Below are 56691 nucleotides of genomic sequence, written 5' to 3' on the forward strand. Positions count from 1 at the left end.
CCTTGGCCTTCTGCACCTGGATACGCTCGAGCACCATCTGGTTCAGCACCTGCGCGCGCAACTGGTCGGTCGGCGGCACGGGTGCGTTCTGCTGCTGCAGCCGGCGCGCGATCAGGCCGGCACGCTGGTCGAGTTCGCGGCCCGTGATCACGTCGTTGTTGACGACCGCGACGACTTCGTCGGCGAGCTGCGCACCTTGCGAACCGAGCGCCTGCGCCGCGGCCGGCGCGGCGGCGAGCAGCGCGGAGGCCGCAGCGAGGCTGGACACGACTGCCGCGAAACGAAGGGTTTTCTTCATTGCCACTGAAACTCCATTGAAATCGTGCTGACCGGTGCAGACAAGCCGGCGTTACTCGTAGTTGCTGAAGCGGGACATCGGCGGCGGCGGCGGCGGCAGCGGCGTGTAGCCCGGCACCCCGGCGCGGAATGCGGACACGAGGCCGTTGTCGACGGTCGACAGGCCCTTGAGCGTCAGCTGCATCATGAATCGCGTCGACGAGTTCTGCTGTCCCGACGAATTGATGCCGTTCGCGGCCCGCTGCACCCCGACCCCGAGCGCCCAGCAATCCGCGTCGTATTGTAAGCCGACCAGACCGTCGACCACGCGATCGCCGGCCAGGTCATAGTTGAAGCGGCCGATCGCATACAGGCGGCGCGTGAGCGGCCATTGCGCGGACACCAGGAACTGGTTGATCGGCTGGTTGTCGAGCGTGGTGTTCGATCGCGTGTAGCGGTAGCCGACGTTGATCACGCGGCGCTCGCCCGGGCTGTAGCCGAAACCGACGCTCGACTTCACGAGCTGGTTGTTGTTCTGGTTGTACTGAAACGCCGTCTCCGACATGAAGCCCGAGCCGAGCTTCAGCGCGGCGCCGACGATCAGGTCCGAGTGGCGCGCCAGCACGGCGCTCTGCCCGGGCGTCAGCGTGACGCGCTGATCGGCGAAGTAGTACTGCTGCGCGATCACGAAACGCGCACGTTCGTCGCCGGTGCGCGGGTCGATGAAGCGCGACGTGAGCCCCGCCGTGATCCGGTTCGCATCGGCGATCCGGTCGTTGCCGACGAACGTGTTCGGCTGGTAGATCTCCGCGAGGCCGAAGTCCGACTCCGCGGTGTCGAACAGCGGCGCATTCGACTGGTCGCGATACGGCGTGTACACGTAGTACAGGCGCGGCTCGAGGGTCTGGATGAAGTCCTGGCCGAACAAACGCACCGAGCGGTCGAAGATCAGGCCCGAATCGAAGCTCACGGTCGGGATCGACTCGGTGAAGCGCTTCGGATTGTTCGGCGTGCTCGACGACAGGTAGTTCAGGTCGTACGACGCGAAGTGGTACTGGACCTTCGGCACGACGAAGTAGCCCGGGCCGTACACGCCGTACGCGATGTACGGGTTGAAGACGATCCGGTCGCCCTGGGTCGCATCGGCGGTCGTGATACGGAACCGCGAATAGTCGGCTTCCGCGCCGAAGTCGAAGCCGCCGACGTTGTACTTCGTGTACTTCACGTTCAACTGCGGCTCGCGGCTGTAAGGCGCGATCGACGGCGGCAGCGTCTGCCAGTGCTGGTAGCGCGCGAGCACCGACCATGGGCCGTTGTTGTACGTGAGGCCCGCTTCCTGCTGGTACAGCGTCTGCGTCCCGTTGATGAACTGGTTCGACGAACCCAGTTGTTCGGGATAGGTATTGTCCGAGACCTTGTTGTAGTAGACGTAGCCGCCGAAGCCGCCGCCGAAATTCTGCTGGTGCTGCCAGTAGATCGCGTAGCGGTTGCGGTGCTCGAGCCGGTCATTCGGCAGGTAGTTGGCCGTAAACGTGCCCGAATACGACGGCGACAGGTAGCGGAACGTCGCCTCGGTCATCACGCCGCGCCGCGAGATGATGCGCGGCGTGAGCGTCAGGTCGCGGTTCGGCGCGATGTTGAAGTAGTACGGCAGCGACAGTTCGAACCCGTTGCTCGAGTTTATCGCGAACGTCGGCGGCAGCAGGCCGCTGCGCCGCTCGCCCGACAGCGGGAACGTCATCCACGGGCTTGCGAAGATCGGCACGCCCTGGAAGAACAGCACGCCGTTGCGCGCGGTGCCTTCGTCGGCGCCCGTATCGAAGTCGAAGCGGCTGCCCTTGATGTACCACGCGGGGTTCGTCGAGCACTGGCACGCGGTGTAGGTGCCGTTGATGAACACCGAACGCTCGTTGTCGACCATGTCGACGCGTTCCGCGCTGCCCGAGCCCCCCGTCATGTTGAAGTGATACTTCGGCGCCGTCATGAAGCCCTGGTTCGCCTCGATCTTCAGGTGCGCCTCGGGGCCCGCGAACGACGTACCGGAATTGTTGATCCTGACCTGGCCGTACGCATCGGCCATGTCGGTATCCTGATCGTAGTGGATCGCGTCGGCCTTCACGATGGCGTCGCCGCGCCGGAGCTCTGCCGAACCCTTTGCAGCGAGGTCCTGCTCGGCCGTGCCGCTCGTGTGGTCGGCGATCACGAAGGCGGCCGGCTTCGCGCCGTCCTTCAGCGGATGATCCTCGAGCTGGGGCGCGAGACGCAGATCCCACGGCGAGTCGAGCGGCTGCGGCTGCGCGGCCGCGCCCGACAGCTGCGCGTACGACACGGCCGGCACGAGGCCGGGCACGGCCAGGAGTGCGAGCGCGAGCCGCCGTTTGCGCGGCGCCCCGTCACCGGGGAAAACATTCGGGAATAGCGGTTTGGGCGGCATCTATCGTTTGGCGAATCGCCCCTTGTCAACCGCGCCGTCGCGGCACATTCGCACGCGGCGGGCCGCACCGTCGCACCGCGACTGCGGCTGAGCGCAAACCGGGGAGGCGTTCGGGCGACCGCGCGACAGGCGGCGGGCCTGCACGGCGGAAAGCTGACGCGGGGCGCGTCAAAAAAGTCGTGGGGTATTATATGGCAAGACGTTCCCCCCTCCTCCGAGTTTCATGACGCCCCCATCCGCCGCATCCCAGCCCGACGCCCGCCTCGAAGCGCTCACCGCGTGGCTGCGCCCGCTCGCCGAACGCCATGCGCTCGACCTGTCGACCCTCGCACCCGCCTCGTCGGACGCCAGTTTCCGCCGCTATTTCCGTGTCGCGTCGGCCACGAGCGCCGGCGGCACGCTGATCGCCGTCGACGCGCCGCCGCCCGAAAAGTGCCGTGAATTCGTCCAGGTCGCGCAACTGCTCGCCGCGGCCGGCGACCACGTGCCGGACGTGCTGGCCCACGATTTCGACGCGGGCTTCATGCTCGTGACCGACCTCGGCCGCACGTCGTACATCTCGGTGCTGGATCCGGCCGACCCGGCCGCCGCGAAACCGTTGATGCGCGCGGCGCTCGACGCGCTGATCCGCTTCCAGCTCACGTCGAAGCCCGACGTGCTGCCGCCGTTCGACGAGGCATTCCTGCGCCGCGAGATGGAGCTGATGCCCGAATGGTTCGTCGGCCGCCACCTCGGCAAGCCCGTCACCGACGCGATGCGCGGCACGCTCGATCGCACCTTCGCGCTGCTGGTCGCCAGCGCGCGCGCGCAGCCGCAAGGGTTCATGCTGCGCGACTTCATGCCGCGCAACCTGATGGTGTGCGAGCCGAATCCGGGCATCCTCGATTTCCAGGACGCCGTCTACGGGCCGCTGACGTACGACGTCGTGTCGCTGCTGCGCGACGCGTTCATCAGCTGGGACGAGGAGTTCGAACTCGACTGCTTCGCGTACTACTGGGAGAAGGCGAAAAAGGCCGGCCTGCCGGTCGACCCCGATTTCGGCGAGTTCTACCGCCAGCTCGAATGGATGGGGCTGCAGCGCCACATCAAGGTGCTCGGCCTGTTCGCGCGCATCAATTACCGTGACGGCAAGCCGCACTATCTGAACGACCTGCCGCGCTTCATCGCGTATGCGCGCAAGGTCGCGCTGCGCTATCGCCCGCTCGTGCCATTCGCGAAGCTGCTCGACGAGCTCGAGGGCAATGCGCCGGCCGACGTAGGCTATACGTTCTGACCGCTCTCACTCCCAGTCGAACATGAGCACTACCCTGACCACGGCGATGATCTTCGCCGCCGGGCGCGGCGAACGGATGCGCCCGCTCACAGACACCCGCCCGAAGCCGCTGCTCGAAGCCGGCGGCAAGCCGCTGATCGTGTGGCAGATCGAAGCGCTTGCGCGCGCGGGCATCGAGACGATCGTGATCAACCACGCGTGGCTCGGCGAACAGATCGAGGCCGCGCTGGGCGACGGTTCGCGCTGGGGCGTCCGGCTCGCGTATTCGGCCGAAGGCGAAGCGCTGGAAACCGCGGGCGGCATCGCGCAGGCGTTGCCGCTGCTCGAGCGCGACGGGCAGCCGACGGTATTCGCGGCGGTCGCGGGCGACGTGTTCTGCGCATTCGATTATCGGACGCTCGCCGCGCGTGCGACGCACATGGCCGCGCTCGATGCGCCGGCGATGCATCTCGTGATGGTGCCGAACCCGCCGTTCCATCCGGCCGGCGATTTCGTGCTCCGCGACGACGGCCGGCTGTCGCTGGCCGGCACGCCGCGCGTGACGTTCGGCAGCATCGGCCTGTACGACACACGGATGTTTCGCGACATCGTGCCCGGCACGCACCGCGCGCTGGCGCCTTACTTCAAGGCGACGATCGAGGCCGGCCGCGCGAGCGGCGAACTGTACGAAGGTGTCTGGGAGAACGTCGGTACGCCCGCGCAGCTCGGCGAGCTCGACGCGAGGCTGCGCGCCGCCGCGGGCTGATCGTTTCAGCTGACTGCCGGTTCGCCAGCGCGGCGGCCGATGGACTGACAGGCCGATGACGGCGCCCGGGCAACCGGCCGCGAACCGATCCGGGATCGAATGCCGGGAACGCCCCGCCGGCTCACCCGGCCGTAACGGCGCCGCGCCGCACGTTGCCGGACAGGCGGCACACCGCCCGCGCCTGCCGCGCGCCGCGTTGCGCGGCGCCCACGCTCACGCAGCCTCGGCCTCTTCCCCGCCCGCCGCCGCGCGCTGCTGCTGCAGCGCCCACATCTGCGCATACAACCCGTCGGCGCGCACGAGTTCGTCGTGCGTGCCGCGCTCGACGATCCGCCCGTGGTCCATCACCAGGATCTGCTGCGCGTGCACGACCGTCGACAGCCGGTGCGCGATCACGAGGGTCGTGCGATGCCGCGCGATCTGGTCGAGTTCGTGCTGGATCGCGCGCTCCGAGCGCGAATCGAGCGCCGACGTCGCTTCGTCGAACAGCAGCACCGGCGGGTTCTTCAATAGCGTGCGCGCGATCGCGACGCGCTGCTTCTCGCCACCCGACAGCTTCAGCCCGCGCTCGCCGACCGGCGTGTCATAACCCTTCGGCAAACTTTCGATGAAATCGTGGATGTGCGCGGCGCGCGCGGCCGCGATCACCTCGTCGCGGGTCGCGGTCGGCCGGCCGTACGCGATGTTGTAGTAGATCGAGTCGTTGAACAGCACGGTGTCCTGCGGCACGATCCCGATCGACGCGCGCAGCGAGTCCTGCGTGACGTCGCGGATGTCCTGGCCGTCGATCCGGATCGCCCCGCCCGCCTGCCGGTCGAGATCGTAGAAGCGGAACAGCAGCCGCGACAGCGTCGACTTCCCGGAACCGCTGTGGCCGACCACCGCGGTCGTCGTGCCCGCGTCGATCGTGAAAGACACGTCGTGCAGGATCTGCCGCGCCGGCTCGTACGCGAAATTCACGTGCTCGAAGCGCACCTGCGCGCCGGCGACCGCAAGCGGCCGCGCATCGGGCAGGTCGGCCACTTCCTTCGCGGCCGACAGCAGCCCGAACATGCGATCCATATCGGTGAGGCTCTGCTTCAGCTCGCGATAGACGACACCGAGAAAGTTCAGCGGGATGTACAGCTGCAGCATGAACGTGTTGATCAGCACCAGATCGCCGAGCGTCAGCTTGCCCGCGAGCACGCCCTGCGTCGCGCGCCACAGGATGAACACGAGCCCCGTGCCGATGATCGCCTGCTGGCCGAAGTTCAGCACCGACAGCGAGTTCTGCGAACGGATCGCGGCTTTCCGGTAGCGCTTCAGGTTCTCGTCGTAGCGCTGCGCTTCCCACTCCTCGTTGCCGAAGTACTTGACCGTCTCGTAGTTGATCAGCGAATCGATCGCCCGCGAGTTCGCGCGCGAATCGAGTTCGTTCATCGTGCGGCGGAAATGCGTGCGCCAGTTGGTGACCTTCACCGTGAACACGATGTACGTGACCAGCGCGGCGAACGTCACGTATGCGTAATAGGCCTCGTACTTGACCACGAAGAAGCCGAGCACGAGCCCGACCTCGACGAGCGTCGGCAGGATGCTGTACAGCGAATACGAAATCAGCTGCTGGATGCCGCGCGTGCCGCGCTCGATGTCGCGCGACATGCCGCCCGTCTGCCGCTCCAGATGGAAGCGCAGCGACAGCCCGTGCAGGTGCCGGAACACCTGCAGCGCGAGTTGGCGCACCGCACTCTCGGTGACCTTCGAGAACAGGATCTCGCGCAGCTCGGTAAAGAGCGACGTCGACAGCCGCACGAGCGCATACGCGACGACCAGCAACCCCACGCCGCCCGCGAGCACGATGCCGGCCGACTGCTCGGCGCGGCCGATCGCGGTGATCTGCTGGACGTAGGACAGGTGGTCGACGATGCGCTTCATCACGACCGGCACGCCGAGGTTCGCGACCTTCGCACCGATCAGGCAGCCGAGCGCGAGCGCGACGCGCCATTTGTAGGTGGTCAGGTACGGCAGCAGCGACCGGATGGTTTGCCAGTCGTTGCGGGGCCCGGTCGAAGCCGGCGCGGGCTCGCCGGAAGCAGGAAATCGGCGCATGGGGGAAGGATCGGCGGCGGTGCCGGGCGCGTGCATCGGCGGCCGGCTCGCTCACTTTCTCGTACAATTTGTGAACGTTGTATTGTCGCAGAAGCCGCTTCGCGCCGCTGCCGGCGCCCTCGCCGGCCAGCCTGCGCGCGGCGGCGTATTTATTACAGGATGAAAGCCCCCGCCATGACCGATTCGACCCTCGAACTCCCGCAAAAGCAGCCCGCGCTGCGCGTCGTCCCGCAACCGCACGACGCGAACGTCCACGGCGACGTGTTCGGCGGCTGGATCATGTCGCAGGTCGACATCGCCGGCTCGATCCCCGCGAGCCAGCGGGCGAACGGTCGCGTCGCGACAGTCGCGGTCAACTCGTTCGTGTTCAAGCAGCCGGTGTTCGTCGGCGATCTGCTGAGCTTCTACGCAACCATCACGCGCACCGGCAACACGTCGATCACGGTCGACGTCGAGGTGTACGCGCAGCGCATGCGCCTGATGGGCGAGATCGTGAAGGTCACCGAAGCGACGCTCACCTATGTCGCGACCGGCTCCGACCGCAAGCCGCGGCAACTGCCGCCGCTCTGACGGGCGAGCGCCGCGCGGCGGCGCTTCCCCCTGCCTTCGGCCGCTTCAGTGCGTGGCCGTCAGCCCGAACTCGCGCATCGCGGGCAGGAAATCGTGGTTCAGCTTCGGCTTGCGCGACAGCTTCACCAGCACGTAGCGCTGGAACGGCGCGAGACGCTGCCACTGCGCGAGCTCGGGCGCCGTCAGCCCGGCCAGCGCGCTCTGCTGCACGAGCGACTCCGGCACGATGTCGGTGGCGCGCCAGGCCGGCTGCTCGTCCGGCTGGAACCACGATGGCTCGAGATCCGCGTGCGTGCGCAGCATTTCGAACAGCGCGTGATCGAAGTTGGGCTCGATCGCGGTGTCGTCGTCGGCCGGAAAGCGCGCGAGCAGCTTGCGGTCCTCGAGCGGCAGCAACTGCCACTGCTCCAGTGAAATCCGCAGACCGAAACGGTCGAGATTGAAACGCACGATCATCGGGATGTACGTGAAGTTTTCCGACGAATCGTGTTCGAAGGCGAATAGCAGTGGAGCGTCGCTGAGTCCCATGATCGTTACCTGATGTGGCGGATACCGGCGCGGCCGGCTTGCCTGAGGTATTTTAGAACCTCTGCGCGCGGGCGGCGGACACGATTGCCGCCGCCCGCGTGCCGAATCAACGGGAGTGTGCTCGTGAATCCGACCGAATCCGGCGACTTGCGCGACGAACCGCGCGGCGCGATCGAATTGTCCGTGCGCCGCACGCGCGGCGGTGTCGTCGAAACCGCACACGACTACGTGGGCCAGGAATGGCCCGTCGCGCTCGTCTTCAACGGCATCTCGCATGCGGTGATGATGTGTACGCCGTGCGACCTCGAAGCGTTCGCGGTCGGTTTCGCGATCTCGGAAGGGATCGTCGCGCGCGGCAGCGACATCAAGGACATCGAGGTGATCCTGCACGCCGACGCGCCGCTGCCGCATGCGGAAGTCCACCTGGAGGTCGTCCAGCAGGCGTTCGCCGCGCTGAAGGACCGGCGCCGCGCGCTCGCGGGGCGTACCGGCTGCGGCGTCTGCGGGATCGAAAGCATCGACCTGCTCGACCTCGCGCCCGAACGCGTGCCCGATACGGGCTTTCTCGCACGCCTCGCACCCGACGCGCTGACACGCGCGGCGCAGGCGCTGCCGGTTCACCAGGCACTCACGCGGCTCACGGGTGGCCTGCATGCGGCCGCGTGGTGCGACGCAACAGGCGCGATCCGGATGGCGTTCGAGGACGTCGGCCGCCACAACGCACTCGACAAGCTGATCGGCTCGCTCGTGCTGTCGCGCGCCGACGCGACCGACGGCTTCGTGTTCCTGTCGAGCCGCGCGAGCTACGAGCTCGTGCGCAAGGCCGCACGGGTCGGCATCCCGCTGGTGGCGACGATCTCCGCGCCGTCGTCGCTCGCGATCGAGATCGCGAAAGCGGCCGGCTTGCGGCTCGTCAGCTTCTGTCGCGAAACCGGCCACGTCGACTACGGCACGGCCTGATCGCGATCGCGGGCGCGCGCCGGCAGTCCGCCGCGGCGCGCGCCGCTCCGTCAGACCATCAGTCGAACTGACGGAAATCCGGCTTGCGCTTTTCGAAGAACGCCGTCATCGCCTCGCGCGCTTCCGGCGCGCGCAGCATCGTGGCGAAGTGGCCCGCTTCCTCGGCCATCCGCGCCTGCACCGCCACGCCGCCCGTATCCTTCAGCAGCGCCTTCGTCACACGCAGCGATGCCGCCGGCAGCGCCGCGAGCTTTGCCGCCTGCTTCGCCGCGAACGCGTCGAGCTCGGACGCTGGCAGCACGCGGTTGACGATACCGATCCGGTGCGCTTCCAACGCGTCGAACGCTTCGCCGAGCAGCAGCTTCTCGGCCGCGACCTGATGGCCGGCCAGACGCGGCAGCAGCACGCTCGACGCGGCTTCCGGGCACAGCCCGAGCTGCGTGAACGGCAGCGAGAACGTCGCGGTGTCGGCCGCGTAGACCAGATCGCAGTGCAGCAGCATCGTCACGCCGACGCCGATCGCCAGGCCCGGCACAGCGGCCACGATCGGCTTGCTCGCGCTGCTGATCCGCGCGAGAAACTGGAACACCGGAGCGGTGTCGTCCTTCGGCGGCGACTTCAGGAAATCCTCGAGATCGTTCCCTGAGGTGAAGTTGTCGTCGCCACCGCGCAGCAGGATCACGCGAACCGCCTTGTCTTCCTGCGCTTCGGCGAGTGCGTCGGCCATCGTCTGGTACATCGCCGCCGTCAGCGCATTCTTCTTCGCCGGGCGCGCGATCGTGATCGTCATCACGCCATCGGCGCGTTCCACTTGAATTTCGGCCACAACCGTCTCCTTTGACTTTCCTCTATCGGAATGAAAAAACGGTGCGCGAGCTCGTGGCCCGCGCACCGTCGCAGCTTGTCGTCGTGCTCCGCTTACAGGCGTTCGATGATGCCCGCCGCACCCATGCCGGTGCCGACGCACATCGTGACCATCCCGTACTTCAGGTTGCGGCGGCGCAGGCCGTGCACGACGGTCGCCGCGCGGATCGCGCCGGTCGCGCCGAGCGGGTGGCCGAGTGCGATCGCGCCGCCCATCGGGTTGACCTTCGACGGGTCGAGGCCGAGATCGCGCATCACCGCCAGCGATTGCGCGGCGAACGCTTCGTTCAGCTCGATCCAGTCGAGATCGTCCTGCTTCAGGCCGGCGGCCTTCAGCGCGGCCGGAATCGCTTCCTTCGGGCCGATACCCATGATTTCCGGCGGCACGCCACGCACCGCGAAACTCACGAAGCGCGCGAGCGGCGTCAGGTTGAATTCCTTGAGCACCTTCTCCGACACGACCAGCAGCGCGCCCGCGCCGTCCGACGTCTGCGAGCTGTTGCCCGCCGTGACCGAACCCTTGTTCGCGAACACCGTGCGCAGCTTCGCGAGGCCTTCGATCGACGTATCCGCGCGCGGACCTTCGTCGAGCTTGATCTCGCGCGTCTTCACGTCGACTTCGCCCGTCGCGAGGTTCGGGAAACGCTCGGTGATCGTGTACGCGGCGATCTCGTCGTTGAACTCGCCGGCCTGCTGGGCGGCAAGCGCCTTGCGGTGCGACTCGACCGAGAACGCGTCCTGGTCTTCGCGGCTCACCTTCCACTGCTCCGCGACGCGCTCGGCCGTCAGGCCCATCCCGTACGCGATGCCGAAGTCTTCGTTGCGATCGAAGATGTGCGGCGACATCGACGGCTTGTTGCCCATCATCGGCACCATGCTCATCGATTCGCAGCCGCCCGCGAAGATCGCGTCCGATTCGCCGACGCGGATGCGGTCAGCCGCCATCGCCAGCGCCGTGATGCCCGACGCGCAGAAGCGGTTGACCGTCACGCCGCCGACCGTCTGCGGCAGGCCCGCGAGCAGCGCGCCCATGCGCGCGACGTTCAGGCCCTGCTCGGCCTCCGGAATCGCGCAGCCGATGATCGCGTCTTCGATCAGCTTCGTGTCGAAGCCGGGCACCTGCGCCACCGCCGACTTGAGCGCGTGGACCAGCAGCTCGTCCGGGCGCGTGTTCTTGAAGACACCGCGCGGGGCCTTGCCGATCGGCGTGCGGCTGGCGGCGACGATGTATGCGTCTTGCAATTGTTTGCTCATTTGAGACTCCTTGCCTTATCCGCTCGCTCAGTTACGCACCGGCTTGCCGGTCTGCAACATGCCCATGATCCGTTCCTGCGTCTTCTGCGTGCCGAGCAGCTCGACGAACGCACGGCGCTCCAGCGCGAGCAGCCACTGCTCGTCGACCAGGCTGCCGGCTTCGACGTCGCCGCCGCACACGGCTTCGGCGATGCGGCTCGCGATCAGGTAGTCGTGGTCGCTGATGAAGCGGCCGTCACGCATGTTGACGAGCGATGCCTTGATCGTCGCGATCGCCGAGCGGCCTGCCACCGGCACGTCCTTCGCGCGCAGCGGAGCGCGGTAGCCGGTTGCGGCCAGCGCGCGCGCTTCCTTCTTCGCGGTGTCGAGCAGTTCGAACACGTTGAAGATGATCGTGTCGGAAGGTTTCACGTAACCCATCGCACGGGCATCGTGCGCGGACGCCGACACCTTCGCCATCGCCGCGTTCTCGAACGACTTCGTGACGAACTTCAGGATGTCGGTGGTCGCGTTCGCGGCCGTTGCGGCATCCGCTGCGCGCAGCGCCGCTTCCTTCAGGCCGCCGCCCGCCGGCACGAGGCCGACACCCACTTCGACGAGACCGATGTAGCTCTCGACGTGCACGACGCGCTTCGCGCTGTGCAGCATCAGCTCGCACCCGCCGCCGAGCGCGATGCCCGACACGGCTGCGACGACCGGCACGTTCGCGTACTTCACGCGCAGCATGCCTTCCTGGAACTTCTTCACGAACGGCTCGATACCCTTCGCGCCGCCCATCATGAACGCGGGCATCGCCTCTTCGAGGTTCGCGCCGGCCGAGAACGGGCCGCCCGGCGTGCCGAGCTTCAGCGACGTCGGCTGCCAGATCACCACGCCCTTGTAGTCCTTCTCCGCGAGTTCGATGGCCTGCACGAGGCCGTCGATCACGCTCGGTCCGATCGTGTTCATCTTCGACTTGAACGACACGATCACGACGTCGTCTTCACCCGCACGGTCGTCGACCCACGCACGCACCGCGTCGGTCTCGAACAGCGTCTTGCCGTACGTCTTCGGATCGGCACCCGCTTCGCCGAGCAGCGGCGCGCGGAACACCTGCTTGTCGTAGACCGCGAGGTCCGAACGCGGCACGAAGCGCTTCGCTGCCGGCGCCCACGAGCCTTCGGCCGTGTGCACGCCGCCCTTTTCCGCAACCGCGCCTTCGAGCACCCACGACGGCAGCGGCACGTTCGCGAGCGCCTTGCCGGCCGCGATGTCTTCCTGCACCCACTCGGCGACCTGCTTCCAGCCGGCAGCCTGCCAGCCTTCGAACGGGCCTTCGTTCCAGCCGAAGCCCCAGCGGATCGCGAGGTCGACGTCGCGCGCGTTGTCGGCGATCGATTCGAGATGCACGCCGATGTAGTGGAACACGTCGCGGAAAATCGACCACAGGAACTGCGCGTGCGGATGGTCCGTTTCACGCAGCAGCTTCAGGCGTTCCGCCGGCGGACGCTTCAGGATGCGACCGACGGTTTCGTCCGCCTTCGCGCCTGAATCCACGTAGGTGCCCGTCTTCGCGTCGAGCACCTTGATCGCCTTGCCTTCCTTCTTGTAGAAACCACCGCCCGTCTTCTGGCCGAGCGCGCCCTGCTTCACCAGTTCGGCGAGCACGGCAGGCGTCTGGTAGACCGGGAAGAACGGATCGTCGGCGAGGTTGTCCTGCATCGTCTTGATCACGTGCGCCATCGTGTCGAGGCCGACCACGTCCGCGGTGCGGAACGTCGCCGACTTCGCGCGGCCGAGGCGGCTGCCCGTCAGGTCGTCGACTTCGTCGAAGCGCAGGCCGAACTTCGCGGCCTCGGTGATCACCGCGAGGATCGAGAAGATGCCGACGCGGTTCGCGATGAAGTTCGGCGTATCCTTCGCGCGCACGACGCCCTTGCCGACGATGCTCGTCAGGAACGTCTCGAGCTGGTCGAGGATCTCCGGACGCGTATGCGCGGTCGGGATCAGCTCGACGAGGTGCATGTAGCGCGGCGGGTTGAAGAAGTGCACGCCGCAGAAGCGCGACTTCAGCTCGTCCGAGAAACCTTCGGACAGCTTCGTGATCGACAGGCCCGACGTGTTGGTCGCGAAGATCGCGTTCGGTGCGATGTGCGGGGCGACCTTCTTGTACAGGTCGTGCTTCCAGTCCATCCGCTCGGCGATCGCCTCGATCACGACGTCGCACTCGGCGAGCTTCGCGATGTCGTCTTCGTAGTTCGCTGCTTCGAGGTACTTTGCGTCGTCCTTCACGCCGAACGGTGCGGGCGACAGCTTCTTCAGGTTCTCGATCGCCTTCAGCGCGATCGCGTTTTTCGGGCCTTCCTTGGCCGGCAGGTCGAACAGCAGCACCGGCACGCGTGCGTTGATGAGGTGCGCGGCGATCTGCGCGCCCATCACGCCGGCGCCCAGCACGGCGACCTTGCGAATCAGGAAATTGCTCACGGGATGTCTCCGGATAGTGTCGTGCAGCGCGGAATGTGAGGGCTGCACGGCGAAGTGAGTACCAGGAACCGTTGCGTTCGGGCGGCGCGGCACGCGGCGCGCCCCGCCCGGACTCGCGTCAGAACAGCGATTCGTCGACTTCCATCAGCGTCTTCGAGCCGGCGCGTGCGGCGCGGATCGTCGACGCCGTCTCGGGCAGCAGGCGCGCGAAGTAGAAACGCGCCGTCGCGAGCTTCGACTTGTAGAACGGATCGCCCGACGCTTCCTTGTCGAGTGCGAGGCGCGCCATGCGCGCCCAGAAGTACGAGAACACCAGGTGGCCGACGGTGCGCAGGTACGGCACGGCGGCAGCGCCGACTTCGTCCGGGTTCTGCATCGCCTTCATGCCGATTTCCATCGTCAGCTTCTGCACCTTGTCGCCGATGTCCGCGAGCGGGTTGATGAACTCGGCCATTTCCGGCTTCACGCCTTCGGCTTCCGCGAATTCGGTGACGAGCTTGCCGAACTTCTTCAGCTTCGCGCCCATGTCGCCGAGCACCTTGCGGCCCAGCAGGTCGAGCGACTGGATCGAGTTCGTGCCTTCGTAGATCATGTTGATCCGCGCGTCGCGCACGTACTGCTCCATGCCCCACTCGGAGATGAAGCCGTGGCCGCCGTAGATCTGCATCGCGTGGTTGGTCGACTCGAACGCGTTGTCGGTCAGGAACGCCTTGATGATCGGCGTGAGCAGCGCGACGAGGTCGGCCGCTTCCTTGCGCACCGCTTCGTCAGCGTGCGACAGTTCCTTGTCGATCTGCAGCGCGGACCAGTACGTGAATGCGCGCGCGCCTTCGGCGTAGGCCTTCTGCGTGAGCAGCATGCGGCGCACGTCCGGGTGCACGATGATCGGGTCGGCCGGCTTGTCCGGTGCCTTCGGGCCCGTCAGCGAGCGCATCTGCAGCCGTTCCTTCGCATACATGAGCGAATTCTGGTACGCGACTTCCGTGAGGCCGAGGCCTTGCATGCCGACGCCGAGGCGCGCGGCATTCATCATCACGAACATCGCGTTCAAGCCCTTGTTCGGCTCGCCGACCATCCAGCCCTTCGCGCCGTCGAGGTTCATCACGCACGTCGAGTTGCCGTGGATGCCCATCTTGTGCTCGATCGAGCCGCACTTGATGCCGTTGCGCTCGCCCGGCTCGCCTGCTGCGTCCGGAATGAACTTCGGCACGATGAACAGCGAGATCCCCTTGGTGCCCTGCGGCGCTTCCGGCAGGCGCGCGAGCACGAGGTGGACGATGTTTTTCGACATGTCGTGCTCGCCGCTCGAGATGAAGATCTTCGTGCCGCTGATCGAGTACGAGCCGTCGCCGTTCGGTTCGGCCTTGGTGCGCAGGATGCCGAGGTCGGTGCCGCAGTGCGGCTCGGTCAGGCACATCGTGCCCGTCCATTCGCCCGACACGAGCTTCGGCAGGTATTGCTGCTGCAATTCCGGCGCGCCGTGCGCGTGCAGGCATTCATAGGCGCCGTGCGACAAGCCCGGATACATCGTCCAGGCCTGGTTCGCCGAGTTCAGCATTTCGTAGAGCGCGTTGTTCACGAACGCGGGCAGGCCCTGGCCGCCGTAGTCCGGATCGCAGCCGAGTGCCGGCCAGCCGGCCTCGACGTACTGCTGGTAGGCCTCCTTGAAACCGGTCGGGGTCTTCACGACGCCGTCGCCTTCATACGTGCAGCCTTCGCGATCGCCGACCTGGTTCAGCGGGAACAGTACCTCGGAGCAGAACTTGCCCGCTTCCTCGAGGACCTGGTTGATCGTGTCGGCGTCGAGGTCCGCATGCTTGGGCATTTGCTTGACTTCGGCTTCGACGTTCAGAAGCTCGTGCAACACGAATTGCATGTCGCGCAGCGGCGCGGCGTACTGTCCCATGACTCTCTCCAAAGGTGGGCAAAACGGCTCGAGCTCCTGGCGGGCGGATCACGCGCCGCTAACGGCTCTCGCTCTGATACGAAACAATCGTCTTTTCCAGCGCGGCCCACGTGAGGCGCACGGCGTCCGGCGAATGCAGGAAGCGTGCGTCGTGATGCAGGCCGAGCGTGAAGCTGTACAACTCGAAGAGCATCAGGTCCGGATCTGTATCCGCACGCAGATGGCCTTCTTCCTTCGCCTGCGAAATGGCACGCAGCATCGCGGCACGCCAGGCCGTCACGCTTGCGATCAACTGCTCGCGCACGGGGCTGTCAGGCCGGTCGTCGTACTCGACCGCACCGCTGATGTAGATGCATCCGGTCGTCACCTCCTGGATGCGCTTCTCCGTCCAGCGGGCCAGCATCGCCCGAAGGCGCGGCAAGCCTCGCGGCTCGCGCAGGCTCGGAAAGAACACCTCGTTTTCGAAACGATGGTGATACTCGCGAACGACCTCGACCTGCAGGTCCTCACGCGATCCGAAGTGCGCGAACACACCGCTCTTGCTCATCTGCATGCGCTCGGCCAGCAGGCCGATCGTCAGCCCCTCCAGCCCGTCACGGCTGGCGAGGTCCAAAGCAGCTTCAAGTATCGCGGCACGCGTCTGTTCGCCTTTTCGCATAGCTATTTCTGTAACCGTTCGGGGGTTCGAATAAAATCGAACGGCCGTACTATTATTGAGTGCGGCCGCTCGCGAAACAAGGAAATTATTAGAAACCGGTGTCTAACCGAGCCGCTATTTTGCGCGATTCCGGCGGGACCGGAGCGGCTTTTCCGCACGAACGTGCGGACAGATTTTTTGAAGCGAACGCTTAGTCTTCGTCAGTCGTAACCACCGACCGTCAGCGCCTTCATCACGAGGCGATACGCCGTGTAGGCGAGCCAGTTCAGCATGCGCTCGATGCGCGGGCGCGCAGCAAACCGGGCGGGGTCGATTTCCCGGCCGTCGGCAAACGCGGCCGCGATCGCGTCGCGCAGTTCGTTCGTAACAGCATCGTAGCGTACCAGCACGACATTCGCCTCATTGTTCAACATCAGGCTCAGTGCGTCCAGGTTCGACGAACCGACCGTCGCCCAGTTGTCGTCGATCACGGCCACCTTGCCGTGCAGCATCGTCTTGTCGTATTCGGCCACGCGCACGCCCGCGCGTAGCAGCGCGTGATAGAGGAACGGCACGGCCGTATCGAGGGCCGCGAATTCCTTGCGGCCGACCAGGATCCGCACGTCGACGCCGCGTCGCGCGGCGCCCGTCAGCGCACGGCGCAGCTTGCGCCCCGGCATGAAGTACGGATTGGCGAGGAGGATCCGCTGGCGCGCCTGGCCGATCGCCGCGAGATACGCCTTTTCGATCGCGCGGCGGTTCACGACGTTGTCGCGCGCGACGAACGCGACGCTCGGCTCCGTCACGACCCGCAGCGCGCCGGCCTTGACCCACCGGTGGCTGCGCATCCAGCGCCGGAACATGTCGGGAAATGCTTCGCCGGCATGCAGCCCGGCCGCGTATTGCGCATACGGCTTGTGGCCGAACATGATCCGGTGCCACTGCAGTTCGAACGCGGCACGCACGTCGGATACTGCCGGCCCCGCCATCTCGACGGCGAAATCCCAGCGCGGAAACGGCAGCGTGGCGCCGCCCTGCGCATAGTCGTCGATGATGTTGATGCCGCCGCAGAACGCGACTGCATGATCGATCACCGCGAGCTTGCGATGCGTGCGCGAAAAGCCGAAGCGACCGAACAGGAAACGGTTGTAGATGCAGTGCTCGACGCCGGCTGCCACCCACGTATCGAACAACGGCAGGCGCGCCGTGCCGATGCCGTCGGTGATTACGCGCACACGCACGCCGCGCTGCGCCGCGCGGATCAGCGCGTCCGACACCGGCCGGCCGGCCGCGTCGTCGCAGAAGATGTAGGTTTCGAGCATCACCTGCTCGCGGGCGGCATCGATCCGCTCGATCAGTGCCCGGAAGAACTCGCCGCCGCCTTCGCACAACCGCACGGTATTGCCCGACGTGAAGGCGAGCCGCGACGCGGAACCGCGTTCCTGCAGGAACATCTGCCGCAATTGCGCGAAGCGCTTGCGGGCTTCCGCCGTCATGCGGACGAGCCGTGCGGCGCGCGCGACAGTGCCACGCGCGCGGGCAGTTGCAGGATCGCCTCGGCGTTCGACGGCGAGAAGCAGCGCGCGGCCGCCTCGCGGAACGGCAGCCATGCATGGTCGACATGCTCGCGCGGCGACAGCGTCACGTCGACGCGATGCGGCACGCACAGGCCGAACCAGTGCTCGACATTGCGCGTGACGCCCGGTGCATAGCGGTGCAGGTATTGCGGATAGATCGTGTATTCGATCTTGTGGCGCCAGTCGACGAGCGCACTGGCCGGCACTTCCGGCGTGCCGACTGCGATGCCGGTCTCTTCGGCCACTTCGCGCGCGGCGGTGAGCGCGAGCGGCTCGTCGAGCGCGTCCTTCGAGCCGGTCACAGATTGCCAGAAATCAGGCTGGTCGGCACGCTTGATCACGAGCACATCGAGGTCGGGCGTGTAGATCACGACGAGAACGGATTCGGGGATTTTCGGCGGCTTCGTCATCTTTGTTTCATGCAGCACGGGGCCGCGCGCCGGGCAAATGCTCCGAACGTGCGGCAAGTGCTGCGACTGTACCGCAAAAAACGAAAAAGGCGCATCGCTGCGCCTTCTTCATGTGCGTCGTGTGCACGTGGACGCACACACGGCCGGGTACGAAGCGCGTTACGCCTTCGGCTGTTCCGGCTGACGCAGACGGATGTGCAGTTCGCGCAGCTGACGCTCGTCGACCGGGCTCGGCGCCTGCGTGAGCAGATCCTGCGCACGCTGCGTCTTCGGGAACGCGATCACGTCGCGGATCGAATCGGCGCCGGCCATCATCGTGACGATGCGGTCGAGACCGAATGCGATACCGCCGTGCGGCGGCGCGCCGTACTGCAGCGCGTCCAGCAGGAAGCCGAACTTCAGTTGCGCTTCTTCCGCACCGATCTTCAGTGCACGGAACACCTTGCTCTGCACTTCCTCGCGGTGGATACGCACCGAGCCGCCGCCGATTTCCCAGCCGTTCAGCACCATGTCGTAGGCCTTCGCGAGGCAACGGCCCGGATCCGTCTCGAGGTACTCGAGGTGCTCGTCCTTCGGGCTCGTGAACGGGTGGTGAGCCGCGACGTAGCGTGCATCTTCGTCGTCGTATTCGAACATCGGGAAGTCGACGACCCACAGCGGCTTCCAGCCGGCCTGGACGAGGCCGTTCGCCTTGCCGAATTCCGAATGACCGATCTTCAGGCGCAGCGCGCCGAGGCTGTCGTTGACGACCTTCGCGCGGTCGGCCGCGAAGAAGATGATGTCGCCGTCTTCCGCGCCGGTGCGCTCGAGGATCGCCGCGATCGATGCGTCGTGCAGGTTCTTGACGATCGGGCTCTGCAGGCCGTCACGGCCCTTCGCCTTCTCGTTGACCTTGATCCATGCGAGGCCCTTCGCGCCGTAGATGCGCACGAATTCGGTGTAGCCGTCGATGTCGCCACGCGACAGCTCGCCGCCCTTCGGCACGCGCAGCGCCGCGACACGGCCGTCCTTCGCGTTGGCCGGCGTGCTGAACACCTTGAAATCGACGTCCTTCATCGCGTCGGTCAGCTCGGTGAATTCGAGCTGCACGCGCAGGTCCGGCTTGTCCGAACCGAAACGCGCCATCGCTTCCGAGTACGGCATCACCGGGAATTTTGCGTCGAGCTCGACGTCGATCGTCGTCTTGAAGATGTGACGGATCATGTCTTCGAACAGGTCACGGATTTCCTGCTCGCCGAGGAACGACGTTTCGCAGTCGATCTGCGTGAATTCCGGCTGACGGTCGGCACGGAGGTCTTCGTCGCGGAAGCACTTGGTGATCTGGTAGTAACGGTCGAAGTTCGCGACCATCAGCAGTTGCTTGAACAGCTGCGGCGACTGCGGCAGCGCGAAGAACTGGCCCGCGTTCACGCGCGACGGCACGAGGTAGTCGCGCGCGCCTTCCGGCGTGCTCTTCGTCAGCATCGGCGTTTCGATGTCGATGAAGCCCTGCTCGTCGAGGTACTTGCGCGCTTCGATCGCGACGCGGTAGCGCAGGCGCAGGTTGTGCTGCATTTGCGGACGGCGCAGGTCGAGCACACGGTGCGTGAGGCGCGTCGTTTCCGACAGGTTGTCGTCGTCGAGCTGGAACGGCGGCGTGACCGATGCGTTCAGCACGTTCAGTTCGTGGCACAGCACTTCGATCTTGCCGCTCTTCAGGCCGGCGTTGACCGTGCCTTCCGGACGGTTGCGCACGAGGCCCTTGATCTGCACGCAGAACTCGTTGCGCACGCCTTCGGCGGTCGCGAACATTTCCGCGCGATCCGGGTCGCACACCACCTGCACGAGGCCTTCACGATCGCGCAGGTCGATGAAGATCACACCGCCGTGATCGCGGCGGCGCTGCACCCAGCCGCACAGCGACACGGTTTGGCCCAGCAGGTGTTCGGTCACGAGACCGCAGTATTCAGTACGCATCGACATGATGTTTGCTTTCGTTCGGTTTGATCAACGGGCGCCGCAACGCGCGGCCCGGGCGATGATTCTTTACTTACAGCGGCGGCTCGACGGGGCGGCGTGCAGGCGCCGGAGCCGGCGCCGGGGGCGCCACCACGCCCATCGAGACGATGTACTTGAGCGCGGCATCGACCGACATGTCGAGTTCGATGACTTCGCTCTTCGGCAGCATCAGGAAGAAGCCCGACGTCGGGTTCGGCGTCGTCGGGATATAGACGCTCACGTATTCTTCCGTCAGATGATTGAGCACGTCGCCGCCCGGCGTGCCGGTCAGAAACGCGATCGTATACGACCCGCGACGCGGGTATTCGATCAGCAGCGCCTTGCGGAACGCGTTGCCGCTGCTCGACAGCAGCGTGTCCGACACCTGCTTGACGCTCGTGTAGATCGGCCCGACGACCGGGATGTGACGCACCACGGCGTTCCACCACGTGACGAGCTTCTGGCCGATGAAGTTCTGCGTGGCCAGCCCGACGACGAAGATGAACGCGAGCGTCAGCACCGCGCCGATCCCCGGCAGATGGAAGCCGAGCAGCCGCTCGGGCTGCCACGATTCGGGCAGCAGGAGCAGCGTCTGGTCCATCGTGCCGATGATGAGGCCGAGCACCCACAGCGTGATCGCGAGCGGGACGAGAACCAGCAAGCCGGTCAGGAACACCGTTTTCAGGGTCGTCTTTTTCATCATCTGCCGTCAATGAACCGCGCCGGCGGCGCGGGTTGGTCGCAGCCCGGCCGGGCCGCGACGGTCAACTGCTGGCGGCGGGCGCTGCAGCCGGGGCGGGCGCGGCGCTCGTCGTCGTGCTTTCGGAACTGCTCGATGCAGCCGGCGCGGCCGCAGCGGGGGCGGCTTCCATTGCGCCAGCCGGGGCTGCGTCGCCCGATGCCGTCGCCGGCGCGCTGGTGCCGCCCGAACCGCCGCGGAAATCGGTGACATACCAACCCGAACCCTTCAGCTGGAAGCCCGCAGCGGTAACCTGCTTGCGAAAGGCATCCTTCCCGCATTCCGGGCACTGCGACAGCGGCGCGTCGCTCATCTTCTGGAGCACGTCCTTCGCGAAACCACACGCTTCGCATCGATAGGCGTAGATCGGCATGATATTTTTCCCGCGGAAACTGGAAACGGCTTGCAAAACCTTGAATTATAGCCGAAACCCTGCCGCACTCCGGCAACGGCCGCGACACCTGCGCATCAGCGGCGGCGCCACGTGAGCCAGCGCTCGTTCCCCTCGAACACGGGCAGCGAATCGGTTACAGGCAAATCCTCGACCAGCTCGAAGTGCGGCGTGAGCAGCGCATCGAGTTCGGCACGCTCGATTCCGAACGGCGGCCCCTTCGGTTTCGCCATCAGGAAGAAATAGCCGGCCAGCAATCCGTCAGCAGGCAGCAGCTCGGCCATGCGCGCCGCATAGTCGGCACGCATGGCCGGCGGCAGCGCGCACAGGAACGCACGCTCGTACACCCACTGCACGTCGAACGGCGGCCGGTACGCAAAGAAATCGGCCTGTTCGACGACTTCCGCGTGCGCGCCGAGCTGCGCCTTCGCGGCAGCCACCGCCTGCGCGGCGAAATCGATCGCACGCACGGGCCAGCCGGCTTCGGCCAGCCACCCGGCCTCCTGCGCACTGCCGCAGCCGGGAATCAGCACCGCGCACGGCTCGAGCCGATGCGCGAACACGCTGAAACCCTCGGGCACGCCACCGAATTCCCACGGCGTCACGCCACGCTCGAAACGCTCGTTCCAGAACGATGCGTTGCCGGGATCGCGCGTCGTGAAATCGGCGGCTGACGGTATGGCGGGTTGCTTCGGATCGGCCATCGCCCTGCTCCTATCGGTCATGTGCCGTACGCGAGCGCCAGCAGCACACGCGCGACGAGCGCCCCGACGCCGACGGCGAGGCCGAAGATCAGCAGCGCCTGCAGCAGCCGGTTCGTCCGCTTCTGCTCGACGAGGACCTGGCGCATCAGGTCTTCGCTCGCGGCCCGCGGCGCGTCATGGCGCGCGGCCATCGCGTGATGGATCAGGCGCGGCAGTTGCGGCAGCGTCTTGCTCCATTGCGGCGCCTCGACCTTGAAGCGCTCGTACCAGCCGCGCAGGCCGATCTGCTCGGTCATCCAGCGCTCGAGGTACGGTTTCGCGGTCTTCCACAGGTCGAGCTCGGGGTCGAGCGAGCGGCCGAGGCCCTCGACGTTCAGCATCGTCTTTTGCAGCAGCACCAGTTGCGGCTGGATCTCGACGTTGAAGCGGCGTGACGTCGAGAACAGCCGCATCAGCACTTGGCCGAGCGAGATGTCCTTCAGCGCGCGGTCGAAATACGGCTCGCACACCGCGCGGATCGCGCTTTCGAGCTCCTCGACGCGCGTTTCGGGCGGCACCCAGCCCGATTCGAGGTGGAGCGTCGCCACGCGATGGTAGTCGCGCTTGAAGAACGCGAGGAAGTTCTGCGCGAGGTAGTTCTTGTCGAAATCGGACAACGCGCCGACGATCCCGAAATCGAGCGCGACGTAGCGGCCGAACGTGTTCGGATCGAGGCTCACCTGGATGTTGCCCGGGTGCATGTCCGCGTGGAAGAAGCCGTCGCGGAACACCTGCGTGAAGAAGATCTCGACGCCTTCGCGCGCGAGCTTCTTGATGTCGACGCCGGCCGAACGCAGCGTCTCGACCTGGCTGATCGGCACGCCGGTCATGCGCTCCATCACGAGCACCTGCGACGTCGAGAAATCCCAGAACATCTCGGGCACGAGCAGCAGGTCGAGGCCCGCGAAGTTGCGGCGCAGCTGGCTGCCGTTGGCGGCCTCGCGCATCAGGTCGAGCTCGTCGTGCAGGTACTTGTCGAATTCGGCGACGACCTCGCGCGGCTTCAAGCGCCGGCCATCGGCCCACATGCGCTCGGTCCAGATCGCGATGTCGCGCATCAGCGCGAGGTCGGAGTCGATCACGGACAGCATGTTCGGGCGCAGCACCTTGACGGCGACGGCCTTGCCCGCGTGCTGGCCCTGCTTGAGCTTCGCAAAATGCACCTGCGCGATCGACGCGCTCGCGACCGGCTCGCGCTCGAATTCGTCGAACAGCTCGTCGACCGGCGCACCGAGCGACTTCTCGATGATCCCGATCGCGACCGCCGAATCGAACGGCGGCACCTGGTCCTGCAGCTTCGCGAGTTCGTTCGCGAAATCGACCGACAGCAGATCGCGGCGCGTCGACAGCACCTGGCCGAACTTCACGAAGATCGGGCCGAGGCTTTCGAGCGCGTGACGCAGCCGCACGGCAGGCGGATCGGAGTAGCGGCGGCCGATCGTCGTGATCCGCAACAGCAGCTTCACGCGCCGGTCGTCGATCCGGGACAGCATCACTTCGTCGAGACCAAAGCGGATGACGGTGTAGACAATCTTGATGAAACGGAAAATGCGCATGCCCTGCGGCCCTCAGTGCGCGCCGCGCGGGTCGGAACCCGTGCGCGCGCCGATTTTTTGTTCGAGTCGCTCGACCCGCTTTTCGACCCGTGCGAGCGCATCGCGTGCGCGCGCCAGCTCGGCGTCGAAGCCGCCGAGCGACGCGCGCCGGACGACTTGCGGGTTCTCGTCGAGCCAGTATTCGGCGACGGAATCGAGCACGTTGCGGCCGGTGCGGCGCGCGCGCGCGCCGGCGTCGCGCACGACCGTCGCGATCCGGTGTGCCGCCGCGTCGCCGACCAGCTTCGCGAGATCTTCTTCAGGTTCCCAGCGCAGGTGCTCGGCCAGCTTCGCGATCTGCGTCGCGAATTCCGCATCGCCCTCGATCTTCACGTGTTTCATCACGGCCGCCTGGCCGCCTTGCAGGAACGCGGCGACCGTGTCGCCGGCAAGCGCGATCGACACGTCGACCTGTTGCGCATCGTGCGCGTCGACGGCCGACAGATAGCCGTCGGGCTGCACCAGCAGCGTGAGCGTCACGGGAGGCACGTCGATGCGGGCAGTCTTGCCCGAATAGGGAATCAGGCGGTCGCGCGCCCACGATTCTCGGGCGAGCAGGTGATTGACAGCAGCAGCAAAAGGCTTGGCGGCAAAGGTCATCGGGCTGGGAAAGAAAAAACCCGCGCAGGCCGGGCGCCCACGCGGGTTTCTATTGTAACGTCGGATCGTCGGCAGACCGTGGCTGACCGCACACCCGGGCGGCAAGCGGTCGCAGTGCGGCGGCCGTTGCCCGGGTGCCGGCGGCGCGGGCCGCCGGTCACGCTCAGTGCGTGTTGATCTGCTGGATGCCCGCGAGCAGCCAGCCCTGACTGCCCGACTTCGACAGGTTCCACACCTCGTCGAACGGCGCGGCCGACGCATTCGCCGATTCGCGGATCAGGCCGTGGAAGCGCACGCTCGCCGACTGCTCGATGCCGCGATCCTCGATCGCGACCAGTTCCGCGTCGAGCTGCACGACGTCGGTCTGGTTCGATTCGTTGCCGCGCGAATCGAGGTCGATCTTGATCTCGGCGAACATTTCCGGCGTCGTGAACTCGCGGATGTCGGCCAGGTTGCCCTGGTCCCACGCGGCCTGCAGGCGCACGAAATAAACCTTCGAGCTGCGCAGGAACGCTTCGGTGTCGAAGCCGGCCGGCACCTGGAGCGGTGCTGCCGCAGCAGCCGCTGCCGCGCCGGTGGCCGCGGCACCGCCACCGAACACGCCTTGCGCTTCGTTCGCGTAGCTGCTGCCGCTACCCGAATAGTTGCTGCCGGTGCCGCCCTGCTGGAACGACGGGCTTTGCGAGTAGCCGCCCGACGACGACGCCGAGCCGCCGACCGAGTAGGCCGGCTCCTGCGGACGACGGCGGTTCATGAACTTGCGGATCAGCCAGATGCCGACCGCCGCGAGCAGCGCGATCACGATGACGTTCGCCATCATGCTCGCGAATGCGCCGCCCAGGCCGAAGTGCGACAGCAGCGCCGCGATGCCGAGACCGGCTGCGAGGCCGGCGATCGGCCCGAGCCAGCGCGAGCGGTTGGGCTGCGCGGCCGGCGCGGGCGCGGCCGGATTCGCACGCTGCGCCTGCGACGGCGCGGCCTGCTGCATCGGCTGCTGCGCGGGCGGCGTGGCCTGGCGCTGCGTGACGGTGGAGTTCTGGCGGCCGATGCTGCGCCCGCCGCCCATGCGCTTGGCTTCGGCGTCGAGCGATGCGAACGTGCCGGCCGTGAGCAGGCCGACCATCAGCAGCGTGCCGACCCGTCGAGCCCACGGCTTCGACGGCTTGCTACGGTTGAACAACGAACGCGATTCGAACATCAGTTTCTCCGGATGTAAGACAAATGTATGGAAAGAGCCCCTTAGTACTTGGCTCCCATGTGTAAAGCTACCACGCCACCTGACAAATTGTAATATTTGACGGCATCGAGGCCCGCTTGTTCCATCATCGTCTTCAGCGTGTCCTGATCGGGGTGCATCCGGATAGATTCAGCAAGATACCGATAACTTTCAGCATCTTTCGCGAACTTGTCGCCAAGCCACGGTAATACTTTGAAAGAATACAGATCGTACGCCTTTTTCAGCGGATCCCAGACTTTCGAGAATTCCAGCACCATCACGCGGCCGCCGGGCTTCGTCACGCGGCGCATCTCGGCCAGCGCGGCATCCTTGTGCGTCATGTTGCGCAGCCCGAACGCAACCGTGACCACATCGAAGTAGTTGTCCGGAAAGGGAATTTTCTCCGCGTCGCACAGCAGCGACGGCGTCACGATGCCCTTGTCGAGCAGCCGGTCGCGGCCGACGCGCAGCATCGATTCGTTGATGTCCGTGTGCCAGACCTCGCCCGTCGGCCCGGCCGCCTTCGCGAACGACCGGGTCAGGTCGCCGGTGCCGGCCGCAAGGTCGAGCACCTTGAAGCCGGGGCGCACGTTCGCCTGCGCGATCGTGAACGCCTTCCACGCGCGGTGCATGCCCGCCGACATCAGGTCGTTCATCAGATCGTAGTTGCTCGCGACCGAATGGAACACACCCGCCACTTTCTTCGCTTTTTCGTTTTCCTCGACGCTTTCGAAGCCGAAGTGGGTTTTGCTCATCGCGTTGATCCTCAGTAAATGGCAAGACGGCGCCGAGCGGGCGCCGTCGAATTTCAGTGGCAGTGGCCGTGCGACGCGGAGGCCGCCTGCATCGGGGCGTCGCGCTCGACGCCCGCCGCCTTCAGTTTGTCGAAATAGTCGCGCCACAGCGCGTCCTGCTGCGTCGCCAGCTCGTACAGGAAATCCCACGAGTAGATGCCGGTCGAATGGCCGTCGGAGAACGTCGGCTGCAGCGCGTAGTTGCCGACGCCCTCGAGCGCCGTGATCGTCACTTCGCGCTTGCCCGTCTGCAGCGTCTCCTGGCCGGGCCCGTGGCCGCGCACCTCGGCCGACGGCGAATACACGCGCATCAGCTCGAACGGAATCCGGAAACTGTCGCCGTTCGGGTACTGCAATTCGAGCACGCGCGAAACCGCGTGCACGACGACGCCGGACGGAATCGGCGTCGTGGAAGTCAAACCGCTCATGGCTGCCTCGAATCGGTCATGCGTTGAATTTCCTCGCGCACCGCATTGTGCAGCAGCGAGGCCTGCGCCGCGCGCGAGCGCAACAGCGCCTCGGACACGCTGCGCTGGCGCGGCGCCCATACGGGCTGCGGGAAGTGTGCGTCGTTGGAAAAGCGCGGGATCACGTGCCAGTGCACGTGCGGCACCAGGTTGCCGAGGCTCGCGAGATTCACCTTGTTCGGCTGCATCACGCGGCGCACGGCCCGCTCGACCGCGTAGACCACGCGCATCAGATGGGCCCGCTCAGGTTCGCCGAGATCGGAGAATTCGGCCACGTGCGCACCCCAGATCACCCGGCAGAAGCCCGGATACTCGTGCTCGCCCGTCGCGAGGACGACACGCAGCGCATCGTCCTGCCAGAGCACTTCGCCGCCGTCTTCACGGCAAAACACGCATTCCATCGTCGCTCCCATGTGGACGGGCGCCGGCATGCTGCGCCGGCGCCCGCTCGTTCCTGGCCCGGTCGGGCGGTCGTCATGCCCGCATTAGACCAGTACGCGCTCGATCCCGCCATTGTTCGCACGTGCGACATAATCGGCCATCCAGTTCTCGCCGAGCACCTGGCGCGCAATTTCGACCACGATGTAGTCGGCTTCGAGGTTCGCGTCCTCGCTGTAGCGCGACAGGCCCTGCAGGCACGACGGGCAGCTCGTCAGGATCTTCACGTCCGGGCCGTTCGCGGCCGCGGCGGCCGGCGCCGGCGCGTTGCCGGCCACGACGGGGATGCTGCGCAGCTTCGCGGCACCCTTGCGGATCTCCTCTTCCTTGCGGAAGCGGACCTGCGTCGACACGTCCGGGCGCGTGACCGCGAGCGTGCCCGATTCACCGCAGCAGCGCTCGTTCTTCTCGATCTTGTAGCCGTCCTTTTCCGAGCCCATCAGCTCGTTGACGAGCTTTACCGGGTCCATCGTCTTGATCGGCGTGTGGCACGGGTCGTGATACATGTAGCGCGTGCCCGTCACGCCATCGAGCTTCATCCCCTTCTCGAGCAGGAACTCGTGGATGTCGATGATCCGGCAGCCCGGGAAGATCTTGTCGAATTCGTAGCCGGCGAGCTGGTCGTAGCAGGTGCCGCACGACACCACGACCGTCTTGATGTCGAGGTAGTTGAGCGTGTTGGCCACCCGGTGGAACAGCACGCGGTTGTCGGTGACGATCTTCTCGGCCTTGTCGTACTGGCCCGAGCCGCGCTGCGGATAGCCGCAGCACAGGTAGCCCGGCGGCAGCACCGTCTGCACGCCGGCTTCCCACAGCATCGCCTGCGTGGCCAGCCCGACCTGCGAGAACAGGCGCTCGGAGCCGCAGCCCGGGAAGTAGAACACCGCTTCCGAATCGACGGTGGTCGACTTCGGATTGCGGATGATCGGCACGATCTTGTTGTCCTCGATGTCGAGCAGCGCGCGCGCCGTCTTCTTCGGCAGGTTGCCCGGCATCTTCTTGTTGACGAAGTGGATCACCTGCTCGACCATGGGCGGCTTGCCGACCGTTGCGGGCGGATGCTGCGTCTGCTTCGTCACGACCTTCTTCAGCATGTCGTTCGCGAAGCGCTGCACCTTGTAGCCGGCGCCCATCATCACGCTGCGCGCGACGTTGATCGTCTGCGGGTTGGTCGCGTTCAGGAAGAACATGCCCGCCGCATTGCCGGCGTTGAACTTCTTCTTGCCCATCTTGCGCAGCAGGTTGCGCATGTTCATCGTGACGTCGCCGAAGTCGATCTTCACCGGGCACGGCGTCGCGCACTTGTGGCACACCGTGCAGTGGTCGGCCACGTCGTTGAACTCGTCCCAGTGCTTGATCGACACGCCGCGGCGCGTCTGTTCCTCGTACAGGAACGCCTCGACCAGCAGCGACGTCGCGAGGATCTTGTTGCGCGGGCTGTACAGCAGGTTCGCGCGCGGCACGTGCGTCGCGCACACCGGCTTGCACTTGCCGCAGCGCAGGCAGTCCTTCACCGAATCGGCGATCGCGCCGATGTCGGACTGCTTCATGATCAGCGACTCGTACCCCATCAGCCCGAAGCTCGGCGTATACGCGTTGCGCAGATCGGCGCCTTCGAGCAGCTTGCCCTTGTTGAAGCGGCCGTTCGGGTCGACACGCTGCTTGTACGCGCGGAATTCGGCGATCTCGTCGTCGGTCAGGAACTCGAGCTTCGTGATGCCGATGCCGTGCTCGCCGGAAATCACGCCGTCGAGCGAACGCGCGAGCGTCATGATGCGTGCAACCGCCGCGTGGGCGTCCTGCAGCATCTCGTAGTTGTCGGAGTTGACCGGCAGGTTGGTGTGGACGTTGCCGTCGCCCGCGTGCATGTGCAGCGCGACGAACACGCGGCCGCGCAGCACCTGCTTGTGGATCGCCTGCGCCTCGTCGAGGATCTGCTTGAACGCGCCGCCGTTGAAGATCGCGCGCAGCTCCGCGCGGATCTCCTGCTTCCACGAGATGCGGACCGTGCGGTCCTGCGTGATGTGGAACACGGTCGCGCCCGGCTGCTCGTCCGCGCGATCGGCGAACTTCTCGGCAAGCGCCTCGTAGCCGAGCTGCACGAGGTAGTGCTGCGCCTCGCGCAGCGGCTGGTCGAGCCGGTCGCGCACGAATTCCCAGCGTGCGCGCACGCGCTTGAGCAGCTCCAGCGCCTGCTGGACGCGGTCTTCGAGCAGTTCGGCGCTCGGGATCTCGTTCGCGTCGTCGGTCTTGCCGAGCGGCAGGTTGCCGGCACGGAAAAACGCTTCGAGCGCGTCGACGAGCTGCAGCTTGTTCTTCAGCGACAGCTCGATGTTGATCCGCTCGATGCCGTCGGTGTACTCGCCCATCCGGTTCAGCGGGATCACGACGTCTTCGTTGATCTTGAACGCGTTCGTGTGCTTCGCGATCGCGGCCGTGCGGCTACGGTCGAGCCAGAAGCGCTTGCGCGCCTCCGCGCTGACCGCGACGAAGCCTTCGCCGCTCTTGCCGTTCGCCATCCGGATCACTTCGGACGTGGCGTGCGCGACCGCATCGGCATCGTCGCCGACGATGTCGCCGATCAATACCATCTTGGGGAATGCATTGCGCTTGCTCTTGGTCGCGTAGCCGACCGCGCGCAGGTAGCGCTCGTCGAGGTGCTCGAGGCCCGCGAGGATCGCGCCGCCCTGCTTCGACGTTTCGAACAGGTAATCCTTGATCTCGACGATGCTCGGGATCGCCTCGCGCGCCTGGCCGAAGAATTCGAGGCAGACGGTGCGCGTGTGCGCGGGCATCTTGTGCAGCACCCAGCGCGCGGACGTGATGAGCCCGTCGCAGCCTTCCTTCTGCACGCCCGGCAGGCCGGCGAGGAACTTGTCGGTCACGTCCTTGCCGAGCCCTTCCTTGCGGAACCGGCGGCCTTCGATCTCGAGCATCTCGCTCTTCAGCAGCTTCTCGCCCGGCGCGTAGGCGCCGTCGAACCACTTCAGCTCGAAACGCGCGACCGCGATGTCGTGGATCTTGCCCTGGTTGTGCTCGTGGCGCGTGACTTCGAGCCAGTTGCCGTCCGGGTCGACCATCCGCCACCAGGCCAGGTTGTCGAGCGCGGTGCCCCACAGCACGGCCTTCTTGCCGCCCGCGTTCATCGCGACGTTGCCGCCGATGCACGATGCGTCGAGCGAGGTCGGATCGACCGCGAACACGTAACCGGCCGCTTCCGCCGCCTCGGTCACGCGGCGCGTGACGACGCCCGCGCCGGAGAAGATCGTCGGCACCTTGTGCGCGACGCCCGGCAGTTCGGTCAGCTCGACCGCACCGAGTTGCTCGAGCTTTTCGGTGTTGATGACGGCGGAGAACGGCGTGAGCGGCACCGCGCCGCCCGTGTAGCCGGTGCCGCCGCCGCGCGGGATCACGGTCAGGCCGAGCTCGAAGCAGGCCTTGATGAGGCCGGCGATCTCGGCTTCGCTATCGGGGGTCAGCACGACGAACGGGTATTCGACGCGCCAGTCGGTCGCGTCGGTCACGTGCGACACGCGCGACAGCCCGTCGAAACGGATGTTGTCCTTCTGCGTGCAGCGGCCGAGCGCCTTGGTCGCGCGGCGGCGCAGGTCGGCCATCTTCTCGAATTCGTCGGCGAACTCGTTGACCGCGCGCTGCGCGGCGGTTTCGAGCATCTCGACGCGCGAGGCGCGCTCGCGGCCCGCGTCGTCGCGGTGCTCGGTGAGATCCGCGCTGCGGCGCTTGCCGATTTCGGTGAGGCGGTGGTTCAGCGCCTCGATCAGCAGCGCGCGGCGCTTCGGGTTGTCGAGCAGGTCGTCCTGCAGGTACGGGTTGCGGCGCACGACCCAGATGTCGCCGAGCACCTCGTACAGCATCCGTGCCGAGCGGCCCGTACGGCGCTCGGCGCGCAGCTCGTCGAGCACCGACCACGCCTCTTCGCCGAGCAGGCGGATCACGATCTCGCGATCCGAGAAGGACGTGTAGTTGTAGGGAATCTCGCGCAAGCGGGGCGCGGGGTCGGCGGCGACGGCGGCGGCCGCGCCATGCGGATCGAAAACTTGTGGTGCGTTCATGTTCGGACGACTCGGAGGGCCGATACACCGTGCACGGGCGTCGGCAAGCGCGTGGGCGCAATCTTGGGGAAATCTGTTCTGTTACCAGGCGCGCGGCTGTCCTTCATGGGGCCGGAGCGGGCGACTCGCCCCTCCTGGCCGGCGACAGGGCCTGGCGGCACTCGGAACGATCAGCACGATCGCGCGCGGCGCGCATGCCGTTCGGCCGCGGGGCTGGCTGCGCGCGGCGTCGGCTTCAACGGTGCGATCCGAGGGTGCCTCTGCATCTTCCGATCCTTGATTCAAAACGGAATTCTAACCCATGATCGGGCCACGCGTGACACGTCGGACAGGTCGTGGGGCTATCCCCGCGAGCCGCGCCAGGCCTGGCTCGGCGCGATTTCGTGCGATCATTCGCCGTCCGTCCGGTCGGTAACCACGCGGTTAAGCCGGTCAAAAAAGCAGCGCGAGCGCGCCGACGACCCGCCCGTACGGCCTCGTGAGCACGCGCTCGGCATGCCGCTTGCGTGCAGGCAGACCCTTGGCGCTATCATTGATCCTTTACCGTCTGCTTCCGCACTGCACGCGAGCGCCCATGGCATCCCACGATTACCTGAAGAAAATCCTCACCGCGCGCGTCTACGACGTCGCGATCGAGACGGAACTCGAATCCGCCCGCAACCTGTCGGCCCGGCTGCGCAACGCCGTTTACCTGAAGCGCGAGGACAACCAGCCGGTGTTCTCGTTCAAGCTGCGCGGCGCGTACAACAAGATGGCGCACATTCCGGCGGAAGCGCTCGCGCGCGGCGTGATTACGGCGTCGGCCGGCAATCACGCGCAGGGTGTCGCGTTCTCGGCGGCCCGGATGGGCGTCAAGGCCGTGATCGTCGTGCCGGTCACGACGCCGCAGGTGAAGGTCGATGCGGTGCGTGCGCACGGCGGCCCGAGCGTGGAGGTGATCCAGGCCGGCGAGTCGTACAGCGACGCGTATGCACACGCGGTCAAGGTGCAGGAAGAGCGCGGCCTCACGTTCGTCCACCCGTTCGACGATCCGTACGTGATCGCCGGCCAGGGCACGATCGCGATGGAAATCCTCCGCCAGCATCAGGGCCCGATCCACGCGATCTTCGTGCCGATCGGCGGCGGCGGGCTCGCGTCCGGCGTCGCGGCCTACGTGAAGGCGGTGCGCCCGGAGATCAAGGTGATCGGCGTGCAGGCCGAGGATTCGTGCGCGATGGCGCAATCGCTGGAAGCCGGCAAGCGTGTCGAGCTGAGCGAGGTCGGCCTGTTCGCGGACGGCACCGCCGTGAAGCTGGTCGGCGAAGAAACCTTCCGGCTCTGCAGCGAATACCTCGACGGCGTCGTGACGGTGAACACCGACGCACTGTGCGCGGCGATCAAGGACGTCTTCCAGGATACGCGCAGCGTGCTCGAGCCGTCCGGCGCGCTCGCGGTCGCGGGCGCGAAGCTCTACGCGGAACGCGAAGGCATCGAGAACCAGACGCTCGTCGCGGTCACGTCCGGCGCGAACATGAACTTCGACCGGATGCGCTTCGTCGCCGAGCGCGCGGAAGTGGGTGAAGCGCGCGAAGCCGTGTTCGCGGTCACGATCCCCGAGGAGCGCGGCAGCTTCAAGCGCTTCTGCTCGCTCGTCGGCGACCGCAACGTCACCGAGTTCAACTACCGGATCGCCGATGCGCAGGCCGCGCACATCTTCGTCGGCGTGCAGATCAAGCGCCGCGGCGAATCGGCCGAGATCGCCGCGAACTTCGAATCGCACGGCTTCCAGACCGTCGACCTGACGCACGACGAGCTGTCGAAGGAACACATCCGCTACATGGTGGGCGGCCGTTCGCCGCTCGCGCTCGACGAGCGCCTGTTCCGCTTCGAATTTCCGGAACGGCCGGGCGCGCTGATGAAGTTCCTGTCGTCGATGGCGCCGGACTGGAACATCAGCCTGTTCCACTACCGTAACCAGGGCGCGGACTACAGCTCGATCCTCGTCGGGCTGCAGGTGCCGCAGGCCGATCGCGCCGAATTCGAACGCTTCCTGGCGGCACTCGGGTATCCGTATGTCGAGGAGAGCGCCAACCCGGCTTACCGCCTCTTCCTGTCGTAAAGGCGTCACGCATGAATCCCGAACATTCCCCGCTCGGCAAGGCCACCGTCTACGCCGCCCAGTACGACGCGTCGCTGCTGTTCCCGATCCCGCGCGCCGGCGCGCGCGAACAGCTCGGCATCACGTCGGCGCTGCCGTTCTTCGGCACCGACATCTGGAACGCCTACGAACTGTCGTGGCTCAACGCGCGCGGCAAGCCGCAGATCGCCGTTGCGACGTTCTACGTGCCGGCCGAATCGCCGAACATCGTCGAATCGAAGTCGTTCAAGCTGTATCTCGGCTCGTTCGCGCAGACGAAGTTCGATTCGATCGACGCGGTGCGCGACGCGCTGAAGCGCGACGTGTCGGCGGCGTGCGGCGCGACCGTCTCCGTGCAGCTCGTGTCGCCGCACGATTTCGGCAAGCTCGAGATGGACGAGCTCGACGGGCTGTCGCTCGATCGGCTCGACCTCGACACCGACGTGTACGAACCCGATCCGTCGCTGCTGTCGGCCGCTGAAGACGAAGCGCCGGTCGAGGAAACGCTCGTGTCCGACCTGCTGCGCTCGAACTGCCCGGTCACCGGCCAGCCCGACTGGGGCAGCGTGCAGATCCACTACGTCGGGCCGCAGATCGATCACGCGGGCCTGCTGCGCTACATCATCTCGTTCCGCAACCACACGGGCTTTCACGAGCAGTGTGTCGAGCGGATCTTCCTCGACATCCTGCACGCGTGCAAACCGGTGAAGCTCGCGGTATATGCGCGCTATACGCGCCGCGGCGGGCTCGACATCAACCCGTTCCGCACCAACTACAACCAGCCGATGCCGGACAACGCGCGTAATGCGCGGCAGTGACGGCGGCGGGTAGCCGCCGCATGTCGCGGTCCGCAACACGCGACGGCAACCCCAAACGAAACAGCCCGGCCGGGTTCAACCGGCCGGGCTTTTTTTCATTGCGCGGAGAAGCGTGGACAGCCTGCTGTCACCGGCTCACCGGCCGCTCCGGGAGAATCTTCACCAGGCGCAACAGGTAGCCGTCGGGATCCTGCACCAGCATCTCGACCTGGCCATGCTCGATGTCGCCCTCCCGATACCAGGACGTGCGCGGCTCGACGAACGGCACCACGCCCGCGACGCGAATCCTGTCGAGGATGGGATCGAGCGCGTCGACCTCGATCTGAAAGTTGACCCCGCGCCCGAACGGCGGCTCCAGCGGGCCGGTCAGCCAGCTCTCCGGACTGTACCGCTCGAGCATCAGCTGGGCCCGCCCGATTTCAAGATAGGCGAACCCGTCTTCCGGACGCTCGAAGCGAATCCGGAATCCGAGCACGTCGCGATAGAAGCGAATGCTTCCGGCAAGGTCCGAGCAGATCAGCTCCGGCACCAGTGCAGCCCATTCCATGCATGTCCTCTCCGTACGGTCATGCGGCACATTACATGAACGGGCGGAATGCGTTGCGGCGGTTGCGACTACGGGCGCGCGAGCGCCGCCCGTCGATCGACCGGTGCCCGCACGTGACAAACGGGCCCGACGCACGTGAATGCGCCGGGCCCGTTGCGTAGCGGCTTGCCGCGGCGACGTTACTTCGCCGGCGCCTTGTACGCGATGCAGTCGACCTCGACCTTGCAGTCGATGACCATGCTCGACTGCACGCACGCGCGTGCCGGCGGATGCTCGCCGAAGTACGAAATGAACACCTTGTTGAACGATGCGAAATCGCGCGCGTCGTCGAGCCACACGCCGCAGCGCACGACGTGCTCGAGGCCGTAGCCGGCTTCCTTCAGGATCGCGATCACGTTCTCGATCGTCTGCTTCGACTGCGTGACGATGCCGCCTTCGACGACCTCGCCGTTCACCATCGGCGTCTGGCCCGACACGTACAGCCAGCCGTCGGCCTCGACCGCGCGTGCGAACGGCATCACCTGGCCGCCCGTGCCCTTCGCTTCGCCTACGCCATATCGCTTCATCGTTTCACTCCTTGTTTCGGTTACGGATGCGCGCACCGACGACGGCGCGCGCGGCAGATCGGACAACCACCGCGTTCAGAACGCGGCGTCGGCACTCGCCGGCACGCGCTCGCCGCGCGCGACGAAGCCGCCGGCGCGCTCGCCGGTCGGCTGGCCGTTTTCATAAGTGAGCACGCCGTTCACCCACACGGCGTCGATCCCGTGCGCGGGCTGCTGCGGCTTCTCGAACGTCGCGGCGTCGATCACGCTAGCCGGGTCGAACAGCACGAGATCCGCGTGGTAGCCCACGTGCACCTCGCCGCGCCGTGCGATCCCGTAGCGGCGCGCGGACAGCGACGTCATCTTGCGGATCGCCTCCTCGAGCGGCAGCAGGTTCGTGTCGCGCACGTAGTGGCCGAGCACGCGCGGGAACGCGCCCCACAGCCGCGGGTGCGGCAGCGGATCGTTCGGCAGGCCATCGGAGCCGACCATCGTCGCGGGATGCGACAGGATCCGGCGCACGTCATCCTCGGACATGTTGTGGTACACGGCGCCCGCCGGGCGGATGCGCTGCGCGGCTTCCTGCTCGGTCACGCCCCACTCGGCCGCGATCGCCTTCAGCAGCTTGCCCGCCACTTCCGGATGCGGCTCCGACCACGTGATCGTGATGTCGATGTCGCCCGTCACCTGCTTCAGGTCGAGCGTCGACGAGCTGCGGCTGTACGGATAGCAGTCGCAGCCGACCGGCTGGTAGCGGCGCGCGCCTTCGAGCGACGCGAGAACTTCGGTGCTGCGCCCCCAGTTCGACGGGCCCGCGCACTTCAGGTGCGAGATCACGACCGGCACGCGCGCATGGCGGCCGACCTGGTACGCCTCTTCCATCGCGTCGAGGATCGCGTCGAACTCGGTGCGCATGTGCGTGGTGTACAGCGCGCCCGCATTCGCGAGCGGCTCGGCGAGCGCCATCACCTCTTCGGTGGGCGCCGCGAACGCGGAGCCGTACGCGAGCCCCGACGACAGGCCGAGCGCGCCGTTCGCGAGCGCCTCCTCGAGCTGCGCGCGCATGCCGGCGATCTCGCCGTCGGTCGCCGCGCGGTCGAGGCGGTCCATCTGGTTGTTGCGCAGCGCCGTGTGGCCGACGAGCGCCGCGACGTTTACGGCCGGACGTGCGCCGTTCACGGCCGCGACGTAGTCGGCGAAAGTCGGGTACTGGAACGCACCGCGCTCGCCGAGCAGGTTCATCGGATCGGGCGGATCGCCCGCGAGCGTTACCGGCGACGCGCTGATCCCGCAGTTGCCGACGATCACGGTCGTCACACCCTGCGAGATCTTCGGGATCATCTCCGGTGCGCGGATCACGTGCGTGTCGTCGTGCGTGTGCACGTCGACGAAGCCCGGCGCGAGCGCGCGGCCGTTCGCATCGACGACGTTTTCGGCAAGCCAGTTCGACAGGTTGCCGATCGCCGCGATCAGGCCGTTGCGGATCGCGACGTCGCGCATGACGGGCGGCGCGCCGGTACCGTCGTAAAGCTGCGCGCCGACGATCAGCGTATCGGCGGCTTCGGGATGCGAATGCATGGTCAGTCTCCTACCGGTTGACGGTCTCCGCCGCCGCGGTGCGCATCGAGCGCGTGCTTGATACGGCGCAGCGATTCTCGGCCCGCATCGCCGAGCCGCAATGCGACTCCGGTGACGAGCACGTCGATCGCCATCATCATCGCGTAGCGCGATGTCGACGGCTTGTAAATGAAATCGGTTTCGAACGCGACGACCGGAATCAGGTGGTCGGCCAGCTTCGCGAGCGGCGAAGCCGGCGCGGTGATCGCGATCAGCTTCGCGCCGTAGCGCTTCGCGAGCCGGCAGCTCTCGAGCAGCTCGGGCACGCGGCCGCTCACCGACAGCGCGACGACGACGGTGTCGCGCGACAGCGTCGCGGCCACCATCCGCTGCAGCACGCTGTCCTGGTAGCTCGCGACCGGCCGGCCGAAGCGCACGAGCCGGAAGCGCAGCTCGTCGGCGAGCGCGGTCGAGCCGCCGCCCTGCCCGTACACGTAGGTCATCTTCGCGCCGGCGAGCAGGTCGGCCGCTGCCTCGAACGACGTATTGCGCAGCAACTGATGGTTGTGCGCGAGCGCCACGCGAATCTCGTCGTAGACCATCGACGCGGGGCTCGCGTCGGCGGCCGGTGCGTCGTCGGACGGCACCAGAAAGCGCTGGCCGACGGCCGCCGCCTGCGCGACGAGCACCTTCAGTTCGCGCACGTCGCGGCAGCCGACCGCTTTCGCGAAACGCGTGACCGTCGCGACGCTGACCTCCGCGTCGCGTGCCAGCGCACCGATGCTGGCATGCGCGGCGCGCGCGAGATCGGCGAGGATGAACGCGGCGACCTTGCGCTCGGCTTCGCGCAGCTCGGGCGCGCATTCGGCGATCCGCGCGACGATGTCGAGGACCGACGGAGCGGCCGGAGCCGGATGAAGCTCGGCCGCGAGCGGGGCGGACGGAGTGGCGGGCGTATTCATCTGCGGAAATGAGTTCGAAGCTCGATGTTACTAAATAACATCACCGCGCCGATGCTACTTTCTGTACCATCGGCGTGTCAACTTCAGTGCAATGCATAGTGATGATGGAGCGGGATGACATGAAAGTTACAAACTATCAGGAAGCGACGATCGATCCGTTCGGCAAGGGCCTCGGCAATCTGCCGAGCGCGAGCGTGCCGCTCGGCGAAGCAGGCCGCCTCGAGTGGAACCTGCTTGCGGAAGACGTCAGCCTGCCGGCCGCCGTGCTTTACGAAGATCGCATCGAACACAACCTGAACTGGATGCAGGCATTCGTGCAGAAGTACGGCGTCAAGTTTGCGCCGCACGGCAAGACGACGATGGCGCCGCAACTGTTCCGCCGCCAGCTCGACGCCGGCGCGTGGGGCATCACGCTCGCGACCGCGCACCAGACGCAGGCCGCGTATCACGGCGGCGTGCGCCGCGTGCTGCTCGCGAACCAGCTGGTCGGCCGCCAGAACATGACGATCATCGCCGGGCTGCTGTCCGATCCCGATTTCGAATTCTTCTGCCTCGTCGATTCGGCGGAGAGCGTCGACCAGCTCGGCCGCTTCTTCGGCGCGCTGAAGAAGCCGCTGAACGTGCTGCTCGAGCTCGGCGTGCCGGGCGGCCGCGCGGGCGTGCGCGATGCCGCGCAACGCGAGGCCGTGCTCGCCGCGATCGCGCGCTATCCGGACACGCTGAAGCTGGCCGGTATCGAACTCTACGAAGGCGTGCTGAAGGAAGAAGGCGAGATCCGCACGTTCCTGCAGGAAGCGGTCGCGCTCACGCGCGAGCTGGCCGAGGCCGGCCGCTTCGCGCGTACGCCGGCGATCCTGTCGGGCGCCGGTTCGGCGTGGTACGACGTGGTCGCGGAGGAATTCGCGAAGGCGTCGAACGCCGGCTTCGCGGAAGTCGTGCTGCGTCCGGGTTGCTACCTGACGCACGATGTCGGCATCTACAAGAAGGCGCAGACCGACGTGTTCGCGCGCAACCCGATCGCACGCACGATGGGCGAAGGGCTGCTGCCCGCGCTGCAGCTGTGGGCCTACGTGCAGTCGGTGCCGGAGGCAGATCGCGCGATCGTCGCGCTCGGCAAGCGCGACGCGGCATTCGACGCGGGGCTGCCGGAGCCGGCGCGCCACTTCCGCCCGGGCCGCGACACCGCGCCGCGCGACGTCGCCGCCGCCGAAGGCTGGGCCGTCACCGGGATGATGGACCAGCACGCGTACCTGCAGATCCCGCCGGGCGCGGACGTGAAAGTCGGCGACATGGTCGCGTTCGACATCTCGCACCCGTGCCTGACGTTCGACAAGTGGCGCCAGGTGCTCGTGCTCGATCCGCAGTTCAGCGTGACGGAAGTCGTCGAAACCTTCTTCTGACGCCCGTCGCACACATCGTGCCCGACCGCCCCGCCGCTCGCGCGGGGCGGCCGTCACGCGCGCTTCAAGCGGCCGGAGTACACTGCGCTTTCGTCCTCGGAGCCCCGGGCGGGCGTTGCACTTGCCTGTCGTGCGGGCCCTCAACGCAGCTCCACTGGAGAAAGCCATGGCCGCGAAGAAGATCCTGTTCCTGACCGGCGATTTCGCCGAAGACTACGAAACGATGGTGCCGTTCCAGGCGCTGCAGGCCGTCGGCCACCACGTCGACGCAGTCTGCCCGGGCAAGCGCGCGGGCGACAAGATCAAGACCGCGATCCACGATTTCGAGGGCGACCAGACCTACACCGAGAAGCCCGGCCACCAGTTCACGCTGAACGCGGCATTCGACGACGTCGACGCATCGCGCTACGACGCGCTCGCGATCGCGGGCGGCCGCGCCCCCGAATACCTGCGACTCGATCCGAAGGTGATCTCGCTCGTACGCGAGTTCGCCGAAGCCGGCAAGCCGATCGCCGCGATCTGCCATGCGGCGCAACTGCTCGCGGCCGCCGACGTGATCCGCGGCAAGCGCATCTCGGCCTACCCGGCCTGCGCGCCCGAGGTGAAGCTCGCGGGCGGCGAATACGCGGACATCCCGGTCGACGCGGCCGTGACCGACGCGCCGTTCGTCACCGCGCCCGCGTGGCCCGCGCATCCGGCGTGGCTGGCGCAGTTCCTCGTGCTGCTGGGCACGCGCATCGAGCTTTGAACCTGAAGTGAATTGAGATGAGATGAAGGGCCGGGCCGGCGGCGTGTTCGCGCCGCCCTGCCCCGTGCTTCAGCGTGCGGCCGGCGTCGAGCCGACGTCTGCGATCCGCGACTCCAGCATCGCCAGCGCGCCCGACAGCGCATTCAGCACGTCGTCCGGCAATTGCGCCATCGTCTGCTCGAGAAACGCCTTGCGGCGCGGCAGGCACGCATCGAACGCGGCGCGGCCGTCGTCCGTCAGCGTCACGTTGGTCACGCGATTGTCGCGTGCATCGGATTCACGCTGGATCCAGCCGAGCGCGTCGAGCGACTTCAACTGGCGCGTGAGCGCGCCCGGATCGACGCGCAGCACTTCGACGAGCTTCTTCTGCGACGAATGCCCGCCCATCGTGTGCAATGCGACCATGATCCGCCAGCGCGGCATCGGTTGCCCGACGTGCGCCTCGAACGCGGTCATGAACGCGCGATACGTGCGTCCGAATTGCTGCAAGATCGCGACGCGGTCCTGTTCTTCCATGCGCTCAGTTCTGTTCGTTCAATCGTTCAGTCGGCCGCGACATGCGGTTCGATCTTGTGCCGCAGCGCGATCGGCGGCACGCGGCGGCACTGCCACACCGACACCACGGCGACGACCGCCGCCATGGCGACGCCCAGGTGAATCGCGCCGACGAGCGATTCGCGGGCCGCTTCCAGCAGCAGCGCGCCATTATGCCCGGCGCGCGTCAGCTCCGCGACGAGACCGCCCTGCGCCGCGCGATCGATCAGGATCTGCGGATCGGCGAGCTGCGCATGCCACTGCATCGCATGGTCGGCCGACAGCGCATCGCGCACGCCGCCCGAATACATCTGGTTGACGAGCGTGCCGGTGAGCGCGGTGCCGACCATTCCGCCGACCATCCGCAGCGACTGCAGCAGCGCCGTCGCGATACCGAGATGCTCGCGGCCGGCCGTCTGCTGCGCGAAGACGGTGAGGTTCGGCAGCACGAAGCCGAGCCCGATGCCGCCCGCGACCATCAGCGCCATCAGCACCCACTTCGGCGTCGTGTGGGTCGACACGACGATGCCCGCACAAGTGATCGCGAACAGCACGAAACCGACGTGCAGCATCGCGTTCGGATTGCGGATGCGCGTGACGACCCGGCCGTTCATGATGCTGCCGATCGTGATGAACACGACGAGCGGCGTGATCACGAGCCCCGCCTCCTTCGGCGACATTCCGAACCCGCCCTGGAACAGCAGCGGCGCGTAGAACAGCAGCGAGAACATCGAGAAGCCGGCGAGGATCGCCAGCACGAAGAGCGCCGACAGCGCGCGGTTGCCGAACATGTCGAACGGCAAGATCGGCTGCGCGCAGCGCCGCTCCCAGTGCCACAGGCCGAAACCGGCCGCGACCGCGACGACGAGCAGCAGCGACGCCCAGCTCGCGACGCCGTACTTCGGCAGCCATTCGACGAACAGCTGCAGCGCGCCGAGCGACAGCGCGATCAGCAGCGCGCCCGGCCAGTCGAGCCGCATCTTGCGATCGTGCTCGACATGGCGCAGGTGCGGCAGGTAGCGCCACACGAACAGCAGCGACAGCAGGCCGACCGGCAAATTCACGTAGAACACCGAGCGCCAGCCGAACGACTGCGTCAGCACGCCGCCGAGCGACGGGCCGACCGCGTTCGCGATGCCGAACGCGGAGCTCATCAGCACCTGCCAGCGCAAGCGCACGACGGAATCGGGGAACAGGTCGGGAATGCACGCGAACGCGGTGCCGACCAGCATCCCGCCGCCGATCCCCTGCAGCCCGCGCGCGAGCACGAGCATCAGCATGTCGTTCGCCATCCCGCACAGCACCGACGCGCCGGTGAACACGACGATCGACGCGATGACGAACGGCTTGCGGCCGTAATAATCGCCGAGCCGGCCGAAGATCGGCACCGTGATCACGGAACTGAGCAGGTACGAGGTCGCAACCCATGCGTACAGGTCGAAACCGCGAAGCTCGGCAACGATGGTCGGCAACGCGGTGCCGACGACGGTCTGGTCGAGCGCGACCAGCATGGTGACAAATGAGATCCCGATCATCGCCAGCAGCGATTCGCGGAACGGCAGGACTTGCCCGCTCGAATGGTGGGCGGCAGTATGGACGGCCATTTTTTGTTGGCGCAACTTTTGACGAGTCAAACAATCTCAAAATTCTAGCACGCCGGAGTAATCTAGGCCGGTGACGGTCAAACCGGCTCAGACCGCCAAGGAGAAAGATGGAACCGATTTCAATCACCCCCGCGACCACACTGTCTCAGGAGGACCGGGACGCGCTGTGGCGCGCGAAGCAGGTGCTGGAAAGCCCGTCGCTGACGATGAAGCTGACGGGCATGCTCGGCGCGCCGGTCGAGAAAATGATCGCCCGGCTGCCGGATTTCGCGACCGGCAAGATCAACGACGCGACGCAGCTCGCGCTGCGCAAGTGCCTGAACATCGCGCTGCGCACGCTCGGCAAGCCGCCCGGGCCGGACGCCGAACCCGACAAGCCGAGCAACCTGCTGCACAAGCTCGCGGTTGCGACGACCGGCGCGGCGGGCGGTGCGTTCGGCTTTCTCGCGCTGCCGGTCGAGCTGCCGGTGACGACGACGCTGATCTTCCGCTCGGTGTGCGACATCGCGCGCAGCGAGGGGGAAGACCTGGGCTCGGTCGATACGCAGCTGCAATGCCTGGCCGTGCTCGGCATGGGCGGCAACCCGGACAAGCAGGAAGAGGACGCCGATTTCGGCTATTTCGTGCTGCGCGGTGCGCTCGCGCAGGCGATCTCGAAGGCGTCGTCCGACATCACGACGAAGGGCATCGCCGCGCACAGCTCGGCAGCCGTGTTCAAGCTCGTGCAGACGGTGGCGTCGCGCTTCTCGGTGCAGGTGACCGAGCAGATGGCCGCGAAGTCGATCCCGGCGATCGGCGCCGTGCTCGGCGCGACCGTCAATACGCTGTTCATCGACCACTTCCAGCAGATGGCGCACGGCCACTTCACCGTACGCCGGCTCGAGCGCAAGTACGGCTCGGTGGCCGTCAAAGCCGCCTATCAGGCGATCGACGCCTCGCCGGCGCGCTGAACCGCGCGTTCGACTGCGACGCGGCGCAGGAACGCGGCCGCGCGGTCGAGCGCGTCACGTGCCTCCGGCACCATCGGCGCGTACAGCTGCCACACGTGCGGCATGTCCGGCCACACCTCGATCTCCACCGCAACCCCGGCCGCCTTCGCCTTCTCGGCGACGCGGCGCGAATCGTCGAGCAGCACCTCGGTGCTGCCGACCTGGATATACAGCGGCGGCAGGCCCGCGAAATCCGCGTAGAGCGGCGATGCGTACGGGTTCGTGCCCGGCTCGTCACCCAGGTACAGCTTCGCGGCCTTCGCGAGCGCCGCGCCCGCGAACATCGGATCGGCGCCGTCGTTCGTGCGCAGCGTCGCGCCGGTGGCGGCCAGGTCGGTCCACGGCGAGAACAGGATCGCGCCGGCCGGCAGCGGCTCGCCGCGGTCGCGCAGCGCGACGAGCGTCGCGAGCGCGAGGCCGCCGCCCGCCGAATCGCCGCCGAGCACGATCGATTCGGGCGGCGTGCCGAGCGCCAGCAGTTGCCGGTACGCGGCCAGCGCATCGTCGAGCGCGGCCGGGAAGCGGTTCTCGGGCGCCAGCCGGTAGTCGAGCGAGAACGAGCGCACGCCCGCGCGCTTCGTCAAGCCGAACACGAGCGGACGGTGGGTCTTCGTCGAACAGAAGTAATAGCCGCCGCCATGGAAGTACAGCAGCGTGCGGCCGGGCCCACGGCCCGCAACCGAGTCGGTGCGCTCGAGCCATTCGCCGCGCAGCGGCGCGTCGCCCGGGCCATGGCACTGGCGCAATCGGTAGCCCGACGGCGCACGGCGCGGCACGATCATCCGCAGGTCGGTAAAGCGCCGTGCGCGGGCGGGATCGAGCACCTCGCGCGTGGTCTCGGGACGGAACTGCCAGCGCAGCAGCCAGCAGGCGAACTTGCTTTGCCAACTCATCGGACGCACTCCGTAATCACAGTGTGACGATGGTACGTGCGATCGCTTCCGCACCGCTCGACAGGTGCCTCTACATCAAACGCCGGCGCTCAGTTCGCCGGCATCACCTGGCCGCGGATCTCGCCGGCCGGGTGCTCCTTCGTATGGACGTTGAAGTACCACTTGCCGCCCATCAGGTCGGTGACCTGCGTGTCGGTGAGTTCCTTCGAGCCCTTGATCGGGCTCGCCAGGTCCTCCTTCGGAATCGGCACCTGCACGCCCGCGTTCTGGCCGACCGGCGCCGGCCCGTGGAAGTGCGCGGCGGTGGCCGGCCCCGTGAGGTGTTCGTAAGTGACCTTCCACTGCAGCATGTGCGTGGCCGTATCGTAGGTGGCCTCGACGTCGCCCGAGCCCTTGGTCGCCGTGGGCGGCACTTCACTCGACGGCTGGAGATTGGCGGACAGGCGCACCGTTTCGGCGGCGGCGCTGCCGGCGGCCAGCACGCCCGCGAGTAACGCGACCTGGAGCAAACGCAGCTTGAGCATGGACTCTCCTTGTACGACGTTGTACGCCGCCCGAGCGGGGGCGCCAGACATGATGGTAGTCGATCGCCGCCGGTCCGGGAGTCGACCGAACGGCCATGCAGCGAATCGCCGCACCGCGCCCGGCCGGCCCGCTCGCGCGGCGCACGGCGCGTCAGTCTGCATCAACCTGGAATGGACCTTTGCAGCCGGATGACTGAATCGGCGCGCGGCCTTTCGCTACACTTCGTCTCACAGTTGCTTGTTTCCTTCGTCCGAAGGAGTCTGCGAGTATTCACGCGGCCGCCCGGCCGCGTTTTTTTTGCGCACGCCGCCGTCGGATCCGGTTCACCCCGTATCAGGCACGACGAAGCGAGCGCACCGCTTCACGTCACGCGCGATAGCCCGGATCGATGCGATCGACCATCCGCTGCAGCGCGTCGAACGCGTCCTGCCCCGCGCCATGCTTCGGATCGAAATTCAGCGAATCGCGCACGCACCCCTCGAGCACCGACGGCGCGATCGGCAGCGCGTCGCCGATCGCATGCGTGGCGACCTGCACCTCACATGCGCGATTGAGCAGCCACATCAGCGAGAAGGTCTGCGCGAGCGTCGCGCCGATCGTCACGGGCCCATGGTTGCGCAACAGCAGCACCGGCCGCCCGCCGGCGCTCTCGACGATGCGCCGCCCCTCTTCGAGATGCACGGTGATGCCCTCGAAGTCGTGATAAGCGATCTTCCCGTACAGCTGCGCCGAATAAAAATTGGAGAACGACAGCCCGTCGCGCGAACAGCACACGGCCATCGTCGGCGTCGTGTGCACGTGCATCACGCAGTGCGCATCCGGCAGCGCCGCATGGATCGCGCTGTGGAACGTGAAACCGGCCGGATTGATCGGCCAGTCGGAATGACCGATCACGTTGCCGTCGATGTCGATCTTCACGAGGTTCGACGCGCACACCTCGCGGTAATGGAGCCCGAACGGATTGATCAGGAAATGCCCGTCCTCGCCCGGCACGCGCAGCGAGATATGGTTGTAGATCAGCTCGGTCCAGCCGAGATGATCGAAGATGCGGTAAGCCGCCGCGAGCTGCACGCGCGCCTGCCATTCGGCTTCGGAGAAACGGGCGGGACGCGTGAACGGCTGGTTCGGAACACGTTGCATGGGGGAACTCCGGTTGCGGGTGTGCGCGGCACGCGAGGCGCGGGCCGTACGCGGCACCGCCCTGCACGCCACATTAGTTGCGCACACAACCATATCACTCTTCCCCGCGCACCGGAAACGCGGGTTTAGCCGGAGCGCTTCCGTCCCCTTATAGCTGGTCGTCCACCGGCAGCAGCATGAACATGCCGGTCATCACGTTGCGCAGCAGCCCCGCATGCGGATCGACGTGATAGGTGGTCGGCTGGCCGTCGTCGATGCCCGTCCATTCGAGTTCGGGCGCCCCGCCGCCCGCCGGCGTCACGAGGCTCACGCGGTAGCTTTCATCCGGCCGGGTCACGCGCGCGAAGATCGTCGCGACCTGCTGCGCGAGCGCCGGGCTGTGAATCACGAGCGCCAGTTCGGTGTTCAGGTGCGCGGAACGCGGATCGAGGTTCATCGAGCCGATCACGAGGATCTTCCGGTCGATCACGTACGCCTTCGCGTGCAGGCTTGCCCGCGAGCGCGACCCGAACAGGCGCGCGCGCGGCTGGCCCGGCTGCGCCTTGAACTCGTACAGCTCGACACCGTGCCGCAGCAACGGCGCGCGATACGGACCGTAGCCGGCCTGCACGGCGACCGCGTCGGTCGCGGCGAGCGAATTCGTCAGGATCGCGACGCGCACACCGCGCGCGGTCGCCTCGCCGAGGATCTTCACGCCGGCGTCATGCGGCACGAAATACGGCGAGAACGCGAGGAATTCCTGCTGCGCCCCGCGCGTGAGTTCCGCCAGGCGCTGCATCGGCGGGCTCACGTACGCGTCGGTCGGCCGCGCGACCTTGTCGGGCGCGTCGACCTTGAACTCGGCCGGCGCCCACACGAGCGCGAGCTCGTCGCGCGCAATCTGCTGCGCGAGCGGCGTCGCGTTCAGCGGCTTCGCGTTGTATGGATCGGCATTCGTGCGCCAGTGGGCGCGCAGCTCGTCGCGCGTCGCGTCGAGGTCCTTCGGATCGAACGACTGGTGGTTCAGCACACGCAGCGGATAGCTGCTCGCGCTCGACCAGTACGTGTCGAAGCTCGCCGAGACGTCGTTCGTCACGGGGCCGGCGGCCAGCACGTCGAGATCGCGGAACTGCAGCGTCGGACTCGCGTTGAAGTATTCGTCGCCGAGATTGCGGCCGCCGACGATCGCGATCTGGTTGTCCGCGATCATCGCCTTGTTGTGCATCCGGCGCGTGAAGCTGTCGATGCGCGTGAAGAAATTGGCCGTGCGCTCGACCATGCGCTGCTGCGACGCGCCGAACGGGTTGAACACACGGATCTCGATGTTCGGATGCGTGTTCAGCGCGGCCATGATGCGATCGATGTCGCGGAAATTCAGGTCGTCGACCAGCATCCGCACCCGCACGCCGCGATCGGCCGCGTACAGCGCCGCGGCGAGCAGCAGCTTGCCGGTCGTGTCCTCGGTCGCGATGTAGTACTGCATGTCGAGCGTCTTCGTCGCGGCGCGTGCGAGCGCGATGCGCATCTGCAGCGCCTCGGCACCTTCCGGCAGCAGCCGGAAACCGGACTGGCCCGGATGCGCGGCCTCGGGCGCGGCCAGCGCATCGCGCAGCGGCGTCGCGGTATCGGGCGGCAACGCGTGGGAGACCGGGCGATCGAGCGTGGTGGCGGGCGGATGCGTCGCGCACGCGGCGACGAGCGACAGCAGCACACCGACGGCCAGTGCGCGGGCCGGGCGGCATGCGGCGCGCCACGACAGCGCGGCCGGTGCGCGCCGGATCAAAGAGGTGAACACGGAAACTTCCTCGACTTGCGGAACAAAAGGCCCGCATGCGCCGCGGCGCGCGGCTGGCGCGCGGTTCCGGCCGATTCTAGTGGGCGCCCGATGAACCGGTCAATCGCGCGGGCGACACCCGCACTGTCGAACCGCAGGCGTGCCGCCGACTGCCGGGCGTCGATACCCCGCCGCGCCGGAGGCGGCCGCTGGACGGGGCACGCGCGATAGCGGTCCAACCAATCAGGCACCATCGCCGCTGCGCTCGAAATGGCTGCGCACGTAGTCGATGTGCGTCTGCATCGCGGTGCGCGCCTCCTCCGGCCGTTGCGCGCAGATCGCGTCGCACACGACGCGGTGCTGCTGCAACAACAGCTCGGACGCCTGCTCGTCATGCGTCGTCATGCCCGCCACGTTGATCGAGATGTGCTCGCGCAGCATCCCGATCACGCTCGTATGCAGGTGCAGGAACATCGTGTTGTGCGACGCGAGCGCGATCGCCTCGTGCAGCTTCGCGTCGGTCGCGGCTTCGACGGCCGCGGCGCCGTTCGCGTGCGCGGCTTCGAGCTCGCGCAGCAGCGCACGGATCCGGCGCCGGTCGTTCGCATCGGCGCGCAGCGCGGCGAAATAGGCGGTCGCGCCTTCGAGCACGCGGCGGAACTCGAGGATGTCGTCGCGCAGCGCCGGATGATCGGCGACCAGCTGGCCCCAGGGTGATGCGATGCCGGCACGCAACTGGTCAGTCACGTAGACGCCCGCGCCGCGCCGGCTCTGCAGCAGCCCGCGCGCGACGAGCCGCTGGGTCGCCTCGCGCACCGTATTGCGCGCAACGCCGTATTCCTGCGCGAGCACGCGCTCGGCCGGCAGGCGTGCGCCGGCGGGCCAGGTGCCGTCGAGCAGCGCCGTCTCGATCTTGCGCATCACCACTTCGGTCCGGCCCCGTGCCGTCATCGCTGCCATCGTCGCGTCTCCCTGCGGAATGCCTGTCACGCCGATTGGCCCAACCAATTTGAGCTGCGGCGCCGTCGCGGGAATTATGCAGCGAAATCGTCGTCCCGCATCCGCATGCAGCGGCCGTCGAATTTGGAGCGAGACATGAACGAAAGGCAGTACCCCGCCGCCGCCGCCGCGCACGTCTATCTGTTCGCGACCTGCCTGGTCGACCTGTTCGTCCCCGAAGCCGGGCTCGACGCGGTCCGCCTGCTGGAACGCGAAGGCCTGACCGTCCACTATCCGCGCGGCCAGAGCTGCTGCGGGCAGCCGGCCTACAGCAGCGGCAATCCCGACGAAGCGCGCCGCGTCGCGGCCGCTCAGCTCGACCTGTTCGCCGAACCGTGGCCCGTGATCGTGCCGTCCGGCTCGTGCGGCGGCATGATCCGGCACCATTGGCCGGCGCTGTTTGCCGACGACCCCGTCCACGGCCCCAAGGCCCGTGCGATCGCGGAACGGACCTACGAACTCACCGAATTCCTCGTCCACGTGCTCGACGTGCGGCTCGATGCACTCGCCGCGCCGGCCGGCGCCGACGAGCGCGTGGTGCTGCACACGTCATGCGCAGCCCGCCGCGAGATGGGCACGCGTGTACACGGCGTCGCGCTCGTCGACGCACTGCCGGGCGTGACGCGCATCGAACACGAACGCGAATCCGAATGCTGCGGCTTCGGCGGGACGTTCTCGCTGAAGCATCCCGACATCTCCGGCGCGATGGTGCGCGACAAGGTTGCGTCGGCCTGCGCGACGGGCTGCGACCGGCTCGTGTCCGCCGACTGCGGCTGCCTGCTGAACATCGGCCACGCGGCCGACAAGTCCGGCGCGGCGCTGCCGGTCGAGCACCTCGCCAGCTTCCTGTGGCGGCGCACGGCAGGCGCCGCATCGCTGCGCGGAGACAAGCCATGAGCGCGCGCGACGCAATCCTCCAGCGGCTGCGCGCGGCCGCCCCGGGTGTGGCGGCCGCGGCCGCCCCCGCACTCGACGCGCGCATCGACACGCATTACGACACGCGCCGCGCGCAGAACGAGGCCGCGCACGATCCACACACGCTGGCCGTCACGATGCAGGCCGCGCTCACCGCGTCGCACGCGGACGTCTGGCGCGCGACCGGCGACGAATGGCCCGCGCAACTCGCCGCGCGGCTCGCCGAGGCCGGCGTGCGCCGCCTGCTGCTCGACCCGGCCCGCGCCGAATCCGCCGCGCTCGCCCGCGCGCTGCCCGACGCGGTCGCGCCGGTACCGTTCGACCGGCCGATCGACGCGTGGAAAACCGAACTGTTCGACACGATCGACGCGGGTTTCACCGTTGCGCGCTCGGGCATCGCGGCCACCGGCACCATCGTGCTCGCACCCGATGCCGGCACGCCGCGCACGGTGTCGCTCGTGCCGCCGCTGCACGTCGCGCTCGTCCACGCGAGCACGCTGCATCCCGACCTGCATGCGGCCGTGCACGCGGAGCGCTGGCAGGCCGGCATGCCGACCAACCTCGTGCTGGTGTCGGGCCCGTCGAAGACCTCCGACATCCAGCAGACGCTCGCCTATGGCGCGCATGGCCCGCGCCGCCTGTGGGTCGTGATCGTCACCGGTACGGCAGCCGGCCGCGCGGCCACCACCGTCAGCGAGGACATCCCGCGATGAGCGACCACACGCTGCAATTCGTCGCCCCCGGCGACTTCAAGACCCGCGCGCGCGCTGCGCTCGACGATCCCGCGCTGCGCAAGAGCTTTCGCGGCGCGATGGACTTCCTGCAGGGCAAGCGCGCAACGCAGTTCCCCGACGACGACGAGCTGCAGCAACTGCGCGACCTCGGCGAAGCGGTGCGCCAGCATGCGCTCGCGCAGTTGCCCGCGCTGCTCGAACGGCTGGAGACGAAGCTCACCGAAGCCGGCGTGAACGTGCACTGGGCCGAGACGGCGGCCGACGCGAACGCAATCGTGCTCGGCATCGCGCAGGCGAAGAAGGCGCGCCGCGTGATCAAGGGCAAGTCGATGGCGAGCGAGGAAATCGAGCTGAACCACTCCCTCGCGGAGCACGGCGTCGATTGCATCGAATCCGACATGGGCGAATTCATCGTGCAGCTCGCGGGCGAGAAGCCGTCGCATATCGTGATGCCGGCGATCCACAAGACGCGCGGCGACATCGCCGAGCTGTTCGAGGAACACATCCCCGGCACGCGCTACACGGAGGACGTCGACGAGCTGATCCAGACCGGCCGGCGCGCGCTGCGCCGCGCGTTCACGGAAGCCGACATCGGCCTGTCGGGCGTGAACTTCGCGGCGGCCGACACCGGCACGCTGTGGCTCGTCGAGAACGAAGGCAACGGCCGGCTGTCGACGACGGTACCCGACACGCACGTCGCGATCATGGGGATCGAGAAGGTCGTCGAAAAGCTCGAGCACATCGTGCCGCTGTCGAGCCTGCTCACGCGTTCGGCCACCGGCCAGGCGATCACGACCTACTTCAACCTGATCTCGGGCCCGCGCCGCGACGGCGAACGCGACGGCCCGCGCGAGCTGCATCTCGTGCTGCTCGACAACGGCCGCACGCAGGCCTACGCGGACGAGCAGCTGCGCGCGACGCTGCAGTGCATCCGCTGCGGGGCGTGCATGAACCACTGCCCCGTCTATACGCGCATCGGTGGTCACGCCTACGGCACGACCTACCCGGGCCCGATCGGCAAGATCATCTCGCCGCACCTGCTCGGCCTCGACGCGACGGCCGACCTGCCGACCGCATCGACGCTGTGCGGCGCGTGCGGCGAGGTGTGCCCGGTGCGAATTCCGATCCCGCAACTGCTCGTGCGGCTGCGCACCGAAGCGAACCGCAAGCCCGACGAACCCGTCGCGCACCCGCTGCGCGGCCAGGGCGCGAACTACAACCGCGCGGAAGACCTCGTGTGGCGCTTCTGGTCGGGCGCGTTTGCGCATCCGCGCGCATATCGCGCGTTCCGCTGGACCGCCACGCGGCTGCGTGCGCTGACGCCCGCCAAACAGATGGGCTGGACGCAGCACCGCACGCCGCTCGAGCCGGCGCCGCGCAGCCTGTCCGACCTGCTGCGCGCACGCGGCCAGCCCGAATAGCCGTTTCGTTTCTCAAGCCGTATCGACAAAAACCTATGGAGGAGACATCCATGCAGGCCTGGCATCAGATCTACACCCCGCTCGGCAGCCTCGGGCTGTCGGCGTTCGTCGCCGCAATCCCGATCATCTTCTTTTTCGTCGCGCTGGCCGCGCTGCGGCTCAAGGGCCACGTCGCCGCTGCGATCACGCTGCTGCTCTCGCTCGGCGTCGCGATCCTCGCGTACGGGATGCCCGTGCCGCAGGCGCTCGCGGCGGCCGGCTTCGGCTTCGCATATGGCATCTGGCCGATCGCGTGGATCATCGTCGCGGCCGTGTTCCTGTACAAGATCGTCGTGAAGACCGGCCAGTTCGAGATCATTCGCGCGTCCGTGCTGTCGATCACCGACGACCAGCGCCTGCAGATGCTGCTGATCGGCTTCTCCTTCGGCGCGTTCCTCGAAGGCGCGGCCGGCTTCGGCGCGCCCGTCGCGATCACCGCCGCGCTGCTCGTCGGCCTCGGCTTCAAGCCGCTGCACGCGGCAGGACTGTGTCTGATTGCAAACACTGCACCGGTCGCGTTCGGCGCGATGGGCATTCCGATCATCGTCGCCGGGCAGGTGACGGGCATCGACCCGCTCCATATCGGCGCGATGGCTGGCCGCCAGCTGCCGCTGCTGTCGCTCGCGGTGCCGTTCTGGCTCGTGTTCATGATGGACGGGCTGCGCGGCGTGCGGCAGACCTGGCCGGCCGCGCTCGTCGCAGGCGGCAGCTTCGCGGTGACGCAGTACTTCACGTCGAACCACATCGGGCCCGAGCTGCCGGACATCACGTCGTCGCTCGTCAGCCTCGTCGCGCTCGCCGCGTTCCTGAAGGTCTGGCAGCCGCGCACCGCGAAGCAGACGGCCGGCGGCCTTATCGCGTCCGGCGGCGGCGCCGCGCTCGCGGGCTTCGGCGGCGCGGGCTCGCGCAGCGGCTTCGGCACCGGCACGAGCCGGCAGGCATCGCCGTACACGCTCGCGCAGACCCTGCGCGCGTGGTCGCCGTTCCTGATCCTGACGGCCGTCGTCACCCTATGGAGCATCGCGCCGTTCAAGGCGCTGTTCGCCGCGCACGGCGCACTCGCGTCGACCGTATTGAAGTTCCATGTGGCGGGGCTCGACCAGCTCGTCGTGAAGACCGCGCCGATCGCCGCGGCGCCGAAGGCGCTCGACGCGGTGCTGAAGATCGATCTCGTGTCGGCGGTGGGCAGCGCGATCCTCGTGACCGCGCTGATCTCGATGGCACTGCTGCGGATGAAGCCGCGCGACGCGCTCGTCACGTTCGGCGAAACGCTGAAGGAGCTGACGCGCCCGATCCTGTCGATCGGCCTCGTGCTCGCGTTCGCATTCGTCGCGAATTACTCGGGGATGTCGTCGACGCTCGCGCTGATGCTGGCCGCGACCGGCGCCGCGTTCCCGTTCTTCTCGCCGTTCCTCGGCTGGCTCGGCGTGTTCCTGACCGGTTCGGACACGTCGTCGAACGCGCTGTTCTGTTCGCTGCAGCAGGCCACGGCCCATCAGCTCGGCGTGCCCGAGACGCTCGCGGTGGCTGCGAACACGACGGGCGGCGTGACCGCGAAGATGATCTCGCCGCAGTCGATCGCGGTCGCCTGCGCGGCGACGGGCCTCGTCGGCAAGGAGTCGGAGCTGTTCCGTTTCACGGTGCGGCACAGCCTGCTGTTCGCGGTGATCGTCGGGTTGATCACGCTCGCGCAGGCGTACGTGCTGCCGGGCATGGTGCCGTAAGCGGCGCCCGCCCCAAAAACAATACCCCACGCCCGAAAGAGCGTGGGGTTTTTCATGTCGCCGGTTGATCGCCCGCCGCGGCAAGCGACCGGTTGCGCGATCAGCTGCCCTTCGCGATGCGATCCTCGATGTGCTGCGCACGGCTCGCCGACGACGGGTGCGAATCCATCATCGAGCTCTTGCCGCCGTCCAGCTTCGCGAGCTTCTGGAACGACGTGACCAGACCCTTCTGGTTCATGCCCTTCTGCTTGAGCAGATCGAACGAGTAGTCGTCGGCCGCGCTTTCCTGCGACTGCGAGAACTGCGCGTTGATGAACTTCTCGGTGATGTCGCCGAGCTGCGAGCTCGTCAGCGCCGCCACACCCGGCGAAGCCGCGCCGGCCGCGGTGCGCGCCGCGCTGACCGCGTAGGCCGTCTGCATCGCCTTCTTCGAGTGGCCGAGGGCAACGTGCCCCATTTCATGGCCGATCACGCCACGCAGCTCGTCGTCGTTCATCATGTCCATCAGGCCGCTGTACACGCGCACGCAGCCGTTGCCCATCGCCCACGCGTTGACGTCCTTGGTCATGTAGACCTTGTAGTTGATCTTCTGGTTGTTCAGCGTCATGTCGCCGAAGCCCTTCATCACCTTCGTCAGGCGCTTCGCGTATGCGCTGTTCGCCGGTGCGATCTTCGATTCGGCATCGCTCGATTTGCACGAGTCGTTCGACAGTGCGGCGATGTCGGCATCCGACAGCGTCGCTGCCTTGTACAAGCTGGCCCCCGCCGACGTCAGGCTGTTCGCGTCAAGGCTCTGTACCCCGCCGCACGCGCTCAACAGAAATGCCACGCCACACGCTGCCACCGCTTTCTTGAGTTGCATCCCGGAATCCCTCGATAGTTGTATTTGGGAGCGGCGATTTTGCATAATCCGGCAGAAAATTACCAGATGTTTACATCCGATGACACGTTGATTACTGATCGAACGGGAACGAAGCGGCGCGTCGGAACGGGATTGACGACGAAAAAGGGCGCAATCGCCGCAGCCAGGCGACGACCGGAAGGGGAAACGGGCGGGTTCAGGCCGGCTGGTCGCGGCGTCGCGTCAGCCGCCGCGCGACGAGCATCGGCAGCCGCACCGCAAAACCGGTGAACAGACGCAGGTGCATCCACGCGAGCAGCGCGTTGTCGCGGCCGTAGTGGAAGTGCGAGACGCCGCCCTCGTGGCGGCCGAAATAGCGCACCGGCGCGTCGATGCGGATCGGACGCACGCCGGCCCAGCACAGCCGCACGGCCGCCTCGGGATCGAAGTCGAAGCCGCGCATCCACGGCTGGCGGCGCATGATCGCCGCCAGCGGCGCGACCGGATACACGCGAAACCCGTACAGCGAATCGCCGATCCCGGCCCACAGCGTCTCGAGGTCGGCCCAGGCGTTCGACAGCCGGCGGCCCTGCACGCGCAACTGCGGCGCACTCGCGTCGAACTTCGGCACGCCCAGCACCATCGCGTCGGGCGCGGCCTGCGACGCGGCCATGAACGCGGGAATCAGGTCAGACGGATGCTGGCCGTCGGAATCCATCGTCAACACATGCGTGAAGCCGCTCGCGGCGGCCGCGTCGAGCCCGGCGAGCACCGCGGCGCCCTTGCCGCGGTTCTCCGGCAGCACGATCACGCGCAAGCCCGGGTCGCGCTCGGCCATCGCCTGCAGCCGTTCGGCGCTGCCGTCGGTGCTGCCGTCGACGACGACCCACACCGGATTCCACTGCGCGCGGGCATTGCGCACGGTCGTGTCGACCTTGGCGCCCGGGTTGTAGCTCGGAATCAGGACGAGATGGGTGGACGACGCGTGCAGCTTGGACATGGAAACGGCCGATTGCGAAGACGGGGATCCTGACAAAAGTTTATGACTTGCCGGCGACCGTCGGCAGGCTTCGTCGACGTCGCCCGCGTGCGGGGCCGGCGGCTCGATCGCGAGGTTTTCCCGCTTCATGACAACCACGCCTCCTCATGACCCGCGCTGGCCTCGATCTCGACCAGCAGGTCGTCGCGGCACACGTCCGCATGAACGACGAGCGGCCGCACGCCGGGGCCGGCCGCATCGCGCAGCACGCGCTCGATCGCGGCCAGCGCCTCGGCATCGCCGGCGTCGCGCACATAGACGCGATAGCTCAGGTCGGCGAGCGAGAACGGGCCGTGCCCCTGGCGCGCGGCCTGCTCGAGCACGGCCGCGAGGTTCGCGACCGTCTCGCGCGTTTGCGCGACGACGTCGCCGTGATGCACGGTGCGGTGCCCGACGATGCTCGCGGTGCCCGACACGAACAGCACCGGCGCGGCCTCGCCTTCCGACCATGCGGCGGCGCGCGCGAACGTCGGCGCACGCGGGCCGTACTCCGCCGGATAGTGATACGCGCTGACCTGGCGCGGGTTCTCGACCGGATCGACCGGCGTGCGGCTCGCAAGGAAATGAATCGCGAGCGGCGCGGCCGGCGATGCATCGCCCGCGACCGGCACGACCGAACCGAGCGCGCATGCGGCCGGCACACCGCCCGTCAGCGCGCGGCGGCACGCATCGAACGCGTGCTGGCGCCCGATATTGAACTGGCGATAGCGCTCGATCCCGAACTGCACCGCGTTGATCGCCGGCACGGTATTCCAGATGCGCAGCGGATGCGGCATGCCGAGCGAATCGAGCACGCCGAACAGGGCGCGGTACGCGTCGTGGGTCGCGCGTTCGAGCGGCGTGCCGCCGTCGTGCGATTCGTTCGCCTCATGTGCTTCTTCGTGCACGACGATGCTGCCGAACACGAGGCCCGCTGTTTCGCTGTACCGATAGTGCAGCGCGCCGCGCCGTTCGCTGCGCAGGTCATGCGCGTGGCATTGCCAGATTTCGCAGACGGCGTCGTCCGGCGCGATGCCGGCGCCGAGCAGCGTCATCGGCACGGGCGCGACCGGCAGGCCGGGTACGACATCGTCCAGCATCCGTGCCATCGCGTCCGCTCGTGATCCGGCGTGCGATGCCGTGTCCGCGCCAATGCACACCGCCCCCAATGCGCCGGGAAACGCGCGCTCGAATCGATCGCCACGACCACGCGCATCGTGCAGCAGCGCGGCGAGCCGCGCATGGCTCATCCGGACGAGCCGCAGTGCCCGGTCGCCGCCAAGCACGAGCGCTTCGCCCGATCGCGATGCGACCGGCCCGGCCGCCGTCTGCCCGCGCACGACGGGCGCGATAGAGGATGACAGGGAACACGGCCGCCGTTCGGCGTCGACTGGATGCACGGACACTTCGATTTCCTCACTATGCGGCGCAGGCCGCGCAACATCGTGGCCTGCGCCGCGTTGCGTTACGTCACGCCGACGCTGCGCGCTTCGTCAGGCGAGCCCGCCGTTGACGGACAGCACCTGCCCCGTCACATAGGCCGCGGCATCGGACACCAGGTACGCGACCATCGCCGCGACTTCGTCGGGCCGGCCCGCGCGCTGCGCGGGCACGAGCTGCTTGATGCGTTCCGCGGGAAACGCGTGCTCGGCCATCGGCGATTCGATGATGCCGGGCGCGACCGCGTTCACGGTGATGCCGCGCGACGCGAGCTCGAGCGACAGCGACTTCGTCGCGCCGATCAGCCCCGCCTTCGCGGCCGCGTAGTTGACCTGCCCGCGATTGCCGGTCACGCCGGCCACCGACGCGATGTTGACGATCCGTCCGCGCCGCGTGCGGATCATCGGCAACAGC

50 protein-coding genes (2 of these 50 cut by a window edge) are annotated in these 56691 nt (G+C 67.3%); 13 read left to right on the forward strand and 37 right to left on the reverse strand.

Annotation, left to right across the window (positions count from 1 at the left end; genetic code table 11):
- Together FFS49_RS23490 and FFS49_RS23495 are read right to left on the reverse strand one after the other, a co-directional pair.
- A protein-coding gene (locus tag FFS49_RS23490) for a peptidylprolyl isomerase (protein ID WP_039360071.1) crosses the window boundary here: on the reverse strand, positions 1-298 show its beginning. 1061 nt of this gene lie to the left of the window's left edge; 298 of the gene's 1359 nt are visible here — the first part of the coding sequence; it begins with the start codon at positions 296-298; the stop codon falls past the left edge of the window.
- A gap of 51 nt (positions 299-349) precedes the next feature.
- The gene (locus FFS49_RS23495) at positions 350-2710 is read right to left on the reverse strand and encodes an LPS-assembly protein LptD (protein ID WP_105815039.1); all 2361 of its coding nucleotides are present in this window, start codon (positions 2708-2710) and stop codon (positions 350-352) included.
- A 223-nt stretch (positions 2711-2933) separates the two neighbouring features.
- Here FFS49_RS23495 and FFS49_RS23500 point away from each other — a divergent pair, with 223 nt between their 5' ends.
- Complete coding sequence (locus FFS49_RS23500) at positions 2934-3983, forward strand: phosphotransferase (protein WP_105815040.1); 1050 nt, start codon at positions 2934-2936, stop codon at positions 3981-3983.
- Positions 3984-4005: 22 nt separating this feature from the next.
- Positions 4006-4728 (forward strand): N-acetylmuramate alpha-1-phosphate uridylyltransferase MurU, encoded by a 723-nt coding sequence (gene murU / locus FFS49_RS23505; RefSeq protein ID WP_105815041.1) that lies wholly within the window; start codon positions 4006-4008, stop codon positions 4726-4728.
- Between the two features lie 213 nt (positions 4729-4941).
- Here the strand turns inward: murU and FFS49_RS23510 are convergent, their stop codons facing one another.
- On the reverse strand, positions 4942-6813 hold the full coding sequence (locus FFS49_RS23510) for an ABC transporter ATP-binding protein/permease (RefSeq protein ID WP_046546241.1): 1872 nt from the start codon (positions 6811-6813) through the stop codon (positions 4942-4944).
- Positions 6814-6987: 174 nt separating this feature from the next.
- Between FFS49_RS23510 and FFS49_RS23520 the strand changes: the two genes are divergently transcribed.
- The gene (locus FFS49_RS23520) at positions 6988-7383 is read left to right on the forward strand and encodes an acyl-CoA thioesterase (RefSeq protein ID WP_039360081.1); all 396 of its coding nucleotides are present in this window, start codon (positions 6988-6990) and stop codon (positions 7381-7383) included.
- Between the two features lie 45 nt (positions 7384-7428).
- On the opposite strand, the gene FFS49_RS23525 is transcribed toward FFS49_RS23520, so the two are convergent.
- The gene (locus FFS49_RS23525; RefSeq protein WP_039360083.1) at positions 7429-7911 is read right to left on the reverse strand and encodes a nitrate reductase associated protein; all 483 of its coding nucleotides are present in this window, start codon (positions 7909-7911) and stop codon (positions 7429-7431) included.
- Between the two features lie 123 nt (positions 7912-8034).
- Here FFS49_RS23525 and fdhD point away from each other — a divergent pair, with 123 nt between their 5' ends.
- Positions 8035-8871, forward strand: coding sequence for a formate dehydrogenase accessory sulfurtransferase FdhD (fdhD, locus tag FFS49_RS23530; RefSeq protein WP_071335293.1), 837 nt, complete (start codon positions 8035-8037; stop codon positions 8869-8871).
- Between the two features lie 58 nt (positions 8872-8929).
- Here fdhD and FFS49_RS23535 read toward each other — a convergent pair whose 3' ends face one another.
- From FFS49_RS23535 to FFS49_RS23620, 18 genes are all read right to left on the reverse strand, one after another.
- Complete coding sequence (locus FFS49_RS23535) at positions 8930-9697, reverse strand: enoyl-CoA hydratase (RefSeq protein WP_105815042.1); 768 nt, start codon at positions 9695-9697, stop codon at positions 8930-8932.
- A gap of 92 nt (positions 9698-9789) precedes the next feature.
- Entirely contained in the window at positions 9790-10989 is a 1200-nt protein-coding gene (locus FFS49_RS23540; protein WP_039360089.1) for an acetyl-CoA C-acyltransferase, read from the reverse strand.
- 27 nt (positions 10990-11016) lie between these two features.
- Positions 11017-13452 (reverse strand): 3-hydroxyacyl-CoA dehydrogenase/enoyl-CoA hydratase family protein, encoded by a 2436-nt coding sequence (locus FFS49_RS23545; protein ID WP_046544448.1) that lies wholly within the window; start codon positions 13450-13452, stop codon positions 11017-11019.
- A 118-nt stretch (positions 13453-13570) separates the two neighbouring features.
- Positions 13571-15358 carry an acyl-CoA dehydrogenase C-terminal domain-containing protein gene (locus tag FFS49_RS23550; protein ID WP_105815043.1) on the reverse strand — a complete coding sequence of 596 codons (1788 nt, stop codon included), beginning with the start codon at positions 15356-15358 and terminating at the stop codon, positions 13571-13573.
- Between the two features lie 58 nt (positions 15359-15416).
- Entirely contained in the window at positions 15417-16016 is a 600-nt protein-coding gene (locus tag FFS49_RS23555; RefSeq protein ID WP_006751498.1) for a TetR/AcrR family transcriptional regulator, read from the reverse strand.
- Positions 16017-16216: 200 nt separating this feature from the next.
- Positions 16217-17491 (reverse strand): cardiolipin synthase ClsB, encoded by a 1275-nt coding sequence (gene clsB, locus FFS49_RS23560; protein ID WP_105815044.1) that lies wholly within the window; start codon positions 17489-17491, stop codon positions 16217-16219.
- Positions 17488-17982, reverse strand: a complete 495-nt coding sequence (gene nudB / locus FFS49_RS23565; protein ID WP_071335062.1) for a dihydroneopterin triphosphate diphosphatase — start codon at positions 17980-17982, stop codon at positions 17488-17490. Before nudB ends, clsB begins: the two co-directional genes overlap by 4 nt.
- Before the next feature lie 159 nt (positions 17983-18141).
- Complete coding sequence (gene aspS, locus FFS49_RS23570; protein ID WP_006477843.1) at positions 18142-19944, reverse strand: aspartate--tRNA ligase; 1803 nt, start codon at positions 19942-19944, stop codon at positions 18142-18144.
- 67 nt (positions 19945-20011) lie between these two features.
- A complete protein-coding gene (locus tag FFS49_RS23575) occupies positions 20012-20662 on the reverse strand; it encodes a DUF502 domain-containing protein (protein WP_039360100.1) in 651 nt (216 codons plus the stop codon).
- A gap of 61 nt (positions 20663-20723) precedes the next feature.
- Positions 20724-21071 carry an FmdB family zinc ribbon protein gene (locus FFS49_RS23580; protein WP_105815045.1) on the reverse strand — a complete coding sequence of 116 codons (348 nt, stop codon included), beginning with the start codon at positions 21069-21071 and terminating at the stop codon, positions 20724-20726.
- A gap of 95 nt (positions 21072-21166) precedes the next feature.
- Positions 21167-21793 (reverse strand): SAM-dependent methyltransferase, encoded by a 627-nt coding sequence (locus tag FFS49_RS23585; protein ID WP_105815046.1) that lies wholly within the window; start codon positions 21791-21793, stop codon positions 21167-21169.
- 17 nt (positions 21794-21810) lie between these two features.
- Complete coding sequence (gene ubiB / locus FFS49_RS23590) at positions 21811-23388, reverse strand: ubiquinone biosynthesis regulatory protein kinase UbiB (protein ID WP_039360107.1); 1578 nt, start codon at positions 23386-23388, stop codon at positions 21811-21813.
- A 12-nt stretch (positions 23389-23400) separates the two neighbouring features.
- Entirely contained in the window at positions 23401-24027 is a 627-nt protein-coding gene (locus FFS49_RS23595) for an SCP2 sterol-binding domain-containing protein (RefSeq protein WP_039360110.1), read from the reverse strand.
- 163 nt (positions 24028-24190) lie between these two features.
- Positions 24191-25225, reverse strand: a complete 1035-nt coding sequence (locus FFS49_RS23600; protein WP_071335064.1) for a TIM44-like domain-containing protein — start codon at positions 25223-25225, stop codon at positions 24191-24193.
- 41 nt (positions 25226-25266) lie between these two features.
- Complete coding sequence (gene ubiE, locus FFS49_RS23605; RefSeq protein ID WP_039360112.1) at positions 25267-25998, reverse strand: bifunctional demethylmenaquinone methyltransferase/2-methoxy-6-polyprenyl-1,4-benzoquinol methylase UbiE; 732 nt, start codon at positions 25996-25998, stop codon at positions 25267-25269.
- A 53-nt stretch (positions 25999-26051) separates the two neighbouring features.
- Positions 26052-26465, reverse strand: coding sequence for a DUF971 domain-containing protein (locus tag FFS49_RS23610; RefSeq protein WP_039360113.1), 414 nt, complete (start codon positions 26463-26465; stop codon positions 26052-26054).
- Positions 26462-26905 carry an HIT family protein gene (locus FFS49_RS23615; RefSeq protein ID WP_105815072.1) on the reverse strand — a complete coding sequence of 148 codons (444 nt, stop codon included), beginning with the start codon at positions 26903-26905 and terminating at the stop codon, positions 26462-26464. The genes FFS49_RS23610 and FFS49_RS23615 overlap by 4 nt, the downstream gene beginning before the upstream one ends.
- Positions 26906-26989: 84 nt before the next feature.
- Entirely contained in the window at positions 26990-31015 is a 4026-nt protein-coding gene (locus FFS49_RS23620) for a DUF3683 domain-containing protein (RefSeq protein ID WP_105815047.1), read from the reverse strand.
- 574 nt (positions 31016-31589) lie between these two features.
- Between FFS49_RS23620 and ilvA the strand changes: the two genes are divergently transcribed.
- On the forward strand, positions 31590-33113 hold the full coding sequence (ilvA, locus tag FFS49_RS23630) for a threonine ammonia-lyase, biosynthetic (RefSeq protein ID WP_071335066.1): 1524 nt from the start codon (positions 31590-31592) through the stop codon (positions 33111-33113).
- Positions 33114-33124: 11 nt separating this feature from the next.
- Positions 33125-33949: an NADPH-dependent 7-cyano-7-deazaguanine reductase QueF gene (gene queF, locus FFS49_RS23635; RefSeq protein ID WP_047852210.1), complete on the forward strand. Its 825-nt coding sequence runs from the start codon at positions 33125-33127 to the stop codon at positions 33947-33949.
- A gap of 127 nt (positions 33950-34076) precedes the next feature.
- Here the strand turns inward: queF and FFS49_RS23640 are convergent, their stop codons facing one another.
- From FFS49_RS23640 to FFS49_RS23655, 4 genes are all read right to left on the reverse strand, one after another.
- A complete protein-coding gene (locus tag FFS49_RS23640; protein WP_105815048.1) occupies positions 34077-34496 on the reverse strand; it encodes a VOC family protein in 420 nt (139 codons plus the stop codon).
- Between the two features lie 179 nt (positions 34497-34675).
- The gene (locus tag FFS49_RS23645) at positions 34676-35062 is read right to left on the reverse strand and encodes a RidA family protein (RefSeq protein WP_011353171.1); all 387 of its coding nucleotides are present in this window, start codon (positions 35060-35062) and stop codon (positions 34676-34678) included.
- Positions 35063-35137: 75 nt separating this feature from the next.
- A complete protein-coding gene (locus FFS49_RS23650; protein ID WP_105815049.1) occupies positions 35138-36619 on the reverse strand; it encodes a D-aminoacylase in 1482 nt (493 codons plus the stop codon).
- Between the two features lie 2 nt (positions 36620-36621).
- Complete coding sequence (locus FFS49_RS23655) at positions 36622-37560, reverse strand: MurR/RpiR family transcriptional regulator (RefSeq protein ID WP_105815050.1); 939 nt, start codon at positions 37558-37560, stop codon at positions 36622-36624.
- Between the two features lie 119 nt (positions 37561-37679).
- On the opposite strand from FFS49_RS23655, the gene FFS49_RS23660 reads away from it, so the two are divergent.
- Both FFS49_RS23660 and FFS49_RS23665 read left to right on the forward strand, forming a co-directional pair.
- On the forward strand, positions 37680-38960 hold the full coding sequence (locus tag FFS49_RS23660; RefSeq protein ID WP_047852214.1) for an amino acid deaminase: 1281 nt from the start codon (positions 37680-37682) through the stop codon (positions 38958-38960).
- 166 nt (positions 38961-39126) lie between these two features.
- A complete protein-coding gene (locus FFS49_RS23665; protein WP_039360134.1) occupies positions 39127-39708 on the forward strand; it encodes a DJ-1/PfpI family protein in 582 nt (193 codons plus the stop codon).
- Between the two features lie 69 nt (positions 39709-39777).
- Here FFS49_RS23665 and FFS49_RS23670 read toward each other — a convergent pair whose 3' ends face one another.
- A complete protein-coding gene (locus tag FFS49_RS23670) occupies positions 39778-40224 on the reverse strand; it encodes a MarR family transcriptional regulator (RefSeq protein ID WP_039360135.1) in 447 nt (148 codons plus the stop codon).
- A gap of 26 nt (positions 40225-40250) precedes the next feature.
- Positions 40251-41846 (reverse strand): MDR family MFS transporter, encoded by a 1596-nt coding sequence (locus FFS49_RS23675; RefSeq protein ID WP_105815051.1) that lies wholly within the window; start codon positions 41844-41846, stop codon positions 40251-40253.
- Between the two features lie 107 nt (positions 41847-41953).
- Here FFS49_RS23675 and FFS49_RS23680 point away from each other — a divergent pair, with 107 nt between their 5' ends.
- Positions 41954-42796, forward strand: a complete 843-nt coding sequence (locus FFS49_RS23680) for an EcsC family protein (RefSeq protein ID WP_039360141.1) — start codon at positions 41954-41956, stop codon at positions 42794-42796.
- Here FFS49_RS23680 and FFS49_RS23685 read toward each other — a convergent pair.
- From FFS49_RS23685 to FFS49_RS23705, 5 genes are all read right to left on the reverse strand, one after another.
- Positions 42766-43728, reverse strand: coding sequence for an alpha/beta hydrolase (locus FFS49_RS23685; RefSeq protein ID WP_105815052.1), 963 nt, complete (start codon positions 43726-43728; stop codon positions 42766-42768). The genes FFS49_RS23680 and FFS49_RS23685 overlap by 31 nt on opposite strands.
- Before the next feature lie 89 nt (positions 43729-43817).
- Positions 43818-44252, reverse strand: a complete 435-nt coding sequence (locus tag FFS49_RS23690; protein WP_071335075.1) for a CHRD domain-containing protein — start codon at positions 44250-44252, stop codon at positions 43818-43820.
- Positions 44253-44619: 367 nt separating this feature from the next.
- The gene (locus FFS49_RS23695; RefSeq protein WP_105815053.1) at positions 44620-45393 is read right to left on the reverse strand and encodes a class II aldolase/adducin family protein; all 774 of its coding nucleotides are present in this window, start codon (positions 45391-45393) and stop codon (positions 44620-44622) included.
- A 148-nt stretch (positions 45394-45541) separates the two neighbouring features.
- Positions 45542-47131 (reverse strand): phospholipase D family protein, encoded by a 1590-nt coding sequence (locus FFS49_RS23700; protein WP_224755820.1) that lies wholly within the window; start codon positions 47129-47131, stop codon positions 45542-45544.
- Positions 47132-47389: 258 nt separating this feature from the next.
- Positions 47390-48106 (reverse strand): FadR/GntR family transcriptional regulator, encoded by a 717-nt coding sequence (locus FFS49_RS23705; RefSeq protein ID WP_105815055.1) that lies wholly within the window; start codon positions 48104-48106, stop codon positions 47390-47392.
- 135 nt (positions 48107-48241) lie between these two features.
- Here FFS49_RS23705 and FFS49_RS23710 point away from each other — a divergent pair, with 135 nt between their 5' ends.
- The 4 genes from FFS49_RS23710 to FFS49_RS23725 are packed head-to-tail and all read left to right on the forward strand — an operon-like array spanning position 48242 to position 52978.
- Positions 48242-49042: a (Fe-S)-binding protein gene (locus FFS49_RS23710; protein ID WP_105815056.1), complete on the forward strand. Its 801-nt coding sequence runs from the start codon at positions 48242-48244 to the stop codon at positions 49040-49042.
- On the forward strand, positions 49039-49773 hold the full coding sequence (locus tag FFS49_RS23715) for a lactate utilization protein C (protein ID WP_105815057.1): 735 nt from the start codon (positions 49039-49041) through the stop codon (positions 49771-49773). Before FFS49_RS23710 ends, FFS49_RS23715 begins: the two co-directional genes overlap by 4 nt.
- The gene (locus tag FFS49_RS23720) at positions 49770-51215 is read left to right on the forward strand and encodes a LutB/LldF family L-lactate oxidation iron-sulfur protein (protein WP_071335081.1); all 1446 of its coding nucleotides are present in this window, start codon (positions 49770-49772) and stop codon (positions 51213-51215) included. Before FFS49_RS23715 ends, FFS49_RS23720 begins: the two co-directional genes overlap by 4 nt.
- A 50-nt stretch (positions 51216-51265) precedes the next feature.
- Positions 51266-52978: a lactate permease LctP family transporter gene (locus FFS49_RS23725; RefSeq protein ID WP_105815058.1), complete on the forward strand. Its 1713-nt coding sequence runs from the start codon at positions 51266-51268 to the stop codon at positions 52976-52978.
- A 100-nt stretch (positions 52979-53078) separates the two neighbouring features.
- Here FFS49_RS23725 and FFS49_RS23730 read toward each other — a convergent pair whose 3' ends face one another.
- The 4 genes from FFS49_RS23730 to fabG all read right to left on the reverse strand — a co-directional run.
- Positions 53079-53840 (reverse strand): M48 family metallopeptidase, encoded by a 762-nt coding sequence (locus FFS49_RS23730; protein ID WP_039360163.1) that lies wholly within the window; start codon positions 53838-53840, stop codon positions 53079-53081.
- Between the two features lie 196 nt (positions 53841-54036).
- On the reverse strand, positions 54037-54819 hold the full coding sequence (locus FFS49_RS23735) for a glycosyltransferase family 2 protein (protein ID WP_039360166.1): 783 nt from the start codon (positions 54817-54819) through the stop codon (positions 54037-54039).
- Positions 54820-54944: 125 nt separating this feature from the next.
- On the reverse strand, positions 54945-56243 hold the full coding sequence (locus tag FFS49_RS23740) for an endoribonuclease L-PSP (protein ID WP_105815059.1): 1299 nt from the start codon (positions 56241-56243) through the stop codon (positions 54945-54947).
- Between the two features lie 87 nt (positions 56244-56330).
- Positions 56331-56691, reverse strand: the 3' portion of a protein-coding gene (gene fabG / locus FFS49_RS23745) for a 3-oxoacyl-ACP reductase FabG (RefSeq protein WP_039360170.1). 356 nt of this gene lie beyond the right edge of the window; only the last 361 of its 717 coding nucleotides appear in the window; its start codon lies beyond the right edge, outside the window — the gene reads right to left on this strand; its stop codon occupies positions 56331-56333.

The organism is Burkholderia sp. 4NA327C6 (assembly GCF_005502655.1).
Lineage (GTDB): Bacteria > Pseudomonadota > Gammaproteobacteria > Burkholderiales > Burkholderiaceae > Burkholderia > Burkholderia contaminans.

What these genes read in the sequence shown, in the direction of transcription:
- FFS49_RS23495 (WP_105815039.1), bottom strand. Translation starts at nt 2,710, where the DNA reads ATGCCGCCCAAACCGCTATTCCCGAATGTTTTCCCCGGTGACGGGGCG.
- FFS49_RS23500 (WP_105815040.1), top strand. Translation starts at nt 2,934, where the DNA reads ATGACGCCCCCATCCGCCGCATCCCAGCCCGACGCCCGCCTCGAAGCG.
- murU (WP_105815041.1), top strand. Translation starts at nt 4,006, where the DNA reads ATGAGCACTACCCTGACCACGGCGATGATCTTCGCCGCCGGGCGCGGC.
- FFS49_RS23510 (WP_046546241.1), bottom strand. Translation starts at nt 6,813, where the DNA reads ATGCGCCGATTTCCTGCTTCCGGCGAGCCCGCGCCGGCTTCGACCGGG.
- FFS49_RS23520 (WP_039360081.1), top strand. Translation starts at nt 6,988, where the DNA reads ATGACCGATTCGACCCTCGAACTCCCGCAAAAGCAGCCCGCGCTGCGC.
- FFS49_RS23525 (WP_039360083.1), bottom strand. Translation starts at nt 7,911, where the DNA reads ATGGGACTCAGCGACGCTCCACTGCTATTCGCCTTCGAACACGATTCG.
- FFS49_RS23540 (WP_039360089.1), bottom strand. Translation starts at nt 10,989, where the DNA reads ATGAGCAAACAATTGCAAGACGCATACATCGTCGCCGCCAGCCGCACG.
- FFS49_RS23550 (WP_105815043.1), bottom strand. Translation starts at nt 15,358, where the DNA reads ATGGGACAGTACGCCGCGCCGCTGCGCGACATGCAATTCGTGTTGCAC.
- FFS49_RS23555 (WP_006751498.1), bottom strand. Translation starts at nt 16,016, where the DNA reads ATGCGAAAAGGCGAACAGACGCGTGCCGCGATACTTGAAGCTGCTTTG.
- clsB (WP_105815044.1), bottom strand. Translation starts at nt 17,491, where the DNA reads ATGACGGCGGAAGCCCGCAAGCGCTTCGCGCAATTGCGGCAGATGTTC.
- nudB (WP_071335062.1), bottom strand. Translation starts at nt 17,982, where the DNA reads ATGACGAAGCCGCCGAAAATCCCCGAATCCGTTCTCGTCGTGATCTAC.
- aspS (WP_006477843.1), bottom strand. Translation starts at nt 19,944, where the DNA reads ATGTCGATGCGTACTGAATACTGCGGTCTCGTGACCGAACACCTGCTG.
- FFS49_RS23575 (WP_039360100.1), bottom strand. Translation starts at nt 20,662, where the DNA reads ATGATGAAAAAGACGACCCTGAAAACGGTGTTCCTGACCGGCTTGCTG.
- FFS49_RS23580 (WP_105815045.1), bottom strand. Translation starts at nt 21,071, where the DNA reads ATGCCGATCTACGCCTATCGATGCGAAGCGTGTGGTTTCGCGAAGGAC.
- FFS49_RS23585 (WP_105815046.1), bottom strand. Translation starts at nt 21,793, where the DNA reads ATGGCCGATCCGAAGCAACCCGCCATACCGTCAGCCGCCGATTTCACG.
- ubiB (WP_039360107.1), bottom strand. Translation starts at nt 23,388, where the DNA reads ATGCGCATTTTCCGTTTCATCAAGATTGTCTACACCGTCATCCGCTTT.
- FFS49_RS23595 (WP_039360110.1), bottom strand. Translation starts at nt 24,027, where the DNA reads ATGACCTTTGCCGCCAAGCCTTTTGCTGCTGCTGTCAATCACCTGCTC.
- FFS49_RS23600 (WP_071335064.1), bottom strand. Translation starts at nt 25,225, where the DNA reads ATGTTCGAATCGCGTTCGTTGTTCAACCGTAGCAAGCCGTCGAAGCCG.
- ubiE (WP_039360112.1), bottom strand. Translation starts at nt 25,998, where the DNA reads ATGAGCAAAACCCACTTCGGCTTCGAAAGCGTCGAGGAAAACGAAAAA.
- FFS49_RS23610 (WP_039360113.1), bottom strand. Translation starts at nt 26,465, where the DNA reads ATGAGCGGTTTGACTTCCACGACGCCGATTCCGTCCGGCGTCGTCGTG.
- FFS49_RS23615 (WP_105815072.1), bottom strand. Translation starts at nt 26,905, where the DNA reads ATGGAATGCGTGTTTTGCCGTGAAGACGGCGGCGAAGTGCTCTGGCAG.
- FFS49_RS23620 (WP_105815047.1), bottom strand. Translation starts at nt 31,015, where the DNA reads ATGAACGCACCACAAGTTTTCGATCCGCATGGCGCGGCCGCCGCCGTC.
- ilvA (WP_071335066.1), top strand. Translation starts at nt 31,590, where the DNA reads ATGGCATCCCACGATTACCTGAAGAAAATCCTCACCGCGCGCGTCTAC.
- queF (WP_047852210.1), top strand. Translation starts at nt 33,125, where the DNA reads ATGAATCCCGAACATTCCCCGCTCGGCAAGGCCACCGTCTACGCCGCC.
- FFS49_RS23640 (WP_105815048.1), bottom strand. Translation starts at nt 34,496, where the DNA reads ATGGAATGGGCTGCACTGGTGCCGGAGCTGATCTGCTCGGACCTTGCC.
- FFS49_RS23645 (WP_011353171.1), bottom strand. Translation starts at nt 35,062, where the DNA reads ATGAAGCGATATGGCGTAGGCGAAGCGAAGGGCACGGGCGGCCAGGTG.
- FFS49_RS23650 (WP_105815049.1), bottom strand. Translation starts at nt 36,619, where the DNA reads ATGCATTCGCATCCCGAAGCCGCCGATACGCTGATCGTCGGCGCGCAG.
- FFS49_RS23655 (WP_105815050.1), bottom strand. Translation starts at nt 37,560, where the DNA reads ATGAATACGCCCGCCACTCCGTCCGCCCCGCTCGCGGCCGAGCTTCAT.
- FFS49_RS23660 (WP_047852214.1), top strand. Translation starts at nt 37,680, where the DNA reads ATGAAAGTTACAAACTATCAGGAAGCGACGATCGATCCGTTCGGCAAG.
- FFS49_RS23665 (WP_039360134.1), top strand. Translation starts at nt 39,127, where the DNA reads ATGGCCGCGAAGAAGATCCTGTTCCTGACCGGCGATTTCGCCGAAGAC.
- FFS49_RS23670 (WP_039360135.1), bottom strand. Translation starts at nt 40,224, where the DNA reads ATGGAAGAACAGGACCGCGTCGCGATCTTGCAGCAATTCGGACGCACG.
- FFS49_RS23675 (WP_105815051.1), bottom strand. Translation starts at nt 41,846, where the DNA reads ATGGCCGTCCATACTGCCGCCCACCATTCGAGCGGGCAAGTCCTGCCG.
- FFS49_RS23680 (WP_039360141.1), top strand. Translation starts at nt 41,954, where the DNA reads ATGGAACCGATTTCAATCACCCCCGCGACCACACTGTCTCAGGAGGAC.
- FFS49_RS23685 (WP_105815052.1), bottom strand. Translation starts at nt 43,728, where the DNA reads ATGAGTTGGCAAAGCAAGTTCGCCTGCTGGCTGCTGCGCTGGCAGTTC.
- FFS49_RS23690 (WP_071335075.1), bottom strand. Translation starts at nt 44,252, where the DNA reads ATGCTCAAGCTGCGTTTGCTCCAGGTCGCGTTACTCGCGGGCGTGCTG.
- FFS49_RS23695 (WP_105815053.1), bottom strand. Translation starts at nt 45,393, where the DNA reads ATGCAACGTGTTCCGAACCAGCCGTTCACGCGTCCCGCCCGTTTCTCC.
- FFS49_RS23705 (WP_105815055.1), bottom strand. Translation starts at nt 48,106, where the DNA reads ATGGCAGCGATGACGGCACGGGGCCGGACCGAAGTGGTGATGCGCAAG.
- FFS49_RS23710 (WP_105815056.1), top strand. Translation starts at nt 48,242, where the DNA reads ATGAACGAAAGGCAGTACCCCGCCGCCGCCGCCGCGCACGTCTATCTG.
- FFS49_RS23715 (WP_105815057.1), top strand. Translation starts at nt 49,039, where the DNA reads ATGAGCGCGCGCGACGCAATCCTCCAGCGGCTGCGCGCGGCCGCCCCG.
- FFS49_RS23720 (WP_071335081.1), top strand. Translation starts at nt 49,770, where the DNA reads ATGAGCGACCACACGCTGCAATTCGTCGCCCCCGGCGACTTCAAGACC.
- FFS49_RS23725 (WP_105815058.1), top strand. Translation starts at nt 51,266, where the DNA reads ATGCAGGCCTGGCATCAGATCTACACCCCGCTCGGCAGCCTCGGGCTG.
- FFS49_RS23730 (WP_039360163.1), bottom strand. Translation starts at nt 53,840, where the DNA reads ATGCAACTCAAGAAAGCGGTGGCAGCGTGTGGCGTGGCATTTCTGTTG.
- FFS49_RS23735 (WP_039360166.1), bottom strand. Translation starts at nt 54,819, where the DNA reads ATGTCCAAGCTGCACGCGTCGTCCACCCATCTCGTCCTGATTCCGAGC.